This is a genomic window from Senegalia massiliensis (genome assembly GCF_009911265.1).
Classification (GTDB): domain Bacteria; phylum Bacillota; class Clostridia; order Tissierellales; family SIT17; genus Anaeromonas; species Anaeromonas massiliensis_A.
Window position 1 is genome coordinate 57,672 of sequence record NZ_QXXA01000014.1, and the last position, 46,735, is coordinate 104,406.

41 protein-coding genes and 1 tRNA gene (1 of these 42 running past the window's edge) are annotated in these 46,735 nt (G+C 29.1%); 9 read left to right on the plus strand and 33 right to left on the minus strand.

Annotation, left to right across the window (positions count from 1 at the left end; translation table 11 throughout):
- On the minus strand, window positions 1-528 hold the 5' portion of the coding sequence (locus D3Z33_RS12850) for an AraC family transcriptional regulator (protein WP_160198177.1). 360 nt of this gene lie to the left of the window's left edge; 528 of the gene's 888 nt are visible here — the first part of the coding sequence; it begins with the start codon at window positions 526-528; its stop codon lies beyond the left edge, outside the window.
- 363 nt (window positions 529-891) lie between these two features.
- On the opposite strand from D3Z33_RS12850, the gene D3Z33_RS12855 reads away from it, so the two are divergent.
- Both D3Z33_RS12855 and D3Z33_RS12860 read left to right on the plus strand, forming a co-directional pair.
- Entirely contained in the window at window positions 892-1,551 is a 660-nt protein-coding gene (locus tag D3Z33_RS12855) for a TetR/AcrR family transcriptional regulator (protein ID WP_160198178.1), read from the plus strand.
- Window positions 1,535-1,807, plus strand: a complete 273-nt coding sequence (locus tag D3Z33_RS12860; protein ID WP_160198179.1) for a hypothetical protein — start codon at window positions 1,535-1,537, stop codon at window positions 1,805-1,807. Before D3Z33_RS12855 ends, D3Z33_RS12860 begins: the two co-directional genes overlap by 17 nt.
- A gap of 469 nt (window positions 1,808-2,276) precedes the next feature.
- On the opposite strand, the gene D3Z33_RS16980 is transcribed toward D3Z33_RS12860, so the two are convergent.
- Window positions 2,277-2,504: a DUF2798 domain-containing protein gene (locus D3Z33_RS16980; RefSeq protein ID WP_160198180.1), complete on the minus strand. Its 228-nt coding sequence runs from the start codon at window positions 2,502-2,504 to the stop codon at window positions 2,277-2,279.
- Entirely contained in the window at window positions 2,491-2,952 is a 462-nt protein-coding gene (locus D3Z33_RS12870; protein ID WP_160198181.1) for a MarR family winged helix-turn-helix transcriptional regulator, read from the minus strand. Before D3Z33_RS12870 ends, D3Z33_RS16980 begins: the two co-directional genes overlap by 14 nt.
- 68 nt (window positions 2,953-3,020) lie before the next feature.
- On the opposite strand from D3Z33_RS12870, the gene D3Z33_RS12875 reads away from it, so the two are divergent.
- Together D3Z33_RS12875 and D3Z33_RS12880 are read left to right on the plus strand one after the other, a co-directional pair.
- Window positions 3,021-3,620, plus strand: coding sequence for a PadR family transcriptional regulator (locus D3Z33_RS12875; protein ID WP_160198182.1), 600 nt, complete (start codon window positions 3,021-3,023; stop codon window positions 3,618-3,620).
- Window positions 3,610-4,863, plus strand: coding sequence for an acyl-CoA thioester hydrolase/BAAT C-terminal domain-containing protein (locus tag D3Z33_RS12880; protein WP_160198183.1), 1,254 nt, complete (start codon window positions 3,610-3,612; stop codon window positions 4,861-4,863). Before D3Z33_RS12875 ends, D3Z33_RS12880 begins: the two co-directional genes overlap by 11 nt.
- Before the next feature lie 382 nt (window positions 4,864-5,245).
- Here the strand turns inward: D3Z33_RS12880 and D3Z33_RS12885 are convergent, their stop codons facing one another.
- The 7 genes from D3Z33_RS12885 to D3Z33_RS12910 all read right to left on the minus strand — a co-directional run bounded on the left by D3Z33_RS12885 (window position 5,246) and on the right by D3Z33_RS12910 (window position 11,410).
- Entirely contained in the window at window positions 5,246-6,745 is a 1,500-nt protein-coding gene (locus D3Z33_RS12885; protein WP_160198184.1) for a GGDEF domain-containing protein, read from the minus strand.
- Window positions 6,746-6,952: 207 nt separating this feature from the next.
- Window positions 6,953-7,318, minus strand: coding sequence for a hypothetical protein (locus D3Z33_RS12890; protein WP_160198185.1), 366 nt, complete (start codon window positions 7,316-7,318; stop codon window positions 6,953-6,955).
- A gap of 327 nt (window positions 7,319-7,645) precedes the next feature.
- Window positions 7,646-8,095 carry a peptide deformylase gene (gene def, locus D3Z33_RS12895; RefSeq protein ID WP_160198186.1) on the minus strand — a complete coding sequence of 150 codons (450 nt, stop codon included), beginning with the start codon at window positions 8,093-8,095 and terminating at the stop codon, window positions 7,646-7,648.
- A gap of 401 nt (window positions 8,096-8,496) precedes the next feature.
- Complete coding sequence (locus tag D3Z33_RS12900; RefSeq protein ID WP_201750532.1) at window positions 8,497-8,781, minus strand: tyrosine-type recombinase/integrase; 285 nt, start codon at window positions 8,779-8,781, stop codon at window positions 8,497-8,499.
- Window positions 8,747-8,869, minus strand: coding sequence for a hypothetical protein (locus tag D3Z33_RS16985; RefSeq protein ID WP_279279088.1), 123 nt, complete (start codon window positions 8,867-8,869; stop codon window positions 8,747-8,749). The genes D3Z33_RS12900 and D3Z33_RS16985 overlap by 35 nt, the downstream gene beginning before the upstream one ends.
- Before the next feature lie 654 nt (window positions 8,870-9,523).
- The gene (rlmD, locus tag D3Z33_RS12905) at window positions 9,524-10,882 is read right to left on the minus strand and encodes a 23S rRNA (uracil(1939)-C(5))-methyltransferase RlmD (protein ID WP_160198187.1); all 1,359 of its coding nucleotides are present in this window, start codon (window positions 10,880-10,882) and stop codon (window positions 9,524-9,526) included.
- Between the two features lie 108 nt (window positions 10,883-10,990).
- Window positions 10,991-11,410: an ATP-binding protein gene (locus tag D3Z33_RS12910; protein ID WP_160198188.1), complete on the minus strand. Its 420-nt coding sequence runs from the start codon at window positions 11,408-11,410 to the stop codon at window positions 10,991-10,993.
- Between the two features lie 204 nt (window positions 11,411-11,614).
- On the opposite strand from D3Z33_RS12910, the gene rd reads away from it, so the two are divergent.
- Window positions 11,615-11,776 (plus strand): rubredoxin, encoded by a 162-nt coding sequence (gene rd / locus D3Z33_RS12915; RefSeq protein ID WP_130806144.1) that lies wholly within the window; start codon window positions 11,615-11,617, stop codon window positions 11,774-11,776.
- Between the two features lie 34 nt (window positions 11,777-11,810).
- On the opposite strand, the gene yihA is transcribed toward rd, so the two are convergent.
- The 6 genes from yihA to D3Z33_RS12945 form a co-directional block, all read right to left on the minus strand.
- On the minus strand, window positions 11,811-12,398 hold the full coding sequence (yihA, locus tag D3Z33_RS12920) for a ribosome biogenesis GTP-binding protein YihA/YsxC (protein WP_160198189.1): 588 nt from the start codon (window positions 12,396-12,398) through the stop codon (window positions 11,811-11,813).
- Window positions 12,388-14,739, minus strand: a complete 2,352-nt coding sequence (gene lon / locus D3Z33_RS12925) for an endopeptidase La (protein WP_160198190.1) — start codon at window positions 14,737-14,739, stop codon at window positions 12,388-12,390. The genes yihA and lon overlap by 11 nt, the downstream gene beginning before the upstream one ends.
- A 200-nt stretch (window positions 14,740-14,939) precedes the next feature.
- Window positions 14,940-16,205 carry an ATP-dependent Clp protease ATP-binding subunit ClpX gene (gene clpX, locus D3Z33_RS12930; protein WP_160198191.1) on the minus strand — a complete coding sequence of 422 codons (1,266 nt, stop codon included), beginning with the start codon at window positions 16,203-16,205 and terminating at the stop codon, window positions 14,940-14,942.
- Window positions 16,206-16,223: 18 nt separating this feature from the next.
- Window positions 16,224-16,808 carry an ATP-dependent Clp endopeptidase proteolytic subunit ClpP gene (clpP, locus tag D3Z33_RS12935; RefSeq protein ID WP_160198192.1) on the minus strand — a complete coding sequence of 195 codons (585 nt, stop codon included), beginning with the start codon at window positions 16,806-16,808 and terminating at the stop codon, window positions 16,224-16,226.
- Between the two features lie 31 nt (window positions 16,809-16,839).
- The gene (gene tig, locus D3Z33_RS12940; RefSeq protein ID WP_160198193.1) at window positions 16,840-18,126 is read right to left on the minus strand and encodes a trigger factor; all 1,287 of its coding nucleotides are present in this window, start codon (window positions 18,124-18,126) and stop codon (window positions 16,840-16,842) included.
- A gap of 164 nt (window positions 18,127-18,290) precedes the next feature.
- A tRNA-Leu gene (locus D3Z33_RS12945) sits at window positions 18,291-18,375 on the minus strand.
- Window positions 18,376-19,058: 683 nt separating this feature from the next.
- Here D3Z33_RS12945 and D3Z33_RS12950 point away from each other — a divergent pair.
- The 3 genes from D3Z33_RS12950 to D3Z33_RS12960 all read left to right on the plus strand — a co-directional run bounded on the left by D3Z33_RS12950 (window position 19,059) and on the right by D3Z33_RS12960 (window position 21,827).
- Window positions 19,059-19,319 carry a cysteine-rich small domain-containing protein gene (locus D3Z33_RS12950; protein ID WP_160198194.1) on the plus strand — a complete coding sequence of 87 codons (261 nt, stop codon included), beginning with the start codon at window positions 19,059-19,061 and terminating at the stop codon, window positions 19,317-19,319.
- A 144-nt stretch (window positions 19,320-19,463) separates the two neighbouring features.
- The gene (gene mgtE, locus D3Z33_RS12955; RefSeq protein WP_160198195.1) at window positions 19,464-20,804 is read left to right on the plus strand and encodes a magnesium transporter; all 1,341 of its coding nucleotides are present in this window, start codon (window positions 19,464-19,466) and stop codon (window positions 20,802-20,804) included.
- Window positions 20,805-20,864: 60 nt separating this feature from the next.
- Entirely contained in the window at window positions 20,865-21,827 is a 963-nt protein-coding gene (locus tag D3Z33_RS12960) for a calcium/sodium antiporter (RefSeq protein WP_160198196.1), read from the plus strand.
- Window positions 21,828-21,881: 54 nt separating this feature from the next.
- Here the strand turns inward: D3Z33_RS12960 and D3Z33_RS12965 are convergent, their stop codons facing one another.
- The 17 genes from D3Z33_RS12965 to D3Z33_RS13040 all read right to left on the minus strand — a co-directional run bounded on the left by D3Z33_RS12965 (window position 21,882) and on the right by D3Z33_RS13040 (window position 46,246).
- Window positions 21,882-23,300 (minus strand): DUF1116 domain-containing protein, encoded by a 1,419-nt coding sequence (locus D3Z33_RS12965; RefSeq protein WP_160198197.1) that lies wholly within the window; start codon window positions 23,298-23,300, stop codon window positions 21,882-21,884.
- Between the two features lie 12 nt (window positions 23,301-23,312).
- Window positions 23,313-24,857 carry an acyl-CoA synthetase FdrA gene (gene fdrA / locus D3Z33_RS12970; protein ID WP_160198198.1) on the minus strand — a complete coding sequence of 515 codons (1,545 nt, stop codon included), beginning with the start codon at window positions 24,855-24,857 and terminating at the stop codon, window positions 23,313-23,315.
- 16 nt (window positions 24,858-24,873) lie between these two features.
- Entirely contained in the window at window positions 24,874-25,764 is an 891-nt protein-coding gene (locus D3Z33_RS12975; protein ID WP_160198199.1) for a DUF2877 domain-containing protein, read from the minus strand.
- Window positions 25,765-27,078: a uracil-xanthine permease family protein gene (locus tag D3Z33_RS12980; protein ID WP_160198200.1), complete on the minus strand. Its 1,314-nt coding sequence runs from the start codon at window positions 27,076-27,078 to the stop codon at window positions 25,765-25,767. It abuts the gene before it with no gap.
- A gap of 67 nt (window positions 27,079-27,145) precedes the next feature.
- Window positions 27,146-28,396 carry a hypothetical protein gene (locus D3Z33_RS12985; RefSeq protein ID WP_160198201.1) on the minus strand — a complete coding sequence of 417 codons (1,251 nt, stop codon included), beginning with the start codon at window positions 28,394-28,396 and terminating at the stop codon, window positions 27,146-27,148.
- Window positions 28,384-29,583, minus strand: a complete 1,200-nt coding sequence (locus D3Z33_RS12990; RefSeq protein WP_160198202.1) for an amidohydrolase family protein — start codon at window positions 29,581-29,583, stop codon at window positions 28,384-28,386. The genes D3Z33_RS12985 and D3Z33_RS12990 overlap by 13 nt, the downstream gene beginning before the upstream one ends.
- Before the next feature lie 25 nt (window positions 29,584-29,608).
- Entirely contained in the window at window positions 29,609-30,712 is a 1,104-nt protein-coding gene (locus tag D3Z33_RS12995; RefSeq protein WP_201750533.1) for a ring-opening amidohydrolase, read from the minus strand.
- 303 nt (window positions 30,713-31,015) lie between these two features.
- Window positions 31,016-32,632, minus strand: a complete 1,617-nt coding sequence (locus tag D3Z33_RS13000; RefSeq protein WP_160198203.1) for a PucR family transcriptional regulator — start codon at window positions 32,630-32,632, stop codon at window positions 31,016-31,018.
- A gap of 147 nt (window positions 32,633-32,779) precedes the next feature.
- A complete protein-coding gene (locus tag D3Z33_RS13005) occupies window positions 32,780-36,208 on the minus strand; it encodes a pyruvate carboxylase (RefSeq protein ID WP_160198204.1) in 3,429 nt (1,142 codons plus the stop codon).
- A gap of 140 nt (window positions 36,209-36,348) precedes the next feature.
- On the minus strand, window positions 36,349-37,287 hold the full coding sequence (arcC, locus tag D3Z33_RS13010; protein WP_160198205.1) for a carbamate kinase: 939 nt from the start codon (window positions 37,285-37,287) through the stop codon (window positions 36,349-36,351).
- Between the two features lie 135 nt (window positions 37,288-37,422).
- Complete coding sequence (locus tag D3Z33_RS16990; RefSeq protein ID WP_279279089.1) at window positions 37,423-37,545, minus strand: hypothetical protein; 123 nt, start codon at window positions 37,543-37,545, stop codon at window positions 37,423-37,425.
- Between the two features lie 2 nt (window positions 37,546-37,547).
- Complete coding sequence (locus D3Z33_RS13015; protein WP_160198206.1) at window positions 37,548-40,172, minus strand: calcium-translocating P-type ATPase, SERCA-type; 2,625 nt, start codon at window positions 40,170-40,172, stop codon at window positions 37,548-37,550.
- Window positions 40,173-40,366: 194 nt separating this feature from the next.
- Entirely contained in the window at window positions 40,367-41,920 is a 1,554-nt protein-coding gene (locus D3Z33_RS13020) for an acyl CoA:acetate/3-ketoacid CoA transferase (protein ID WP_160198207.1), read from the minus strand.
- Between the two features lie 35 nt (window positions 41,921-41,955).
- Window positions 41,956-43,311 carry a GntP family permease gene (locus tag D3Z33_RS13025; RefSeq protein ID WP_160198208.1) on the minus strand — a complete coding sequence of 452 codons (1,356 nt, stop codon included), beginning with the start codon at window positions 43,309-43,311 and terminating at the stop codon, window positions 41,956-41,958.
- A 323-nt stretch (window positions 43,312-43,634) separates the two neighbouring features.
- Window positions 43,635-45,347: a sigma 54-interacting transcriptional regulator gene (locus D3Z33_RS13030; RefSeq protein WP_279279090.1), complete on the minus strand. Its 1,713-nt coding sequence runs from the start codon at window positions 45,345-45,347 to the stop codon at window positions 43,635-43,637.
- A 106-nt stretch (window positions 45,348-45,453) separates the two neighbouring features.
- Window positions 45,454-45,870, minus strand: a complete 417-nt coding sequence (locus tag D3Z33_RS13035) for a MaoC family dehydratase (RefSeq protein WP_160198209.1) — start codon at window positions 45,868-45,870, stop codon at window positions 45,454-45,456.
- Between the two features lie 211 nt (window positions 45,871-46,081).
- Window positions 46,082-46,246, minus strand: a complete 165-nt coding sequence (locus D3Z33_RS13040; protein WP_160198210.1) for a hypothetical protein — start codon at window positions 46,244-46,246, stop codon at window positions 46,082-46,084.
- Window positions 46,247-46,408: 162 nt separating this feature from the next.
- Between D3Z33_RS13040 and D3Z33_RS13045 the strand changes: the two genes are divergently transcribed.
- Entirely contained in the window at window positions 46,409-46,612 is a 204-nt protein-coding gene (locus D3Z33_RS13045) for an aspartyl-phosphate phosphatase Spo0E family protein (RefSeq protein ID WP_347561273.1), read from the plus strand.
- Window positions 46,613-46,735: the final 123 nt, after the last annotated feature.

A 46,735-nucleotide genomic window follows, 5' to 3' on the forward strand; every position in this document is an offset into this window, starting at 1 on the left:
AGCAGGATTTAAAATTTTATACATTTTACTTTCTAAATTTTCACCATTATAATTGCTCCAAAAGGATGCAATATCCTTTGTATATGTTCCCCCAGTAATATTGGTTTTAATTCCATAGCCAGCTACCTTAAAGGCAGCTTTCTTTACAATAACAGGATACATAATATAACCTCCAATTTCAAATGTTGTTTTTGCATCATCATATCCAGCCATTCGCGCTATATATTGTGTTGGACTATAACCAAAAGATTTACGAAATGCCTTGGTAAACCCACTATGTGTTTCAAATCCATATTCTAAAGAAATATCAATAATTTTTCTACCTTTGAATAATTCTATAGCTGCTAAAGACAACCTTCGTTCTCGAATATATTCCATAACAGACATGCCTTTACATAGGCTAAAAACTCTACAAAAATGATAAACTGAGTACCCTAATTGATTAGCAACATCTTTAATAGTAATATTTTCTTTGATATGCTCCTCAATAAATTTAATACACTTCTCAATATCTCTCCTATAATTCAATTTCCACCTCCACCTGACCTTTCTCCGTACTCTAACTTTATTATAACAACAACATTAAAATAAAACTGTTCCTGTTTTGCTAAATATTGATATATGATTCTTTTTTATATTAAAGTCTTTGTATTATTCTCATATCTTTCAGATTTGTTTTGAAATAAAAAATTAACAAGTTCTCTAAATTCCGAAAATAGTTTAACTCTTAGTGCTATAATTATTTAATTTTAAAAAAATCAGATTTTAATCCTTTATGTATAAATTCTAAAGTAACTTATGATTATATTATAATAAAATATACCTTGACATGTAAATTATATAATGATATTATTTAATTATAGACCGACGGTCGGTATGAAGGAGGGTATAATGATAAACAACAATTCATCTAATCAAACATATGAAGATATTCTATCTACTGCATATAGCTTTTTTATTAAAAAGGGATATGAAAAAACAAGTATACAAGAAATTATTAATGAGTTAGGAATTTCTAAAGGAGCTATCTATCATTATTTCAAGTCAAAAGAAGAAATATTACAGTCAGTATTACTTTCTGAAAGAGAAAAAGCCAATACTTATTTGGATAAATTAATTCTGGAAGTAGATGGCTATAATGCACAAGAAAAGATTAAACATATATTAAACAGATTAACAAGTGATGAAAAAATAAATACAACAAATAGATTTTTACTTAATCAAACAAACAATAGTAAGGCTATTATGCAAAATATTATTCAAACAGTTAATATAGATTCAATTAAATTTTATGAACTGATTCAAGATGGAATTAAAGATGGTTCATTAAATACAAGATTTCCAAAAGAATGCTCAGAATTACTACTTTTACTGTGTAATATATGGCTAAATCCTATTTTATTTAATAGAACATACGAAGAGACCATAAATAGGTTTATATTTATTCAATTTACTATGAAACAATTAGGTGTAGATGTTATAGACAATAAATTATTAGATAAAGTTAAAAATAATCTTAAAGGAGTTGGAATAAATGAAAACACTAAATAGCAAGGCTTTAGAAAATAGAAAAAAGGCAATGGAATCATCAAAAAAAATTGTTAAAGATTATAAAATATTTACAGCACCTTTAGATGTAAGAAAAAAACGTGCCATGCTAGGTACTACTTGTGGAACTTTAGGAGTTTTAGCAGCTGGAGCATTTTATGTAGTTAAGTCATACAACATAGCAACAGGATTAATGATTGGAGGAGTAGCAACACTAGGTGTTAACTTAGCAACATCAAAATTATTAAACAAAAAATAAACTTAGTACCAAATTAGTTAAATGATATAAACAAAAACTAAAATAATACGTGTAAGTCGGTCATATGAATTAGTTCAAAATTAAGTGGCCGATTTTTACACGCATATCTATTCCATTTATAATAGTTATTACAATGATTACCCTTAAGGGATGTCTTTAATTAATTGCGGTATGATAATTGTAATCTCTATTAATTCTCTCTACTATATACTGATAAAATCGCTAAACTTGGATCTATGTCAATAAAATAGACACAAAAAATCAAACTTTTATGTAGATTTTTAATCCTTTGCTCATATTGTTAAGGGCTTAAATATCAAATAATACTGTGAAATCTCTTTCTATTGTACCAAAATTTAATGTACTTAAATATGTCTAGACTTGCAGAATCATAATCATATCAAGACTGAATACTTTTATAAGATTTCATATCTGTAGAAGCATACCTTTCTACGCTCCACCTTATCTACTATTCCTCCACTACCTTATTTACTATCTTCTCTGCCAATGGAATAAATATATTCGCCAATGGTATAGAAATTGCCGTACCCAACAATGAAGATTTTAAAAATGCCATCATGAATCCTGCTCTAAATCCATAATTTATTAATACCATAAAAAAGGCAATAGGTACAGATATAAATACAGCAGCAAGACATGAAAATACAACTCCCCTATACTTCTTATTTATTTTCACAAATATCATCTCCTTTTTGATTTCTATCTAGTGATTTTATTGACATATTCTTTAATATATTGGATAACACCTCTAATTCATCATCATTTACATTTGGTGAAATCAATTCATCCCAAGATTTTAATGCGTTATATATTCTGTGTTTCACCTTTAAAGCTTTTTCTGTGACTTGAATTCTATAGGACCTTTTGTCCCTTTGATTTTTTATTCTTTTTATATACCCTTTATCCTCAAGACTCCTTATACTCCTTGTTATCGCTGCCTTATTAATATAATATATTTCAGCTAAATCCTCTTGAGTCAATTCTTTATTTTCATAAAGTTTTATCAAATATATATATTCACCTGATGTTATATCTAAGTCCTTCAACTCATTATTTATAAATTTCTGAAACTGTCTATACAATATAGATATCCATCTGCCAAAGTCTTCGTATACGTTTTTCATATTTTATCACCATATTTATTTTATAAAAATATAGTTGATAAGTCAACTATATTAGAGGAGGAAATATATTGATAAAATTAATGCTATTAGGTTTATTACAACAAAGAGATTTGACAGGTTATGAAATAATACAGTATTTAAAGTTGAGTCATGCAGAGAGTTGGGCAGGTATTAAAATAGGCTCAATATATTATGCACTTAATAAAATGGAAGAAAGTGAACTGATAAAAGTTCAATGTATTGAGAATATAGGAAATCGTTCACGAACTTTTTATTCGATTACTGAAAAAGGAGAAGATTTTTTCGAAACCGAACTAGAAGATATCCTCAGTAAAGTTGACCTTAATTTTCCTAATTCTTTATATACTGCTGTAACTTTTTTAGGAAAACTACCCTATGAGAAAGCAATAAACGCTATTAATATTCACATTAAAAATCTGGAAAAAGAGTTGCTAAATTGGAAAGCTGCTGAGAAATCAAAAGAAAAAGTACAATCAAAACCATTGCCTAGTTATATGAAAGCTCTGCTAAAAAATGGTTGTACCCATATTGAGGTAAACATAGAATTTTTAAAAGAGATAAAGGAGCTGCTGCATAAAGAATCATTTGAGGTTCACTTACCTCCATTAAATAAAATAGGAAAAGGAGAAAAAGATTATGAATCCTAAAATAATTTTACCATCAACTAATCAACTAATCGACGAAAGTCTAAAGCTTCAAATTACAGGATTAAAACCAAACCAAAAGGTGAAAATACAAGCAGAAATGCAAGACGATGTAAAAAGAACATGGTGTTCCTTTGGAATTTTCACAGCTGATTACCAAGGAACTATTGATTTAAATACAACAGCACCTAAAAAAGGCTCATACAGTGGTTGTGACCCTAATGGTTTGCTATGGTCTATGCAAATAAAGGAAAGTAATACTCCTTTTCCACCTATATTTTTAAAAATGACTACTCAACCTAATAAGGTAAGTTTTTATTTGTTAATAAAAGATAAAATAAAAGATACAAGAGAAGTACATATTAACTTTACTAATTCTGATACTGAACAAATTGTTGTTCAAAATTTAATAGTAGGAAAACTTTTTAAGCCTAAAGGAAAGGATAATCTACCAGCTGTAATTATAGTTGGGGGATCTACAGGAGGACTCTTTTGGACAGAACAAATAGCAGCTTTACTTAGTAATAAAGGATATGCAGCTCTTGCTTTAAATTACTTTGATGTTCAAAATGATAATTTACCAAATGAACTCATTGAAATTAAAATAGAATACTTCAAAAGAGCTCTTGATTGGCTTAAAAGCAAACCCGAAATTGACGACAGCAATATAAGTATAATGGGAATTTCTAAAGGTGGTGAGTTATCATTATTATTTGGTTCATTTTTTTCTAAGCATTTAACTTCTATTATTACTTACGTACCTTCTTCCCATGTATTTGAAGGAATTTCCATGGTAGAACATAAGACAAAATCATCATGGACTTATAAAACCACCCCTATTAACTTTATACAATACCCATCAAATACAAAATTCTCAAAAAATATGACTCCCACTGATATACGAAAAATTCATGATAATGCATTAAATTCAGCTACTTCTAAACAATTAGAGAGTGCTCGTATTCCAATTGAAAATATATCATGTCCTATTCTTATGATTTCTGGTGAAAAAGATAATACTTGGCCATCCTCAAAAATGTGTAGAGATATGATGCAAACTTTAGAAGAACATAATAATCCTTATCAATCAAAACACTTAAATTTTAGTAATATGGGACATACTTTCTTTCTCCCTAATATCCCTCCTATGATTGATCATCCATCAGTAATGGCAAAAAACGCTGCAAATGCTAACAGAAAAGCTTGGGAGGCAACACTCAATTTTTTGGTTAAACATTCTAATTAAACTATGGGAAATCTCAACATAATTACTACACGTAAAAATAATGCACCTAAATTTCGGTGCATTTGTTTTTATTATCTGAGATATTTTAAAAAACAGTTAACACAAAATCATAAATCTAATCAATGAATACAAACTTCCAACTCGCCAATTTGCACTTTATTTCTAAACTCATCACCATTTGTAATGGAATAAAAATAACCTATAGCCTTATATATAGCTATTCCATAGATTCTACTCTTTATATTCCTACAACAAACTCCACATGTGTTTAGGTAGTTAAATAATACTAAAACTCAGATTATATTATTATTATTTGCAACTTCTTTTGCAAATTCAATAAGTCAATGATTAGATTGTTATTATCTTTCCTGTGATTTTTTATCTACAAATTTTTCATCAGTAAATCTACTCTTTCAACTCTATTTCGTCCATCTTTTTTTGCTTGATACAATGCTTGATCAGCTGCATTTATAATGTTTTCAGGATACATACTTTCATCAGGAACAACTGATGCTACTCCCAAACTAATAGTAATAATTGTGGCTAAGCCTTCATTTTTCATACCTAGATTTTCAGTTTTAGCTCTTATATCTTCAGCTACTACCATAGCACCATCTTCTGTAGTATTGGATAATAAAACTACAAATTCTTCACCACCGAAACGAGCTACAATATCCCCAGATCTTTTTAATGTATTCTTTATTACATCAGCTACATTTCTTAAGCATCGATCTCCAGCTAAGTGTCCATAACTATCGTTATACATTTTAAAGTTATCAATATCTACCATAATTAAAGATAAAGGAAGATTTTCTCTTATACTACTCTCCCATACCTTTTGTAAAAAACTATCAAAATATCTCCTATTAGAAATATTAGTAAGTGGATCTATCATTGAAATTCTTTCCAAATCTTCATTCGTTTTTTTAAGCTTTTCATTTGCATTATTAAGTTCTTGAGTTCTTTCCATAACATCTAACTCAAGTTTTTTATTTAGTGCTCGAAACCTTCTAACCCCATATAAAGATATCAGGGAAATTAAAAATAGGATTATAATAATTGCATATAGAAAAGTTCTCTGTATGCTCTCTTCAGTAAAATAAACAACTTTTTTCCCTTGCCAATCACTGAGTATATCTGCCATTGTCCCGTCATCATTTAACTCTTCTAACCCAACATTAATTAAATTTAACAGTTCTTCATTTCCCTTTTTTATTGCTATCCGTGAATATTGTGTTTCTATAGGCTTCTCTAAAACCTCTATCCCTTCCACTTTGCTCTGAGCTAATTCATATTTACCTATCCACCTATCAGCAACAATGGCATCTAGTTCACCAGACTTAATCATTTGAAAGCCAGTGTTCCAGTCTGATATTGTCACTATATTTATTCCATCATATTCTGTTAGTAGGTAATATGGATATCCTCCAGATTCTACACCTACATTTTTATCTTTTAAATCAATAGCTGTATAAATATCTGTGTTTCCGTATTCTTTAAATATAGAAAAATCCATTCTTAATAATTCATTTGAAAAGTCATAGAGTTTTTCTCTCTCTGAACTAGGATTAATTTGTAGCAATGCATCTGCTTCTCCTAATAACACCTTATTCTGGGCTTCTTGCCATTCAGTAGCTTTAATTTCAATTTTATATCCAATTTTTTTACCGAGCTCTTTTGCTATGTCAACTACTATTCCTTTTGCTGTTCCATTTTCTTCAAAAATAATGGGAGCTATATTATTATTACCCATGAAAACCAGTGTCTTTTTATTATTATTATAATCTGAATACAAATATGTAATTTGTTGATATAGTAGAAATACTACTATTAATATCATGGCAAATAATACTATATTTTTATTAAGTTTATTTTTCCCCATGATATATCACATCCTGATATTTGTTTTTTACAGCAGAGTTTATTTACAGCTCATCATTAGTAATATCAATAACGTTATTAATAATATTATATATGTATATATTTTTTCAGTCAATTTATACAAGTAAAGTAATTGCTCTAGACACTATAATAAAAAGATCTAATAAAATTAGCTCATAGGCTGTACCTATAAGCTAATTTGCAAAATTTAACAGAGCATTTGCAATCCTTCTGCCAACAAAGTAGTTAATTGCTCCGGTTTTTTCAAATATTTTTCTGCACAAGACATTTCTCCAGCTACTTTTGTCATTAGAATATAGGTCTTCTTTTTGTCTCTTTCAAATCCCAAAATCTTAGGAACTGGCAGCTTTCCCTGTAACCATTCCATGACATGATATTCATTCTCTGATTCATCACTTAACGTTTGTATTTTAAGAACTTTATCATTAAACAGAATCTTACATTCCCACATCATCAATAGAATACTCTTCTTCATCAATAAAGGTTTTAGTTTTTTTAGGTCATCTAATTTATTAATAGTTATATCTGTATAAATATCACTTTTTATAATCATAATTAACTCCTATATTTATAGAGATAATTATATATTATTTTTACAAATACTACATTCTTAAATGATCACTTTCTTACATTCTTATTCTATCATTTATAATGTACTACCTATTTCATTAAACCACCTTACTTATTTATCGATTGCGTATAACGTTCTTGCTATGTTGTGACGTTCCACATGTTTTTCGTGGAATGTCTGAAAATAACATGTTATCTGTAGTAGAACCCTAAGAATTACTCAAGAAAACTAAGCCTTTAAAGTAATTGACATTGTTCTTACACAATATAAGGATTATACGTATTAACTGCAATTTATTTAATGTTATTCTTATATAAATTCTGTTACTTTATCTATAAACAGTATCCCATCTAAATGATCAATTTCATGGCATAAACATTTTGCCAAATCTCCTTCTCCAGTTATGATAATTTCTTTTCCTTTTTCATTTAATGCTTTTACTTTAACCTTTTTAGGTCTTATTAATTTTCCCCATTTACCTGGAATACTTAAGCACCCTTCTACAACCTTTTGCATTCCTTCAGTCTCAACTATTTCTGGATTTATCAGATATATTATATCCTCACCCATATCTATTACAACAGCTCTTTTTAAAACCCCCAACTGTGGCGCTGCAAGCGCCGCACCATTTTCTGTATTATTCAATGTATCTACCATATCTTTAAGTAAAGTTAAAACTCTATTATCAATCTTTTCTACCTGTCTACTTTTTTTTCTTAATATATCATCGCCCAAATTTCGAATATTCCTTAATGCCATTTTTTTAACCTCCATTTGCAAATATTATATAATTCTTTTCATCATTTACCTACCTATCTTGTTATTGAAGAGTATGTTACTATTATCTAATATCTATCTTATTTATTTTATCTTTTTAGGGTCTGTTAAAGAATATTGCTGAAATTTGTGTTTATTTTAACTTGATTCATTTAAAATATAGTGAAAATTCCAAAACAATGTCATCAAATACTAGCAAATTAAACTATTTTATAAAATCAACATCTTTCTTAAGCATAGCCTTTCTTTGAAATACTTTGTTATTACAGATAACTTATTTTTTCTCGAATCTTATGTCAGGAATACCACCAATTTTAACACCTTTTCCGAATCAACGTTCAGGAATATCCTCCTATAGATTTACCTCCCACAAAATTCCCCTACTAAAATATATCATACAAAGGACTTCGTATCTTTCTTATAGTATTTTTAGATACATGCGTATATTTTTCAGTAGTCTTTGAGCTAATATGTCCTAGTAGTTCTTGTATATATCTTATATCAGTTCCTGATTCTAGTAAATGAATAGCAAAAGAATATCTTAGTGTATGAACTGATACATCTTTTTGTAAGAAAGCTATCTTTTTTCCTCCTGGAAACAACCAATCTTTAGGTTCATAAATCTGTTTATATTTATTTACTATATCTAATGCTACTTGGGATAGCAATGTATGTATATCTATCTTTTCTTCCTTCCCCTTGTACTACATGTAATACTATCCTATCTTCATAAATATCTTTAACTTTTAGTCTCACTACCTCTCCAACTCTTAACCCTGAAGAATACACTAGATTATGATTAAAAAACCTTATAACATTATTACTGTAGGATTCTATACTCTTATCAAAAATATCAATTAATTCATGGAATTTAATAGTATCTAAATTAAAAACTTCTATTATTTTATCAATACTTTCTTCTATATATGGAATAGCCCAGTATTTTTCTTATGCTTCCCATACTCTACCATTTATTGTTTTTATCTTTCGGACTTTTTCCTTGTCATAATTAAACTTAATATAAAGTTTGTCTTTATTTATTACTACAACCCATATATCTATATCCATAAGCTCTAATTCCTTTTATTGGTTATTACTATATACCATTCTATCATATTTTTCAAAATATTCATTTGTTTTTAGCGTTTTTCAAATATATTTTTCAAAAAATCCTATCAAAATCATTCCTTTAGAATCTCATGGGTGGAAATGCATTTCAAGTTATACTGCTTCCCATATTTCTTTATGTATAATTGATGGATGACTTTCTTCTATATAGTACATTAAGGCTTTTTCATTTCTAGTACACAATAGCCCCCTAAACAAAATATGTTCCCTAAGACTAACTTAAGGAACATAAAACACATCTACATATTTACTTAAAACCTTCTAAACCTTTGCTATTTCAACCTATTTCTTCTCTATCAACACAACTGTCTCAACGTGCGGAGTATGTGGAAACATATCCATACATTTTACTTTCTTTACTTCATAACGAAAGCTTTCAAATTCTTTTAAATCTTCCACTAATGATGTTGGCTTACAAGAAACATACACTATGCGTTTAGAATCAAATGCTACTATTTTTTCTATTGCAGATTTATGAACTCCTACTCTTGGTGGATCTAATATGATTAAATCTGGTTTTATATTTATATTATCTATTTCTTTTAATACATCTCCAGCTATAAATTCACAATTATCTAATCCATTCAATTTTGCATTGTCACGAGCTTTTTCTACTGCTTCTTCTACTATTTCTATTCCTATTACTTCGTTAGCTACTGGAGCCATTATTTGAGCTATTGTTCCTGTTCCACAATATAAGTCAAATACTGTTTTATCTTTTGTATCTCCTGCATATTCTCTAGCTATTTCATATAATTTTTCTGCTCCAGATGAATTTGTCTGGAAAAATGAAAAAGGAGATATATTAAATTCAAGTCCTAGTAATTTTTCAGTTATAAAATCTTCTCCATATATTGTAATAGTTTTATCACTTTGCACTACATCTCCTAAATTATCATTTAGTGTATGAAGAATACCTTTTAACTGACCTATATAATCAATATTTTTTAATCTGTCAACTAAATCATCTAACTCTAATTCTTGCTGTGTGCTTGTTACAAGATTTACTAATATTTCACCTGTAATTTCTGCTTTTCTTATTACTAGATGTCTAAGTACTCCTTCATGCTTTCTCTTATGATAAAAAGGTACTTTCTTTTCTCTAAAATATTCTAAAACTACATTAAGTATATTTGTAAAATCATCATCTACTATCTCACAATATGGAACAGACAATATTTCATAAAATTTCCCTTTTTGATGCATTCCTAATGTAAGTGGACCTTCTTTATATTCATCTCCAAATGTAAATTCCATCTTATTTCTATATCTCCATACATTTGGACTTTTTTCTATACCTTCAAATTCAAATCCTTCAATACCTGCTTTATGAAATAGATCTAATACTTGATTTTTTTTCATTTCTAATTGATCATTATATGTTAAGTTCTGATAACTACATCCTCCACAATCCCAAAAGTGAATACATTGAGGCTTTATTTCTCTTTCACTTCTTTCTATTACTTCAATTAGATTTGCATCTATTTTATTTTTTCTATTTTTCTTAGTTCTAACTTTTACTATTTGTCCTGATGTAGCACCTTTTACTACAACTCTTTTATCATTATATGTTCCTATGCCTTTATTAGGAAACTCAGTTTTTTCTATTTTAACTTGAAATTCTTTCTTCTTTTTTGCCATATCAATTTTCACCTCTCAACTTTCTATTATAAGTATAATATATTATTTGCTTAAAACAAAGAAAAATAAACAAAAAAATAAACTCTCTTATGAGAGTTCAAGCAAAAACTATCTTAAAATATTAGTGATTCCAAAATCACCTTGTAGATACTTTATTGCTATAACTTTATTTTCTTTTACATAAAATTCATCACTCAATCCATCTACTATCTTGAGACCTCTTCCACCAGTATTTAAACTCAAAGGATTGTATTCTTCTCTATTATATATAAATCCTTCACCTTCATCTTTTACTTCTATTTTTAAATATTTATCTGATATTTCTATTAGTAAGTCTACAAGCTTTTCTTTTTCTCTTCTATTACCATGACGTACTCCATTACAAATTAATTCATCTAATATAAGTCTTGCTTCGAATAATAATGAGTCATCTTTTATTATTGATTGTAAGTTGGATTGAATACTCATAAGATCTTCCTTTATAGCTATCAAATCGCTTTCCAAAGATCTTTCAATTGTATAACTCAATGTCATCACACCATTCTATTATGATTATTTTTCTTTCTATAATTTAATTACCCTTTTTAAATATGAATAATCTTTAATTAACTTGTTTTTTGCTTTTTATATTAGTATAATATAGTTGTGATTCAAATGTTTAAAACATTTGAATTGTGGGTAACATTTAATTAGTTACATAATATTACTATATATATGAAAGGGGTTTTGATGATGAAAAAGTATGTATGCATACCATGTGGTTGGGTTTATGATCCTGCAGAAGGAGATCCAGATGGAGGAATTGAGCCAGGTACTGCTTTCGAAGATATTCCAGAAGATTGGGTTTGTCCAGTTTGTGGCGCTACTAAAGATATGTTTGAACTAGAAGAATAAGATTTTAAAGGCTTCCTAAATTAGGAAGCCTTTTTTATGTGTTTAACACTTTTTTTATTATATTCCATACTTTATCTTTATTCAACTTCTTTGTAGCAGAAAAAGGTATTACTAAACTTCTATCCTTTATTCCTAGTTCTTTACATATAACAGATACTTGTTTTGATCTTTGATTATTTGATAATTTATCTGCTTTTGTAGCTACTATTATGCCTTTAAAACCTATTGACTTTATCCAATCATACATCATCTTATCATGCTCACCAGGACTATGTCTTATATCAAGTAATAAAATAACTTCTTTTAGAGATCTTCTTTCTGTGAGATATCTATTTATCATATCTCCCCATTTCTCTCTTTCTTTTCTTGATACTTTTGCATATCCATAGCCAGGTAAATCCACAAATCTAAAATCATCATTTATATTATAAAAGTTTAATGTTTGTGTTTTTCCAGGCTGACCACTTGTTCTTGCTAATTTTTTTCTGTTTATAAGTGCATTTATAAGAGAAGATTTCCCCACATTAGATCTACCTGCCAAAGCTATTTCAGGTGAATCTTCTGGTGGGTATTGAGATGGTTTTACTGCTGTTATTATTATTTCAGCTTTTTTAATTATCATCTTTTTTCTCCTCTACTAAAGCATGTTCTAATACCTCATCCATAGTTTTAACAAATACAAAGTCTATATTTTTCTTTACTTTGTCAGGTACTTCATCAAAATCTTTTTTGTTATCCCATGGCAATAATACTTTTTTAATACCTAATCTATTTGCAGCAAGAACCTTTTCTTTTACTCCTCCTATAGGAAGAACTCTACCTCTTAATGTTATCTCTCCTGTCATAGCCACATCACCATTTACAGGCACATTAGATAGTGCAGAAATAACTGCTGTTGCCATTGTTATACCAGCTGATGGTCCATCTTTAGGTATAGCTCCTTCTGGCACATGTATATGAATATCTCTATTACTATGGAATTTTTCATCAATCTCTAATTCCTTTGTTTTAGATCTAATATAACTTATACCAGCCATAGCAGATTCTTTCATAACATCTCCAAGTTTTCCTGTAAGCTGAAGTTTTCCCTTTCCTGGCATTGGAGTTACTTCTATTGATAATGTCTCTCCACCAACTGCTGTCCAAGCAAGTCCAGTAGCTATTCCTATTTGATCATTTCTTTTAGTTTCATTTCTTCTATATTTTGGTGTGCCTAAATATTTAGAAAGTGTTCTCTTATTTACCTTTACAGATTTTATTTTTTCTTCAACTATTCTTTTAGCAGCTTTTCTCATTACATTTGCTATATTTCTATCTAACTCTCTAACTCCTGCTTCTCTTGTATAGTCTTCTATTATAGAAGCTAAGGTATTATCTGATATTGATATATTTTTTTCTGTTAATCCATGTTCTTTTCTTTGTTTAGATACTAAATATTTCTTTGCTATTTCAATTTTCTCATCTTCAGTATATCCTGAAATTCTAATTACTTCCATTCTATCTAATAATGGTCTTGGTATTGTATTAAGTGAATTAGCCGTTGTTAAAAATAAGACTTTAGATAGATCAAATGGAACCTCTAAAAAATTATCAGTGAATGTATTATTTTGCTCAGGGTCTAATACTTCTAGTAAAGCTGATGCAGGATCTCCTCTGAAATCACTGTTTAACTTATCTATTTCATCAAATAAAAATACTGGATTTTTTGAACCAGATTTTTTTATGGAGGATATAATTCTACCAGGTATAGCACCAACATAAGTTCTTCTATGACCTCTTATTTCAGCTTCATCTCTTACTCCACCTAAACTCATTCTCACAAACTTTCTATTCATTGCTCTTGCTATAGATTTTGCTATAGAAGTTTTCCCAACTCCAGGAGGTCCTACAAGACAAAGAATCGGCCCTTTCATATTTTTAGCAAGTTTTCTTATAGCTAAATATTCAAGTATTCTTTCTTTAACATCTTTTAACCCATAATGGTCATTATCTAATATTTTTCTAGATTTTTTTATATCTAACTTATCTTTAGTTTGAATATCCCAAGGAAGTTCTATTATCCATTCTAAATAATTTCTTATAACACCTGTTTCTGCTGAAGAAGGTGATAATCTTCTTAGCCTTTCAGCTTCTTTTATTGATTTTTCTTTTACCTCTTCTGGCATATTTATATTTTCTATTTGCTCAATATAATCATCAACTTCTGCATCTAGTCCTTCTTCTTGACCAAGCTCTTTTTGAATTGCCTTAATTTGCTCTTTAAGGTAATATTCTTTCTGAACTTTATTAATTTGATCTTTTACTCTAGAGTTTATTTCTTCTTCTATTTCTAACACTTCTATTTCTTCTTCTAGCATTATATGAAGTACCTCTAGACGTTTATACGGATTAAATGCTTCTAATACTTTTTGTTTATCTTCTGGGTTTAATTGGATATAGGAAGAAATTACATCTGCAAGTCTTCCTGGTTCTGTTATCTCAGAAATTGAAACTAATATTTCAGAAGATAAATTATCTGATGCCTTAACGTATTCTTCAAAATTATCCATTACAAGTCTCATCATAGCTTTCATTTCTTTGTCTGATTGTATTTCAGATTCATATACTAACTCTTCAACTTCCACTTCAAAAAATGGATCATCTTGTAATACTTCTCTTACCTTTGCTCTATTTATACCTTCTACCAAAACTCTAATAGTATCTCCTGGAAGTTTGAGCATTTGCTTTATCTTACAAATTGTACCTACTTCGTAAAAATCGTCTTCTGTAGGCATATCAATTTTTGCTTCTTTTTGTGAAGTCAAAAATACTAATGAATCATTTACCATTGCCTCTTCCAAAGCATTTACCGACTTATCTCTTCCTACATCGAAATGTATTACCATATAAGGAAATATTGAAAGTCCTCTAAGTGGTATAAGTGGTATTGTTCTCTTGTTTGATTTTGCTTTATATTTATCCACCCTAATCTCTCCTTTAAATCTTTTTATTATAAATCATAACTGGGTAGAATTTTAATACTGATGTTAAAATTCAAGTAATACTATTATATTAATAAAAACACCTTACTGCAATAGTATATCCTAAAAATGATCTTTATTAAAGTATTACCCTAATTAATATTAAAATATCAAAAGCCGAGGGAAAACCCTCGGCTCTGTTTTTAAGAAGCATTTTCTTCTTTATCATCTTTATCTTTTTTTCTTTTTTCTGATAAGACTAATGTAGGTTCTGAATTTTTATCTATAGAATCTTTAGTTATCAGACATTTTTCTATATCATCTCTAGATGGTATATCATACATTATATCTAACATAATCTCTTCTAATATTCCTCTAAGACCTCTAGCACCTGTTTTTCTTTCAATAGCTTTTTTAGCTACAAGTTTTAATGCATCTTCTTCAAATTCTAAATCAACATTATCAATATTAAACAATTCTTTATATTGTTTCACAAGAGCATTTTTAGGTTTAGTGAGTATTTCAACTAAAGCTTCTTCATCAAGTTGACTTAATGATACTATAACAGGGAGTCTCCCTACAAACTCAGGAATTAATCCATATCTTAATAAATCTTCAGGTTGAATAAGCTTTAACATTTCTCCCACATCTTTAATTTCTTTACTTTGAATGTCAGCTCCAAAGCCCATTGCTTTTTTTCCTACTCTTTGTTGTATTACTTTATCTATACCATCAAAAGCTCCTCCTACAATAAATAATACATTAGTAGTATCTATTTGTATAAACTCTTGATGTGGATGCTTCCTTCCACCTTGTGGCGGAACACTAGCAGTTGTTCCTTCTAATATCTTAAGAAGTGCTTGTTGGACTCCCTCACCACTTACATCTCTTGTTATAGATGGATTATCAGATTTTCTTGCAATCTTATCTATTTCATCTATATATATAATACCTTTTTCAGCTTTTTCTACATCATAATCTGCTGCTTGAATAAGTTTTAGAAGAATGTTTTCTACATCTTCTCCTACATATCCAGCTTCAGTTAAGCTTGTAGCATCAGCTATGGCAAAAGGCACTTTTAATATTCTTGCTAATGTTTGAGCAAGTAATGTTTTACCAGAACCTGTAGGTCCAAGCATTAAAATATTACTTTTTTGAAGTTCTATATCATTATTATTCTTTCTATTTATCCTTTTATAATGATTATATACTGCCACAGCTAAAGATCTTTTTGCTCTATCTTGTTTTATTACATAATCATCTAATATTTCATTTATTTCTGATGGCTTTGGTAACTCATTCATGTCAAAGTCCATATTTTCATCAAATTCTTCTTCAATTATCTCTTGACATAACTCTATACACTCATCACAAATATATACATTAGGTCCTGCAATAAGTCTTCTTACTTGTTCTTGAGACTTGCCACAAAATGAGCATTTAAGTTCTTTATCTTCAAACCTTGCCATTAAGACACCTCTTTTCAATTATTTCGCGGAACTTATGACCTCATCAATCAAACCATATTCTTTCGCCTCATCAGCAGTCATGAAATTATCCCTGTCTGTGTCTTTTGATATTCTTTCTAAATCTTGACCTGTTCTGTCGGATAAAATCTTATTTAATTTATCTCTCATTTTCAAGATTCTTTCTGCATGTATCTTGATATCTGCTGCTTGGCCTTGTGTTCCACCTAATGGCTGATGAATCATAACTTCAGAATTAGGTAGTGCATATCTTTTACCTTGTGCGCCTGCTGCAAGTAAAAATGCACCCATGCTTGCACACATACCAACACACATAGTTGATACATCAGGCTTAATATATTGCATTGTATCATAAATTGCAAATCCAGATGTTATAGATCCTCCTGGACTATTAATATAAAGTTGGATATCCTTATCAGGATCTTCTGCCTCTAAAAATAACAATTGCGCTACTACTAAACTTGCTGTTACATCATTAATTTGATCACTTATAAATATTATTCTTTCTTTTAATAATCTAGAATAAATATCATAAGATCTTTCTCCTCTATTTGTTTGTTCTACAACCATTGGTACTAATGCCATAAACAAATCCCTCCCGGTACAATTATATATTTTAAACTAGTTTAGCATTATCTACTAAAAACTCAATAGTCTTAGTCTTAATTATACCCATCTTGATTGATTCTAAATCTTCATCTCTCAAGTTCTTTTTAAATTTGTCTACATCTTGTTTGTATTGTTCTGCATATTTTTCTAACTCTTTATCTACATCTTCATCAGAAGCTTCAATATTTTCTTTTTTTCCTATCGCTTCTAATACAAGATCACTTTCAACTAATTTTTCTGCATTTGGTTTTAATTGTTCTTTTAAATCTTCTATTTTAGAATTTGTAAGTTCTAAATACTTCTCTAAATCAAGTCCTTGATATCTTAATTTATAATCAAGATTTCTTATCTCTTCATCAGTTTGTGAGTCTATCATTACTTCAGGTATCTCAACTTTTGAATTTTCCATAACTTTTTCTATTACATTATTTTGTAACTCTGCGTTTTCTTTATCTTTTGCTTCTTTTTCTAGTTTAGCTTTAATATCTTCTTTTAATTCATCTAAAGTATCAAATTCACTTACATCTTTTGCAAATTCGTCATCTAATTCAGGTAATTCCTTTTCTTTGATTTCGTGAATTTTTACATCGAATGTTGCTTTTTTACCTTTTAATTCTTCTGCTTGATAGTCTTCTGGGAATTCTACATTCACTTCCACATCTTCACCTGTATTTTTACCTACTAATTGTTCTTCAAAACCTGGAATAAATTGCCCTGAACCGATTTCTAATGTTTGGTTCTCAGCTGTTCCACCTTCAAATTTTTCTCCATCTACTGATCCTGAGTAATCAATTACTACAGTATCTCCTTCTTTAACTTCTCTATCTTCTACTGCTACAAGTCTAGCATTTCTATCTTGCATAGTCTTTAATTCATTTTCCACATCTTCATCTGTTACATTATACTCATTTTTTTCAACTTCTATACCTTTGTATTCACCTAACTCAACTTCAGGCTTAACAGTCACTTCTGCTGTAAATATTACTGGCTTTCCTTTTTCAAGTTCAGAAATATCAATATCTGGTCTATCCACTGGCTCTATCTTATTTTCCTCTATAGCATCACTATATGCTTCAGGAAGTATTATGTTTATTGCATCCTCATAAAAAACACCTTCACCATATCTTGATTCGATTATTTTTCTTGGTGCCTTTCCTTTTCTAAAGCCTGCTATATTAAATTTAGATCTGTTTTGTAAATATGCCTTTTGAACAGCTTTATCAAATTCATTATACTCTACTTGAAACTTTAAAGTTACTTTGTTATTTTCTTTTTTTTCTACAGTTGCACTCATTTATTCGTTTCCTCCTTAAAATCGTAAATCTATTTAACCTTTGTCAAACTATGATAGAGTTAATTATATCATAATAGATGCGTTACAAAAAGGTTTAAATGTAACTTTATACCTACATACTAAAAAAACCCATGGATCTACCATCGGTTTCAGCATTTTGTCAATGGTGCGGGAGAAGGGACTCGAACCCCCACGTCAATGACACTAGATCCTAAGTCTAGCGCGTCTGCCAAATTCCGCCACTCCCGCATAAATATAATAAACTCTTCTTCAACAGATTTTATTATATTATTTATCTTTTAAAATGTCAATAGAATAGAAAATAAAAAAATATTCAAAAAATTTTTATTTTTATGTTTAACATTCATATTTTGAGGTATATATATAATACTATTAATAGAAGGGGATGATTCCACCAAAGTAAAAAAGTATTAGATTCATTTAATTTACAAATCTCTAAGTATTATCATCAAAGTAATTGTCTAAACGATTATAATAATTTCTTAAATGTGTAACAGCAAAGTTTAAGAAATATTATCAAATCAGTTAATATGACAAACTTAATGATAATATAAAAAATGAGAAAAGTAATATATTAAAACTTTAAGGTTATTGTATTTAAAGTAATTGTAATACTTAACCTATACAAGTTAAGTCGATAAACAAACTTTAAAATGATAAACTTTAAAGAAAATATCTATAAGTAGTAGTATTTAAATAGTAGTATTAAAGAAAACAAAAAAGTAAATAGTAGTATTATTTAAGTAGTAGTATCGGGTATTTAAAAAGAAAGGAATGATTCCCCCAAAAATTAATAGTGTTACCTCATAGAAAGGAACATCTCAAGAATTTATAAGAGATGTTCTTTTCTTTATGTTTTTAGAAATATAATATGTTATAATCAAATTAATAAAACAAATGGGGGTATCTTTATGAGCGAAAACTATAAATTTAATCAAAATGAAAAATGTGAATATTTCCCTTGCCATAAGGTAAATGATGTTAAAGAGTTCAATTGTCTTTTTTGCTATTGTCCTTTATATGCATTGAAGGATAAATGTGGTGGAAATTTTAAATATAATAATGGAATAAAAGATTGTAGTGATTGTACCATTACTCATAGTAAAAATGGATATGATCATGTAATGAGTAAAATAAGTAAAATAATAGAAATTGGAAGTAAAATAGATTAGGATAATCCTAATCTATTTTATATTTCAATGTAAAAATTTACCCGAATAGTACAATAGTAATCTATTATCAAAAATATCAATATTTCAGTACACTAAAGGGTATATATATTAGATGTTAAGAATAACGTATGATCGGAGGCAACTATGGACTATAAATCTTATCAAGAAAATTTATTAAGATATTTATTATACATACCTAAAAAAGATTTAAAAAATACCATATCTAGAATTCATCCTGAAGATGTATTAGATGCATTAAGACTTTATGAAGGTGATAAAAAGAAAATACTTTTAAAAATTCCTGAGGAAGTTATGGTTGATATAATTGATCAAGCAGAAGATGAGGAAAAATATGAGCTATTATCTTTAATGCCTGAAAAAAACCAAAAAAAAATAATTGAAGAAATGTCATCTGATGAATTAACTGACCTTCTAGGTTCAATATCAAATGAAGAAGCAAATAGAATCATATATAATATGGATATTAATGATGCAGAAGAAATACGAGAATTGCTTAGCTATGAATCTGATACTGCTGGTGGTATAATGGCTACTGAATTCATAGCTATAAGGGAAGAAATGACAGTTGCAGATACTTTAAAGTACTTACAAAAAGAAGCCCCTAATGCTGAAACTGCCTATTATTTATATGTATTAAATGATGAAGAAAAATTAAGAGGTATTGTTCCTCTAAGAGATTTAGTTATACGAAACTTTGATGTGGTTATAAAAGATATTATGAATGAAAATGTTATAAAAATACCATGGGATATGGATCAAGAGGAAGTAGGAAATATATTCGAAAAATATGGATTCTTATCCATGCCTGTAGTAGATAATTCTGAAAAAATGTTAGGAATTATAACTGCTGATGATATTTTTGAAATAATGAAAGAAGAATATACTGAAGATATGTATCTTTTAGCTGGTCTTGATGAAGATGAAAAAATTGAAAGAACTATAGGTGAATCAGTAAAAAATAGACTTCCTTGGCTTTTTGTAAATCTCTTAACTGCAATATTAGCTTCAATAACAGTATCTCTATTTGAGAGTACTATTAGTAGAGTAGTTGCTCTTGCTACATTTATGCCAATAGTAGCTGGAATGGGTGGAAATGCTGGGACTCAGACTTTAACCCTAATTGTACGTGGTATTGCAATGGGCGAACTTGAAGTAGAAAACACTAAAAAAATATTATTAAAAGAAATTAGTATTGGATTATTAAATGGATTAGCAATTGGATTTGCTATAGGAATTATAAGTTTTATCTGGGAAAAGAATATTGTATTTGGTATTGTAATAGCAACATCTATGATATTAAATATGTTAATTGCTGCTATATCAGGATTTAGTATACCTATTTTACTTAAAAAATTAAATATAGATCCTGCGCTTGCTTCATCTGTTTTTGTAACTACAATGACTGATGTCTTAGGTTTCTTTTTCTTTTTAGGACTTGCTAGTATTTTTATTGAATTCCTTTAAACACTTATGATAAAATGGTTAAGTTAGGTTAATTTATGTATATTTAAGGAGTGAATTTTTTTGGATTATGTTATATTAGTTTTAGGATTTACTGCACTTATTAAAGGAGCTGACTTTTTCGTAGATGGTGCTTCTTCCATTGCAAAAAAATTTGGTCTTCCTTCTATACTCATTGGACTTACAATAGTAGCATTTGGTACTTCTGCACCTGAAGCTGCTGTAAGTATAAAAGCAGTTACTACGAACTCTAATGGTATTGCAGTTGGAAATATAATAGGTTCAAGTATATTTAATATACTATTAGTTGTAGGAGCAGCTGCAACCATTAAACCAGTTAGGATAAAACTTAAAACAATATTTAAAGAGTTTCCTTTTTTACTATTAGCTTCAGGAATGTTATTTGTGCTAAGTTATGATAAAGTTTTACAAGGAACAAATGTAAATGAGTTGTCACGAGGAGATGGAATAGTATTACTCTCTATATTTCTAGTATTTATATATTATATAATAGAAATGGCTGTATTTTCAAAAGAAGATAGCACAGACTTAGTTGAAACAGATGGAATAGAAGAAATAGCCTTATGGAAATCTTTAATATTTACAGGCATTGGACTTTTAGGGATAATATTCGGAGGTAATTTTGTAGTTACTTCAAGTTCTTCTATTGCATTATCTCTCGGTATGAGTGAAACTCTTGTTGGACTTACTATTGTTGCAATAGGTACTTCATTACCAGAGCTTGTTACATCTATAGTTGCAGCATTTAAGGGAGAATCTGATATTGCAATAGGAAATGCAATCGGTTCAAATATGTTTAATATCGTGTTTATATTAGGAATAACATCAGTTATTAAACCATTGCCAATTGAAAATAAAGTTTTTTTCGATATATTGTATCTTATAGGCGCAACTATTCTTACATTTATATTTGCAAGTACTAGAAAGCAAACAAGTCGATATGAAGGGATATTTTTATCTCTAGCATATATTGGATATATGGTATTTATATTAATAAGAAATTAGGACAACTCATATGGTTACCATATGAGTTGTCCTAATTTTTATATGAATTCTATATTATTTGTCTTTACTAAATTCTAATATAGCCTTTTCAAAACATTCCATTGGTGGATTTACTATTCCTGCACCAATTTGTCCTACACCTGCTTCTTTATGTGCTATTCCAGTATTAATTATTGGAAGAGTTGAAGCTTCTATTACTTTTCTAATATCTATACCTATGGCTGAACCTCTAAAGTTCAATGTAGGAATAGCATAATTAGTATTTTCTGATACTGTTATTGAATACATCTCTTCACTATAATTTATAGCATCATTAACAGTACCACCAACAAATTGTACTATGGGAAGGGCCCCTGCCATTACAAATCCACCTATTCCTGATGTTTCTGTAATTGTACTATCTCCAATATCAAGTGCTGCATCATCCTCTGTATATCCTGGGAATAAAAGACCTTTAACCATATTTGCTGGTGCTGTAAACCACTTATTACGTCCAAGTCCACTTATTCTTATGCCAAATTCTACACCATTTCTTGCCATAGCTGTTACTACAGTAGAATTCTCTATTCCTTCTGCTGCATCTAATGCTACTTTACATGCTGGCATAGAAAGATTTAAGAAATAATGATTGTTGTCTTTCATAAATTGTAAAACTCTTTTTATTACATCTTTATCTATATCAGTCTCTAATAAATAAGTAGATATTTCTCTAAAGAAAAGACTCGTTGCAGCATTATTTCTATTATGACCTTCATCACCCATTTGTACTGCTTGAGATATTATAGTCTTTAAGTTTATTCCACCATCTACTAATTCCAATGCTTTTTTAAGAGTTGGAGCAAATTCTTTTTCTATCCATTTAAGCCTATCTATTACTTCATCATTAAAAGCACCATATCTTAATACTTTTCCAAGACCTTCATTTATTGTACAATATCCATAATTACCATGAGTTTTATTTTGTATTATATGAACAGGCATAGAAGGAGATATTATTCCTGCCATAGGTCCTACAGCATTATGTTCATGTGCTGGTGCAAACTTTATTTTTCCACTTGCAGCAAGTTCTCTTGCTCTTTCTTCATTTTTAGCTTTACCCTCATATATTAAAGCACCTATTACAGCTCCTTGTGCTGGACCACACATATTTTCCCACTTTATTGGAGGACCTGCATGAAGTATTGTATTATCATCCATATTTGGTATTACATCTTTAGCTGTACCTACGTCAACCAAGAAAGGATTTGCTTCTTTTATTATATTTACTGCCTTTTCATTAGCTTCATTTATTTCTTTATCTAATTTTTCAAGTTTATCTAAAGCTTCAATTAATTCCTTATTCCCGCCAGCAGGTGGTTCCCAATCTACTTGTACTACATCTCTACTTTGAAGTTCTAAATCATTTTTAAATTTAGAAGTTCCTATATTTATTATTTTTAAATCTTTTCCAAAAATATTACTTATTCCACTCATATTTATACCTCCTTAAGCTAAAATTTCTGCAACTGTATTTGCTGCCTGAACATTACTATCAGCTACTATTACTCCTGCATCTTTTAACATTTTAGTCTGTTTATCTAAATTTTGTTTATCTTTATCTGTTCCACAAATATATGCTACAAATATAACTTCTCTATTATTATCTTTTGCTATTTGTTTTGCTTCTTCTATAGCAGGTAAAGTTGCACCTACTGGATTTTCATGAGAACCATAACCTAATTCAAAATCTAATAATATAACTCCTACACTTTCATCTTTTACTTCTTTTTTAATTTTGCTTAACCTTATCGTAGGATCTATCATAGGATGAGGTCTACCTTGTGTAAATTCATCTTCACCTAAATCTAATAATACATTTCCTAGATAATCTTCTACATTCTCTAATTTTTCTTCATCACCTTTTGCTACATTGCTTTTTATCCCATCTAATTTGTCTCTTAAAATAGATAGACTCTCTGCACAAAGAGTTCCACCACCATATAATCCTCTTACATATTTTTGACCATCTTTTAATTTTTCTTTTCCATCTATAATTTGTTGTTTTAATTCATTACTATTTTCATTTGTATCTATTTTTTTATTCTTATCCGATAATTCTACTGCTTTTTTAGCTGTATCATATAAATTATATCCAAAAGTAGCCCCTACTTTTTCTACTTCTTTACTATCACCTTCAATAAATGATACTACTACAGGGGTGTCTATTTCTGATACTCTTTCTAAAATTTTCTTCTCTACAGATTTTGCTGGTGGTTTAGAAATAAGCACTATTACATCAGTAGAATTATCTTTTTCCAATGCATTTATTGATTCTAGCATCATTATTCCACCGACTTCTTCTTTTAAATCACGTCCACCAGTACCAATTGCTTGAGAAATTCCCCCACCTAATCTATCAATTTGCACCATAACCTCTTGAAGCCCTGTACCTGAAGCAGCTACAAGGCCAATATTCCCTTCATTAACCTTATTTGAAAAACATAATCCAGTATTATTTATGCTAGCTGTACCACAGTCTGGTCCCATAACTAATAAGCCTTTGTCACGAGCCTTCTTTTTAAGTCTTACTTCATCTTCTATTGATACATTATCACTAAATAACATTACATGTAGATTATTATCTAATGCCTTATCTACTTCTCTTGCTGCATATTCTCCTGGTACAGAAATTACAACCATATTTGCTTCTTCTATTCTATTTATAGCATCTGATATAGTTTTAGGATTTTTCTTTTCTCTTTCCCCATTATCAGAATTTTTATAATTTAATAACTCATCTACTTTTTTATAAGCTTTTTCATAACTTTCTTGGTTGTCTGCCTTTATTGCAATTATAAGGTCACTACCTTTTGAATTCATTGATTCTTCAGTATCTAAACCTACATTTTGTAATAACTCTTTATTCATATCTGTACCCATTGATATAACTGCATCTTCTATGCCTTCTAAATCTGTAATCTTGCTAGATAGACTCATAAGAGTTACAGAATCATAATATGAATTTTGTCTAATAACTGTATTTGATACCATTTAAAATTCCTCCATTTCATTTTTCATCAATTGTAAGTAAAAATCCTAATACTACTCCTATACTCATATCTGTTCCAGAAGAAGATCCTATAGTTAAAAGATTTTTAAAAGATTTTAAATATTTATCACTATTGTTATATAAAAATGAATATATAAAATCATTTAAATATTCCCTATATTTTTCTTGAGTTGCTGCTTTTAACATTGCTCTACTTACATCAGTTGTAGATTTTGTATCTAAAGGTATTAAATCTTTTATTTTATGAAATAAATCATCATTCTTCTTAAATATAGTTATAGCTGCCATAAATCCTGTTAAAAAATCGTCTCCTGAAGGGGTAAGTCCCATTCCAAGTCCTATTAATCCTCTAATATTTGTCTCTTGGATATTATCTTGTTTAACTTTTATATAAAAATCATCTATTTTTTTCGAAAGTTCCCTTTCTATTAAATTATCTGAATTATTTTCTATACCTAAAAAGTTTTTTAAATAATAATATTTACATCCTCCACTACTACCCATACTTTGTATCATCATATTAAAAATGCTTATATTTTTCTTTATATCTTCAATAGAAAAATTCTGTATTTTTTCTCTTTCTAAACTCCATAACTGTGTACTAGATAAATCAATTTCTATTTTTCCTATAAATAAATTATCTCTGTTTTTAATTATCTTTTGATCTTCAAATATTATATCTTTAAAACTACCATCATAATCTATTTTTAAAGTATATGGTGCATTATCTGTTTTATTATTTGAAATTGTATAAAGCGTACCATTATCAGATTGAATATTTACTACTTTGTCAAATATACTATGAATATCACCTTTAATATTTTTTTCCTTTAAAAAATATTGGAACTCTCTATCTAAATATAATCCTTTAATTTTATTAAAACTCATTTATACCTCACCTTTAATTTCATCTTTTGGTAATACAATATTTAATACTATTGCAATTATTGATGCTGGCACAACTCCCGAAGTTAAAAATAATTGAATATTTGTTGAAAATTGAGAAGTAACTTCTGGAACTAGATTAAGCCCTACACCTATACCTATAGATATAGCAATTATCAATAAATTTCTGCTAGTAAATCTAATATTCTTAAGTAAAGTAAGTCCAGAAACCATTACCATAGAAAACATTGCAATTGTTCCACCACCTAATACAGCTTCTGGCATTATTGAAATAATTGCTGCAAACTTTGGAAGTAATGCTAATATTAATAGTATAATTGCCCCTATCTTTACCACATATCTACTAAATACTCCAGTTAAATTTACTACGCCAATATTTTGAGTATAGGATGTATTTGGAAAAGCATTAAAAAATGAAGCAATTGCACTTGCTACTCCATCTGCTAATACTCCACCTTTTAGTTCTTCTGGAGTAGCATCTCTACCTTCAGATGCACTAGTAAGAGCAGATATATCTCCAATAGTTTCTATTGAAGTAGCTATATACATAAATACCATTGCTACTATAGCAGAAGGTTCAAACACCCATTTATATGCTAAAGGTCTTGGAAATGATACCCAAGATGCTTCTAAAACTGGTGAAAAATCAATTAAGTTCATGAAAATAGATAAAATATAACCTACTACAAGCCCTATTAATACAGATGAAGATTTTGTAAATTTACTACCAAACTGATTAAATATAATTATAGTAATCAATACAGTAGTGGATATGAATAAATTTTTAAAACTACCTATATCTCCACTTCCTCCTGCAGCTTGTTTTATACCTACAGGAATAAGAGTCATTCCTATACTTAAAACTACAATACCAGAAACTAATGGAGTAAAAATTTTCTTAAGTCTATCTAAATTCAAGGCTATAAAAATTTCGAATAATCCTCCAATAAGACTTGCACCAAGTACTGCTTCTATACCAAATTGTGTTCCTATTGCTAAAACTGTTGCAATAAAAGCATTACTTGTGCCCATTACAATAGGTAAACCTGAACCAATTTTACCTTTTCTACTTATCTGAATGAAAGTAGATATTCCAGCCATAAATAAGGCGCATTGTATTAAAAAAGTAGTTTCCTTTGAATTTAATCCTAATGCATTTGATAACAATAGTGGGACTGTAATATTTGATGCAAACATAGCTAATATATGTTGAAATGCCAAAGGAATACTTTTTGATAACTTAGGTTTATCATTTATACCATAAATAATATTGATTTCTGTTGTATTATTCTCCATTTAAGTTATATCTCCTCATTATTATACTTGTAAATAAAGGGATTAATTTAATCCCTTTATTTATGGTTTATACAAATATTATAGCAACTATTGTAACTAATATAAATGCAGGTATAACATATTTCACATTTTCCTTTATAACATCCATTATTTCTAAATCAAAACCATCTGCTAAAGCTGCTACATTTATTTGAACTGGACTTATTTGAGTACCAAGTCCAGTTGCTATTGCAACAAATCCCATAGCTTCTGATGGTAAGCCTAGTACTGATAATGTTGGCAATATAAGTGTTAATACTCCTGCTGTAAATGCTCCAGAAGGTATTGCTATTAAAAATGCTGCAACCATAGCCATAGGAAGGATTATAGCATCAGGTGCTTTAGATACAAGACCTGCTAATTGTTCAAAAGTTCCAAGTTCACCTATCATATTTATAAACGATAAGAATATTCCTACAGAAAATAATGTAGTAAGTATAAATTTAGAGCCATCAATTAAAGCTTCACTTGTTTTGTCAATATTAAGTGGTGTACATATTACAGTTAATATTGCTGTAAAAATTACTGCTGTTGCTGGCGTGAATAAAGTTATTCCTATAAGATTATTCAAATTACTCCCAAGTACAACTAATGTTAAAAGTGCTATAGAAGGTATTGCTCTTTTTACTAATATAGATGTTGATACATTCTCTTCTTGTTTATTATCTTTACCTTCTCTTATTAAAGACCCTCTTCTATAAACTCCATAAACTGCAAGTGCTGCTGCAAGTACAAAAAATACTATTGTATAAGGTAACATTGCGTTTGCATGAGCTACAACATTACGTCCTGCACTTTCTGCAGCGATTACTGTTTCTGTTGAAGCTGGGGAAGTAGTAAAACCAACTGCTGTTGCTATTGCCATTCCTGCTATAACTTCTGGAACTGCTCCAAGTGCTATTGCTACAAGGGGTGCTGTAACCATTGTATTTCCTGCCCCAAGTCCTGCAGTGTATGTTGCAAAAGCTTGAATTAATACCATTATTCCACCAAGTATAGCTATTTTTCCTTTTAACCCTCTTTTAGCAAGTTCAACTAAAGATTCTATACTTCCTGCCTTTGCTACCATTGATGCTGCTGCTGCATATAATATTGGTACTGTAATACCTAACATATTACCTACGCCACCAATAAACAGCCCCGTAGCTTCACCTATACCAATACCTCCTATTATCATAGCAAGTATTCCACCAACTAAGCCTGCAAAAAGCATATGCTTTCTCATAAATAATAATATTAAAATAACTACTAAAGGTATAACATTAATTAATAATTCCATTTAAATTCCTCCTTTTTAAAATGACCCCATATATTTGATCTTTCTATTATTGCTTTGTGTTTTTTATTTGTATCTATAACAATAAATCTTGCTCTTTGTTTTTCTTTAAATTCATAATTATTATTAAATAAAGAGGAAGGAATAACAGAAATCATATCAAATATATTAGATAAATCATCTATCCCACCCATATGTGACCCATGAGCAGCTATAAGAGCTTCCTCTAATAAATTCCCATTTCCAAAAGGGTTAAATGGATCTCTTATGTTATCAGAACCTATACTTACATCTATACCTTTTTCAAGTAAATCTTTTACCCTCGTTATTCCTCTTCTATAATTTTTATCATCATTTCTTCCTTGTAAATATAAATTAGTAGAGGGAAGTGTAACTATACCTATCTTTGCCTTTTTGATTAAAGATAAAATATTTTTAATATCTTTTAATTTATTTGCTGATAAACTACAACAATGTCCTGCTACTACTCTACCTTGATAATTTTCATATATAGTCTTCTCAGCTAAATATTTAACAGTAAGTTTATCTGGGTCATCAGTCTCATCAATATGCATATCAATATCTTTATTATATTTTTTAGCCAATTCAAATATCATATCAATATGTTCTTTAGGTTGCTTCTCTACGGCTGGTATACCACCTACTATATCTGCTCCAAGCTTCAAAGCATCTTCTAGATATTTGTAATTATTAATATTTTCTATAAACCCTTCTTGAGGAAATGCAACTACTTGAATATCAATTTTTTCTTTAAACTCCTCTTTAAGTTCTAAAATAGCACGAATACCTTTCAATTCTATGATTTCATCAACATCTACGTGAGTTCTTAAATATCTAGTACCATTTTTATATGAAAGTTCTAAAGTTTTTATAGCTCTATTTTTTATATCAGCTTCAGACATATTTTCTTTATAATTAGTCATTATTTCTATAGCTTCATTTAAAGTTCCTGATTGATTAGAAGCCTTCTCTCCAATTAAAGCTTTATCTAAGTGCATATGACTATCTACAAATCCATTAATAACGATTCTTTTATCTACATTTATTATCTTATCTACTGTTATGTTCTCTATATTAGAATAAATCTTTTCAATATATCCATCTTTAATATATATATCTTGAATTTCATTTTTAAAAGGCATATAACAATTTTTAAATAAAAATTTCATTTTACTCCCCTCTATTCAAGTATTTTTACTTCTCTATTATTGTAGCTATTGGTCCACCACCTGCAGGACCTTGATGCTCTGCTCCTCCAGAAACATATACCATAGGATCTCCTACTATAGAAGATATTACAGCATTTACTACAGATCTTGCTTGTCTTGTATGATTTATATCAGAATCTGTAAGCATTGTTGTTCTTCTATCTCTTACATATCCATCAGGAGATGCTTCAGCTTTTGCTAATATATTTACTATTCTACTTTTTTGTTCTTCTGTTGGAAGTTTATCTACTTCAAGACCTGCATCATTCATAGATTCTATTACTGCTTCTAAGTCTATTGAATCCTTCATAACACTATGACCTATTCTATATTTACTTACTGATTTTTTAGAATTACCTAAAAGGATTATTTCACAATTTAATAGTTCAACCCCTGCTGAAGTTGAAGCTATATTTGAATAAAGATTCCAATCATGTAATATAGAATCATTTGTAACTTTTGATTCTTCTATTTCACCTAAAGCAAGGGCAACACCTAGTGCTGATGCTCCTCTTGTATAACCCATAGACTTATAAGTATCTTCTACAGCTACATCTTTACCTCTAGAATATGCATCATTTATTCTATCTGAAGTTAATAAAGGTGTTTTAATTTGTACAAAATGAACATCTTCTTTATTTTCTATGCCTGTTTCTTTCATTAATTCTAATACAACTCTTTTTACTTCCTTTACCATTTCCATTCTTCCCATTTCTTCTGGTAAAAACTCTTTAGTAAATCCAACACTTAAAGCTAATGATTTTTCATCTTTTTCCTCTGCCTCTATTTGCTTTTTGGTAAAAATAGTTGCATGAGGTGACATAACACCTTCTGTACCACCACTCATTACAAATGCTACAGTTTCACCTATTTCATCCATTGACTTATCTAATTCTCTAGACAAATAAAGTTTGAAGCTTTGAGTAGCATAACCTCTAGTAAAATCATTTACACAACCATTACCTTCTGTTTTACCAAGAACTGCTACTATTTCCTCCGGTTTTATTTCACCACTATCTACTAATTTTTTAAGTCCAGAAACATCTTCTGGTCCTGACATTGGTACTCTGTAAATATTTACATCCATCATGTGTATTCTCCTCCTCGTATAATAATCGTTTTCCTGTTATGATAACATTGTATCAATTTATTCGTTTTTTATCATTGTAAAAAAGTCATAAACATTTAAAAAAATATTGTCAAGCTTTGATAACAATATATTTTCACATATAAAAACTAGTATATTTACGTTATAAAATCTTAATAACCTAAGTAAAACAAAAGATAGTATAACTCTAGAGTTATACTATCTTTTGTTTTATTACTATATCTAAAATTCTATTTTAATCCTGAAAAAAATATCCAAAACTTTAGAAGTTCTTTATTTGGATACTTACATTTCACCTTTTGATTTAAACCATATATATATATTATAAGCTAGTACTATTTCACCTATTTCAAACCCATCATCAATATTTATTCCTAATTCTCTTAATTTCTCCATTCTATATCTAAGTGTATTATAATGAATATACATATTTTTAGCTGTTTTTTGTAAGTTAAAATTTGTATCAAGTACTCCTTTTAAAGTATTCATCAAACTTAAATCATGGGTATTATCATGTTCAATTAATTTCCCTAATTTTTCATTTACATACTTTTTTAATAGTTTTATATCTTTTATTTCTTTAATTAAATTTATTACTCTGAAATCTTCATAATGAATTAAAAATGAATCTTTATTTAATGTTTTTCCTATTTCTATACCATTTTTAGCTTCTTTATATGCAAGTGGTAATTCATTTATTTTTTCTATTCTTTTGGATATTCCTATTCCAACTTTGCCCATATATTTTAATTCATTTAATATTATTTTAGCAATATTCATTAATATCTCCTTGTTATATTCAAAGCTACCTACATTTACAAATATAACTAATGAATCATCAATATGTGCTAATTTAATTTTTCTTAACTCGATATTTATTTCTTTACTTATAATATTTTCTATGGTTTTTTCTTCTATTAATTTTTCATAATTTTCTCTTTTAATTTTTTCATCTTGAACAAGTAATTTTAAATCAATTATTACCTGTGGAAATTCCAATTCCCATCCAAATGACTTTGCTTTATTTACAGCTTCTGTTTTAGAGCTTATATTGTTTTCAAGCATCTCTCTTATAAAAGAATTCAAATAATTTTTTTCTTTTTCTAATATTGCTCTATTTTTATGAAACTCAGAGGCCAACAACAATGAAGCTTGATTTAATGCAACTAATATACTCTCATCTTCCCTATTACATTTTACTACCATTAAATACCCAAAAGAATTATTACCAGCTTTAATTCTATTTATTATATAATTATCTTGTTCTATTTTTGTTCCATCAATAACCAATTGTAAATTCTCAGCATTAACAAGTTGTTTGTTTTCCAAATAAACTAATTTTTCCTTAATATTTTCTGATGTTTGTTTTATGTTAAAGTCATTATCAAACAAAATTACAGGTGAATCTATAATTCTAGAAAATTCTTCAATAAGTGTATTTAACCCTTCTCCTTTTAAAAAAAGTTCCATCATTTTATTATTTACAAAGTTTCTAAACTTAAGTATTCCTATATGCTTATTTAATGATAATTCTAATATTTCATTAACTAAATTAGATAAATTTGAACCCTGTGGAAGTTTTATCAATGGGAACCCTAATTTATTAGCTTGTTCAACCATTACTTCTGGAATCCTTGGTACATATCTTTGAGGCTTTATACAAATTCCTGATAAATTCTTAGATGCTAGTTTAGGAATTAATTCATCTTTTGCTTTTTCATCTTTGTATATTGGATATAGAGTTGTAACAAGTAATGACTTTTCTTCAATATATGAAAAAACATCAGGAACTTCCATTAGAAAACCATTTTTTACTTCATTATTAATTCCATTTGCTCCACCTATTAATTTTGCTCCATTAAATCCTTTTAATTTTAATATATTAGCTACTGTACTTTCCAAAATAAAACCTCCAAAAGTTACTTTTTATAGCTACACTATTATATCAAATAACAGTTTCTTTTAATAGACATAGAAAAAAATAAAGATCCTTGGCAAGCTCAGGATAACAAATGTATATCATTTTGAGCTTGCAAAAAGATCTTTTTATTATTTAAGTTTTATTAAGAGTTCTCCATTTTTAACTTGCTCTTGTTCTTTAACTAAAATTGAACCTACTATTCCTTTCGATGGAGAATTTATGATTGTTTCCATTTTCATAGCTTCAATGATAATTAGAGGTTCGTTTATTTTAACTTCCTGTCCTTCCTCTACAAGTACCTTATAAATAGTCCCTGGAATACTAGCACCAACTTCTAGTGGATTATCAGCATCTGCCATTTGAGTAAATATTTCATTTGCAATTATATTACTTGCCTTATCTTTAATTTTTATTTCTCTTACATTTCCATTGACTTCAAATGATAAAATTCTATAACCTTCATTATCTAACTTGCCAATTTGAATAAGTTTAACTACTAGTATTTTACCTTCTTCTATTTCTATTTCTGAAGTCTCTCCTACAGTTAGACCATGGAAATATATATCACTTCCCATTCTGCTAAAGTCACCTTCATCTTTTATATATTTTAAATACTCGCTAAAAACTTTTGGATATAATGCATAGCTTAAAAGTTGTCTTTTAGTAGGTTCTATTCTGAAATTTTCTTTTAAATGTTTCTCTATCTCTTCAAAATCTACTGGTGGTAATAATTCTCCTGGTCTACAGTCAATAGATTCTTTATCTTTTAAAACAAGTTTTTTAAGCTTTTCAGGAAATCCACCTTTTGGTTGACCCATCATACCTTTAAAGTAGCTATCTACAGAATCAGGGAAACTCATTCCTTTTGCTTTATCATAGATATTTTCAGGCGTTAAATCATTTCTTACCATAAATATAGCTAAATCTCCTATCATTTTAGAAGAAGGAGTTACTTTTACAATATCACCCATCATTTCATTTGCCTTTTTAAACATTTCTTTAACTTCTGTAAATCTATGACCAAGCCCAAAACTTTCAACTTGTGGTTTTAAATTTGAGTATTGTCCACCTGGTATTTCATATTTATATATTTCAGCTGTACCTGATTTCAATTCAGATTCAAAATTCCCATATACAGGTCTTACTGCACTCCAGTAGTCATCAAGTTTTTGAATATCATCTAGACAGATACCAGTATCTCTATTAGTATTTTCGAGAGCTGCTACTACAGAGTTTAAAGCTGGTTGACTAGTAAGGCCTGACATACTATTAAATGCTGTATCTACAATATCTACCCCTGCTTCTGCAGCCATTATAAGGGTAGCTACTCCATTTCCACTAGTATCATGAGTGTGTAAATGAATAGGCATAGATACTTCTTTTTTAAGCTCTGTAATTAATTCAAAAGCAGCATAAGGTTTTAATAAGGATGACATATCTTTGATAGCTAAAATATGAGCGCCTGTTTTTTCAATTTCTTTAGCTAATTTTATATAATAATCCAAATCATATTTAGTTCTCTTTTTATCTAATATATCTCCAGTATAACAAATAGAAGCTTCTGCTATTTTACCAGTTTTTAAAACTTCATCTATAGCAACTTTCATTCCATCTAGCCAGTTTAATGAGTCAAATATTCTAAATAAATCAATTCCTGCATTTGCTGATTCTTTTATAAATTCTCTAATTACATTATCAGGATAGTTTGCATAGCCTACTCCATTTGCTCCTCTAAGTAACATTTGGAATAAAATATTTGGAACTTTTTTTCTAAGTTCTATTAGTCTTTTCCAAGGACTTTCCTTTAAAAATCTATAAGATACATCAAATGTAGCTCCTCCCCACATTTCTAAAGAAAATAAATCTTTTCCAAGTATTGATGTATCATTTGCAATCTTTGTCATGTCAACTGTTCTAAGGCGAGTAGCCATAAGAGATTGTTGAGCATCTCTCATAGTAGTTTCAGTTACTAGTAATTTATTTTGATCTTTAATCCAATTTACAAGTCCTTCTGATCCATTATTATCTAATATCTGTTTAGTTCCTTTTAAATTATCTATTCTTTCTAACTTAGGAACCATAGGAACATCAAAATCCTTTTTATCTCCTTTAACTTCATTAACTATTTTTTCCCCTAAAAACTTCAATAATTTTAATTCTTTATCTCTTGTAGGTTTAATATCAAAGATTTCAGGATGACTATCTAGAAAATTCGTATCACATTCTCCATTTAAAAAAGTTTCATGCATTAGTATATTAATTAAAAAAGCTGAATTGGTCTTTATACCTTTAATAGCAAATTCTCTAATTGATCTTACAGCTTTTCTTGCAGCATCTTCAAATGTTCTAGAATAAGATATAGTTTTAACTAAAAGGCTGTCATAATAAGGGCTAATTACTGATCCAGTATACCCATTTCCTCCATCTAATCTAATACCAAACCCATTTGCTGAACGATAAACATCAATTTTACCTGTATCTGGCGCAAAATTATTTTTAGGATCTTCTGTTGTTATACGGCACTGAATAGAATATCCACGTACATCAACACTCTCTTGATTTGGTAAATTAATCCTAGATGAATCTAGACTATATCCTTCTGCAATCAATATTTGAGATTGAACAATATCTATACCTGTTACCATTTCTGTAATTGTATGTTCTACTTGAATTCTTGGATTCATCTCTATAAAGTAATGATTGCCTTTGTTATCAACTAAAAATTCAACTGTTCCTGCATTTCTATAATTTACAGATTTTCCTATCTTTATTGCATCCTCGCATATAGCTTTTCTTTTTTCATCTGAAAGTGAAAAAGCTGGAGTAAACTCTATGATTTTTTGATGTCGTCTTTGTATAGAACAATCTCTCTCAAAAAGATGAACTATATTGCCAGATTTATCTCCTAATATTTGAACTTCTATATGTTTTGGATTTTCAAGATATTTTTCAATAAAAATACTATCTATACCAAATGCTTTTTTAGCTTCATTTTTTGCACTTTGGAATGAAGAAATTAATTCATCTTCATCTCTAACAATACGCATTCCGCGTCCTCCACCACCAGCAGCTGCTTTTAGCATAACAGGATATCCACAGTGGTCTGCAAATTTTAATAATTCTTTTTCTGAATTAATAGGTTTTTCTATCCCTGGTATTGTAGGAACTCCAACTTCTTTAGCTACAATTTTTGAAGATATTTTATCTCCTACTTGTTTCATCATATCCTCAGTTGGTCCAATAAATTCTATATTAGCCTCATTACACTTTCTTACAAACTCAGGGTTTTCTGATAAAAACCCATAACCAGGGTGTATTGCATCTACCCCTTTATTTTTTGCAAGATTTATAATCTCATCAATATCTAAATATGCTTCAATAGGGCCTTTATTTTTCCCAATCAAGTAGGATTCATCAGCTTTTGTACGGAATAAGCTCTTTCTGTCTTCATGAGAATATATTGCTACTGTCCTAATACCTAATTCATGACATGCTCGAAATATACGAATAGCAATTTCTCCTCTATTGGCAACTAAAACTCTTTTAAATTTTTTCATGTCATTTCCTCCTTCATTGGAATTCTAATTCTATTATTATTATGTTTTAATATTATATAATATTAAAACATTGTATAACAAAATCGTAACATTTGCAATATAAAAAAACACTAGGAAAAATCCTAGTGTTTTATATATTATTATTCTGATTTATATACTTTAGTACCACTTTCACCTTTTAAAGCTTCTTTAGCTCTTTCAAGTGAAGCTATTATAGTAGTTCTACCCATTTTTGATTCTGCAAATTTCATAGCAGCTTCAACTTTTGGTAACATACTTCCTGGTGCAAAATGCTTTTCTTCTATATATTTTTTAGCTTCTTTTATGCTCATTGATTCTAAGTCTAATTGATCTGGTTTACCAAAGTTAATTGAAACTCTATCTACTGCTGTAAGGATAAATAGATAATCAGCATCTACTATTTCAGCTAATTTTTCACTGGCAAAGTCTTTATCAATTACTGCTGGTACACCTTTTAAAGAATTTCCTTCTTCAACTACTGGTATTCCACCACCACCAACAGTGATTACTACTTGACCGCTATCTATTAAAGCTTTTACAGTTTCTTTTTCTACTACATCTACAGGTTTTGGAGAAGCAACTACTCTTCTATATCCTCTTCCTGAATCCTCTACCATATCATAACCTTTTTCTTTTCTAAGAATTTCACACTCTTCTTCAGTGTAGAAACTTCCTATTGGCTTAGAAGGATGTTTAAAAGCTTCATCATCTTTATCTACTACAACTTGAGTTACTATTGTAGCTACAGGTTTTTTAGTATTTCTCTTTTTTAATTCTTCACCTATTGCATTTTGAAGGTGATATCCTATATATCCTTGACTCATAGCTCCACATTCTGGGAACGGCATTGAAGGAACAGCATCATCTTCACTTGAAGCAACTTCCATTGCTAAGTTAATCATACCAACTTGTGGACCATTACCATGTGCTATTATTACTTCATTTCCATCTTCTATAAGATCAACTATTGGCTTTGCTGTATCTTTTACCAATTCTAACTGTTCTTCTGGTGTTTTTCCTAAGGCATTACCGCCTAATGCAATTACTATTCTACTCATAAGTACCTCCTAAAAATTTTATAGTATAGTTAGTTTCATAGTTTTTAAACCTATTTAAGTATATTTTATCATGAATTGCATAAAAATCCATAGTAAATTTAAATTTTTTTATAATTTAGCAAATTCCTATAATTTTCACTTGAAATTTTGTCTACTATTATCATTTCTTAATCCATCTAATGTCTCTTCAGGATATAATTTACTAGTAGTATCTTTATTAGTATAAGACAATACTAGTACTCCATAAATATCAATCACCCCTAATTTCTTATTTTTTTAAGTACCTCAGATATAGTCATAGGTAAAAGTGATAATAATCCTACATAAATCCAGTGAACTCCATCTAAGCTTGATAGCTCAAATATATTCCTTAAAGGTGGAATAAATACTACACTCAATAAAAGTGTTGCTGATAATGCTATTGCACCTATAAGGTATTTGTTTGAAAATACTCCAACCTTAAACATACTTTTATCCATAGATCTTATTGTTAAACTATTTGCAAATTGTGAAACTGCAAGTGTTACAAGAGCCATCGTTCTACCTGTTTCAATATTTACTTCTTTACCTAAATAGAATGCAATTATAGTTACTGCACCTATTACAAAACCCTTTACAAATATACTAATACCAAGTCCTCCTGCAAATATACTTTCATCTGAAGCTCTTGGTTTTCTATCCATTATACCAGGTTCTGGTGGATCTACTCCAAGTGCAAGTGCTGGGAAACTATCTGTTATAAGATTAACCCATAATATATGAATTGGTAAAAGTGGAGTTGGCATCCCTATAACTAATGCTACAAAAAGAGCAATAATTTCTCCAACATTACAAGATAAAAGATAATGTATAGATTTTTTAATATTATCAAATATACTTCTTCCTTCTTCTACTGCTGAAACTATTGTAGAGAAATTATCATCAGTAAGTACCATATCTGCTGCTTCTTTTGATACATCTGTGCCAGTTATCCCCATAGCACAACCAATATTAGCTCTTTTAAGTGCCGGTGCATCATTTACTCCATCACCTGTCATTGCAACTACTTTTTCATGACTTTGCCACGCTTTTACTATTTTCACTTTATGCTCAGGAGAAACCCTAGCATACACAGAGTATTTTTCAACATTTGCTGCTAATTCACTATCAGATAGTTTTTCAATTTCTTTTCCTTCTATAGCTTCTTCATCACTTTCTAATATTCCAAGTTCCCTTGCTATTGCTATAGCAGTTATTTTATAATCTCCTGTAATCATAACTGGCTTAATTCCAGCACGCCTACATTCCTCTACAGAAACTTTAACTTCTTCTCTAGGTGGATCTATCATACCACTCATACCAACAAAGACTAAATCACTTTCTACTGATTCACTATTTATTCTGTCAGGAATTTTTTCAATATCTTTGTAAGCTAAGCCTAGAACTCTCAGAGCATTTGAAGCCATATTTTCATTTTCTTCTATTATTTTTTGCTTATGTTCTTCAGTTATATCTTTTACTTCTCCATCTATTAATATACCTTTACATCTATCTAATATTACATCTATTGCGCCTTTAGTAAATACTCTATAGTTATTTTCTTTTTTATGAATTGTGCTCATCATTTTCCTATCAGAATCAAATGGCACTTCTTCTACCCTTGGCATTTCTTCTTCTAATTTTTTTCTATATAATCCTTTATCTCTTCCCAATACAATCAGAGCTATCTCAGTAGGATCTCCTATAGCTTTTTTTTCTCCCTTATTTTCTTCAATAGACGAGTCATTGCACATAAGTCCTGTCATTACAGCTAACTCTTCATCTGTATTTTCTATATTAACATCTTCTGAATCAATTAATTTATTATAAGTATAAACTTTAGTTACAGTCATTTTATTTTGTGTAAGTGTACCAGTTTTATCAGAACAAATTACTGAAGCAGTTCCAAGTGTTTCTACTGCTGGTAATTTTCTTATTATTGCATTTTTCTTTATCATACGCTGAACACCTAAAGAAAGTACAATAGTAACTATAGCTGGAAGTCCTTCTGGTATAGCTGCTACAGCTAGAGATACAGCTAACATAAACATTTCAAATACTCCACGCCCTTGGAAATATCCTACTAAGAATATTACTCCACATACTGCAAGAGCTATTATTCCTAAATACTTACCTAATTGATCTAACTTTTTCTGAAGCGGCGTTTCTAAATCTTCCTGACTTTCTATCATTTTAGCTATTTTGCCTATTTCTGTATTCATACCAGTATCAGTTACTATAACTTTTCCTCTTCCATTAGTTACCAAAGAAGTAGAATACACCATATTTTTTCTGTCACCTATAGGAATATCTTTTCCTTCTGGAATTTCTAAATCCTTATCTACTGGAACAGATTCACCAGTTAAAGCTGATTCTTCTACTTTTAAACTTGCGCTTTCAATAAGTATACCATCTGCTGCTATGTAATCTCCAGCTTCTAATATTAATATGTCACCTGGTACTATTTCTCCAGAGTTTATTTCTAATATATTGCCATTTCTTAAAACTTTTGCAGTAGGTTTTGACATATCTTTTAGAGCTTTCAATGATTCTTCAGCTTTATTTTCTTGAACTAAACCAAGTATTGCATTTAATAATACTATTGCTGCTATTATTATAGTGTCCTTATATTCTCCTAATGCTCCAGATACTATCGCTGCTACTAAAAGTATTATTACCATGAAATTTTTAAATTGATTTATAAATCTTTGAAACAAAGTTATACTTTTTTTACCTTCTAATTCATTTGAACCATATTCATCTCTCCGTTTTGTTACTTCTCCATCTGCTAATCCATTTTTAGGATCAACTTTTAATATATCCATCACTTCTTCAGGTTTCTTTTTATACCATAATTCCGAACTCAATATATCACTCTCCTATAGTAACTCTCTATAATATCTTTAATTATTACTATTATTTACCCTTTTATGTATCTTATATTCATTAACTATTTTTATTATGCATTTATTTTTCTGCAAAATAAATTATATTTCCCTGGCAATATTCGACTTTTAAAAACAAAAAAATCTATGGAATTTATCCATAGATTTTTTATAAACTAGTCACATTTTAATTCAAGGCCCATTTTTTCTTCTTTAAATAATCTTATATCCATTATTTTTAAATCATCTGAAATAATTGGTTTAAAGCCCATTTGACCAATTACGTCTTTTTCTAAATCAACTCCAGGTGCTATTTCTGTAAGAGTAAAGCCTTCTTTAGTAAGTTCAAATACTGCTCTTTCTGTAATATATATAACAGGTTGATTTATTTCTCTAGCATATTCACCTGAGAATGTAATCTGTTCTACTTCTTCTAAGAATTTCTTAGCTTTACCTTCTTTTATTATATTTATTTTTTCATCTTTTATTTCAACTTCTAATCCTCCAGCTGTAAATGTTCCACAATAAACAACCTTTTTAGCATTTTGAGATATGTTAACGAATCCTCCACAACCTGGTATTTTAGGACCAAATTTAGATACATTTACATTTCCCTCTTTATCGCATTGTGCAAGACCTAAAAATGTAATATCAAGTCCTCCACCATCATAAAAATCAAATTGATAAGGTTGATCTATTATTGCATCTGGATTAGTAGCTGCTCCAAAACTATTTCCACCTGCTGGTACACCACCAATAGTTCCAGCTTCTGTCGTAAGCTTAAGTCCCTTTATTCCTTCTTCATTAGCTACAATGGATACACCTTCAGGCATACCTATTCCTAAGTTTGTAATAGCATTAGGTACAAGCTCCATTGCTGATCTTCTAGCTATTACCTTTCTTATTTCTAGATCCATAGGTTTTATACTCCCAAGGGTTACTCTAATTTCTTGAGAATACGCTGGATTATATTGCTCAGCAAAAGTTTGCATATGATTTTCTTGTTTCGCCTCAACTATTGCATCTACATATATTCCTGGGATTTTAACCTGACTATAATCTAATGATCCATTTTCAACTATTTTTTCTACTTGTAGAATCACTTTACCACCAGAATTTTTTGCAGCTTGTGCCATAGATAACATTTCAAGATTTAAGCATTCACGTTCAAAAGAACAATTTCCATCTTCATCAGCATAAGTTCCTCTTATTATAGCTACATCTATAGGCATTGCATGGTAAAACATCCATTCTTCATCTCTTAAATTAACTACTTCAACTATATCTTCTTTTGTTATACTATTTAATTTCCCACCTTCTACTCTAGGATCTGCAAAAGTTTTAAGTCCAACCTTTGTAAGAGTCCCAGGTTTTCCCGCTGCTATTTCTCTAAACAAATGTGAAATCACACCTTGTGGTAAATTATATGCTTCAATTTTTTCATCTAAAGCTAATTTACCAACTTTAGGAGCTAATCCCCAATGACCACCTATAACTTTTTTTAGTAATCCTTCATGTCCAAAATGATTAAGTCCTTTATTTTTTCCATCCCCTTGACCTGCTGCATATACAAGGGTTAAATCTTTTGGCATAGACTTATCTAAAAAATACTCTTCAATTGTTTTAGTGATTTCTTCTGGATGCATATTACCTACAAAACCACCTGTAGCTATTGTATCTCCATCTTTTATTAATTGTACAGCCTCTTCAGCTGTCATTATTTTACTCATTTTTATTCCTCCTGAATATTATAGGTTCATATATTTTAAACTATTCCAGTTACTAAATAGAAAAGTGATATTACTACAACTGAAATTAATGGTATTCCCATTGTTACCATTGCAATATGTTTGTAACTTCTCTTATGATCCATATGTGTTACTGCAAGTAAAGTTATAACTGCTCCACAGTGTGGGAATGTATCAAGTCCACCAGCAGCTACAAGCATAATTCTATGAATAGCTTGTGGATTTATATTCATAGCTAAAAATTCTTCTGATAATACTTCAAGAGCTATAGCAGTACCACCTGAAGATGAACCTACTATACCTGCAAGTAATGTAGTTGATATTGCAACTTTAAATACTGATGGTATTGCAAGTGCAACAATTGCTAATTTAACTGTATTAAACGCAGCTAGTGATTTAATAACTCCACCATATCCAACTTCTGATGCTGTATTAAATATTGGAAGTAATCCTCCTACTGCTCCATCAAATACAATTTTATTTGTATCAGTAAGATATTTTCTCATAGCTATTATTATAAATACTACTGCTACTGCAAGACCTATAACAACTGGCCATGTACCATTTACATTTATACCTAAATCTTTATATTTATTAATTACTGAAGCTCTAGTAAAATAAAACTTTGTAAGTCCAAAGTTTAGAGCAAATACTATTAAAATTGGAGTAAATGCTAACAAAAATCCTGGAACATTGTCTCCCATATCTTTAAAGTTTTCATCTGGATGTTCCCCATATCCTTCTCCTTGAGCCATATATTTATTTGCTCTATTATTAAGATAATATACTCCCCCAAAGAACATTATAGCTGAAGACATAATGCCAAGAATTGGTGCTGCAAATGTAGTCGTTCCAAAATAAACTGTAGGCATAGTATTTAAATACTGTGGAGAACCTGGAAGTGCTGTCATTGTAAATGTAAAAGCACCAAGGGCTATTGCTGCTGGTAATAACTTTTTAGGTATACCTGCTCTTCTAAGTAATGTAGCTCCTATTGGATACATTGCAAATACAACTACAAATAGTGATACTCCACCATAAGTAAGTAATGCTGTAGCTAAAACTATAGCTGCTATTGCTCTCTTTGGTCCAAATACATCAGATATCTTTTCAGCAATAGCTATTGCTGCTCCTGATACCCCCATTAATTTACCAAATATTGCTCCTGCTAAAAATACTGGAAAATAATCTTTAATATACCCTGCTGCTGCTGGCATGAATATTTCAGACAATGCATATAGTGCAGGAATTTCTCCTGATACTAGTGCTGCTGACATAGCTAATAGTGGTGCTAGTACAAGTACCGTGACACCCCTATAAGCAAAATACATAAGTGCGATTAACGTTAAAATAATTGATATAACTCCTAACATTGAAAAACCTCCTTGTTTTTATTGTTTAAATATTATAATTGCTATTTACCATTATATTTCCTTATAAACTTGAAAACCTTTTCTATGGTAATATAATAATATTTCATTTCACCTATTTATTAAGCAAAATATATGCCAACAATGAATATGTATTCTAATTTCCTCATCACTTGGCTTGTTTAGAGTATTTACTAGTAATTTTTTTAATGTTGAAGAAAGACCGATTATGTAAATTATAATTTACACAATCAGTCTTTTGAATTTTATATACTAAGTTATAGTGATATTTAAAAGTTGTTAACTTATATTTACATGTTAATATTTTATACGTCATCTATTCCATGCTTATCTATTTTTTTGTATAAACTAACCCTGCTTATTCCTAAAGCTTTAGATGTCTGGTTTTTATTTCCTTTATTTCTTTTTAAATACTCAATAATCATATCTTTTTCCACATCATCTAATACTGTTTTTAATTTTTTATCTCCAGAATATATAGTTCTATTTTTTTCACTAGTTATTCTTTGTGGTAAATGATGTGGTTCAATAGTAAGCTCTACATCTAATAAATTTATAGCCCTCTCTATAACATTTTCTAACTCTCTTATATTACCTGGCCAATTATAATTTTCCAAATATTTTATTGATTTTTTAGATATATCTTCTACATATATACCTAATTTTCTTGTTAATTTATTTTTTAAAGATATTGCTAATTCTCTTATATCTTCTTTTCTCTCCCTTAGTGGAGGAAGGTCAAATCTTACTACATTTAATCTATAATAAAAATCTTCTCTAAATTTTTTTTCTTCTACAAGCTTTCTTAAATCTTTATTTGTAGACGCTATTATCCTAACATCTAAACCTTTTACTGTATTTCCCCCAACACTTTCAAACTCTTTTTCTTGAAGAACACGTAAAAGTTTAGCTTGCATATTTAAAGGCATGTCCCCAATTTCATCTAAAAGTATTGTTCCACCATTAGCTATTTCAAATTTACCTTTCTTTCCACCTTTTTTTGCACCAGTGAATGCTCCTTCTTCATATCCAAATAGTTCTGATTCTAAAAGTTCAGAAGGAATAGCCGCACAATTTAGTCTTACAAAAGGACCTAATTTTCTGTTACTTGCATTATGAATAGAATGTGCAAATAATTCCTTACCTGTTCCACTTTCTCCAGTAATTATAACATTTGATTTTGATTTTGCTACTCTAGATCCAATCTTCTTTAGTTGTTTCATTTTTTCAGTATTACCTATTATACTATTAAATGTATACTTAGCAGATCTGTCTTCTATTACTTCATTCTTATAATATTCAAGTTCTTTTTCAAGCTCTAATACTTTTTGCTTTACAGTATGAAAGTCGCCTATATCTTTGAACATTACCTTACCAACAGCACCTATTATTTTATCATCCCTTTTTATAGGAACTCTCATAGCAATCATTCTATTACCTTGAATTTCTTGTATATCTCCAACTTCTCTTACACCAGTCTGTGCAACAATATGCATTCTTGTATTTTGTATTACTTCAGTTACATGTTTTCCTACAGCATTAGGCTCATTTGTAAACTCTTTATATGCTTCACTCATCATTGTAATTATACCATTCTTATCAACTACTACAGCCCATTCATTCACTGTATTTAAAAGTGTATCTAATATCTCTATATATCCTTGATCTTGCATTATCTTTTCATTCATTTTATTTACTTCTGTTCGATCTTTAAATATTGCAATAGCAGCAATTGATTTACCATTTTCTATTATGGGTATTCTCTTAACTAAAAAGTCCTTATTATTAAATCTAAAAATCTCATTTAATTGCTTTTCACCTTTATCTAAAACATCTAATAATTTAGTGTTTGCTATTATATTTACAATGTTTTTGCCTATACTATCTTCATAAGTTAAATCTAAATATAGCTCTGCTTTTTTGTTCATGGAAATTATATTACCTTTATTATCAATAGCAATAACAGCCTCATCCATAATTTCAAATACTGTGCGTAATACTATATCTTTTAATTTCAACTTTTATATCACCTCTATAAGTTCTATTTACTTCATTATTATTATATCATTTATTATTATAATTAAAAGCTCTTAGTTTATTTAAACTAAGAGCTTTTTAATAAGATTATTTTGGAGGCATTACAGTAGCAGTTCCTTTTAAGACTACATCTCCATTCTGATTTGTACAAGTAGTTTTAAGTTTGATTATATTTTTACCTTCTAGTTTTTCTGATACTTCAACTTCTGCTTTAATAGTGTCACCAAACTTTACAGGAGCAGTAAATTTAAGATCTTGACCTAAATATATAGTTCCTGGTCCTGGCAAGTGTACACCTAATACTGCAGATACTAATCCCGCAGTAAGCATTCCATGAGCTATTCTCCCTTTAAACATAGTATCCTTTGATACTTCTTCATTAATATGTGCAGGATTTATATCACCTGTAATACCTGCATATAAATATACATCTGTTTCTGTAATCGTTTTCTGAAATGATGCCTTTTGACCCATTTCTAATTCATTAAATGTTTTACCCTTCATTTAGCACACTCCTCATAATATATTAAGCAATATGCTAATTACTAAAGCAAAATTCGTGCCAATATAAACATTTAATATATTATTGGGTTATTTTAGTAATATGCAGCATCAATATGATGTTTATATAGTTTAATATTGTTATACAAAGTTTAAAAACTCATAAATTTATGTAAACATAATTTTACATGTAAATTTTTATTAATAGTAAAATTTAATTAAATCTCTTATTACTTTCAATATATTTTAAAAAGTTCTTTTTCCTCTTTGTAATTTCTCTATAAGTATCCTTATTAATTTTTTTATCTTCAAATAGTTTATCGGCTAATTTAATAAATATTCTTGTTATTTCTTCAAGGTCATTTTGATTATACTTCATATTAAATTCCACCTCCAAAATATATATTCAACATAAATTAAAAAAATCCTTTATTAATTTAAAAATAAATAGAATTCCAGGCTAGTTTTAAAGAATTTTCTTAATATTTAATCTTGTTTTTTTATATTGTTAGTTTAAACTTTTTGTAATATAATAGAAAAAGTGAGAGAAAAATATTTTGATGGAAGTATGGTGAATATGGAAAATTTAGTAAATGTAGAAAACAAAATAACATCACTTAGAAATCAAATGCATAAATTAATACACAAAAATAGTTTTATTACTACATCTGAAGTAGTAAACGTAAGTCAAAAACTAGATGAAGCTTTAAATCAATATTACAAAATAACACATAAAATTAATTGACATAATACATATAAAAAAACACTTATTATAATAAGTGTTTTTTTATATGGTGCGCCCTGCAGGATTCGAACCCGCGACAAACTGATTCGAAGTCAGAATGAGTGTGTTTTGAGCGATTTAGTT

Excerpts from the sequence above, each read along its gene's own strand:
- D3Z33_RS12855 (WP_160198178.1), top strand. The coding sequence starts at position 892 with ATGATAAACAACAATTCATCTAATCAAACATATGAAGATATTCTATCT.
- D3Z33_RS12860 (WP_160198179.1), top strand. The coding sequence starts at position 1,535 with ATGAAAACACTAAATAGCAAGGCTTTAGAAAATAGAAAAAAGGCAATG.
- D3Z33_RS12870 (WP_160198181.1), bottom strand. The coding sequence starts at position 2,952 with ATGAAAAACGTATACGAAGACTTTGGCAGATGGATATCTATATTGTAT.
- D3Z33_RS12880 (WP_160198183.1), top strand. The coding sequence starts at position 3,610 with ATGAATCCTAAAATAATTTTACCATCAACTAATCAACTAATCGACGAA.
- D3Z33_RS12885 (WP_160198184.1), bottom strand. The coding sequence starts at position 6,745 with ATGGGGAAAAATAAACTTAATAAAAATATAGTATTATTTGCCATGATA.
- D3Z33_RS12890 (WP_160198185.1), bottom strand. The coding sequence starts at position 7,318 with ATGATTATAAAAAGTGATATTTATACAGATATAACTATTAATAAATTA.
- def (WP_160198186.1), bottom strand. The coding sequence starts at position 8,095 with ATGGCATTAAGGAATATTCGAAATTTGGGCGATGATATATTAAGAAAA.
- rlmD (WP_160198187.1), bottom strand. The coding sequence starts at position 10,882 with ATGGCAAAAAAGAAGAAAGAATTTCAAGTTAAAATAGAAAAAACTGAG.
- rd (WP_130806144.1), top strand. The coding sequence starts at position 11,615 with ATGAAAAAGTATGTATGCATACCATGTGGTTGGGTTTATGATCCTGCA.
- yihA (WP_160198189.1), bottom strand. The coding sequence starts at position 12,398 with ATGATAATTAAAAAAGCTGAAATAATAATAACAGCAGTAAAACCATCT.
- clpX (WP_160198191.1), bottom strand. The coding sequence starts at position 16,205 with ATGGCAAGGTTTGAAGATAAAGAACTTAAATGCTCATTTTGTGGCAAG.
- clpP (WP_160198192.1), bottom strand. The coding sequence starts at position 16,808 with ATGGCATTAGTACCAATGGTTGTAGAACAAACAAATAGAGGAGAAAGA.
- tig (WP_160198193.1), bottom strand. The coding sequence starts at position 18,126 with ATGAGTGCAACTGTAGAAAAAAAAGAAAATAACAAAGTAACTTTAAAG.
- D3Z33_RS12950 (WP_160198194.1), top strand. The coding sequence starts at position 19,059 with ATGAGCGAAAACTATAAATTTAATCAAAATGAAAAATGTGAATATTTC.
- mgtE (WP_160198195.1), top strand. The coding sequence starts at position 19,464 with ATGGACTATAAATCTTATCAAGAAAATTTATTAAGATATTTATTATAC.
- D3Z33_RS12965 (WP_160198197.1), bottom strand. The coding sequence starts at position 23,300 with ATGAGTGGAATAAGTAATATTTTTGGAAAAGATTTAAAAATAATAAAT.
- fdrA (WP_160198198.1), bottom strand. The coding sequence starts at position 24,857 with ATGGTATCAAATACAGTTATTAGACAAAATTCATATTATGATTCTGTA.
- D3Z33_RS12975 (WP_160198199.1), bottom strand. The coding sequence starts at position 25,764 with ATGAGTTTTAATAAAATTAAAGGATTATATTTAGATAGAGAGTTCCAA.
- D3Z33_RS12980 (WP_160198200.1), bottom strand. The coding sequence starts at position 27,078 with ATGGAGAATAATACAACAGAAATCAATATTATTTATGGTATAAATGAT.
- D3Z33_RS12985 (WP_160198201.1), bottom strand. The coding sequence starts at position 28,396 with ATGGAATTATTAATTAATGTTATACCTTTAGTAGTTATTTTAATATTA.
- D3Z33_RS12990 (WP_160198202.1), bottom strand. The coding sequence starts at position 29,583 with ATGAAATTTTTATTTAAAAATTGTTATATGCCTTTTAAAAATGAAATT.
- D3Z33_RS12995 (WP_201750533.1), bottom strand. The coding sequence starts at position 30,712 with ATGATGGATGTAAATATTTACAGAGTACCAATGTCAGGACCAGAAGAT.
- D3Z33_RS13005 (WP_160198204.1), bottom strand. The coding sequence starts at position 36,208 with ATGAAAAAATTTAAAAGAGTTTTAGTTGCCAATAGAGGAGAAATTGCT.
- arcC (WP_160198205.1), bottom strand. The coding sequence starts at position 37,287 with ATGAGTAGAATAGTAATTGCATTAGGCGGTAATGCCTTAGGAAAAACA.
- D3Z33_RS13020 (WP_160198207.1), bottom strand. The coding sequence starts at position 41,920 with ATGAGTAAAATAATGACAGCTGAAGAGGCTGTACAATTAATAAAAGAT.
- D3Z33_RS13025 (WP_160198208.1), bottom strand. The coding sequence starts at position 43,311 with ATGTTAGGAGTTATATCAATTATTTTAACGTTAATCGCACTTATGTAT.
- D3Z33_RS13035 (WP_160198209.1), bottom strand. The coding sequence starts at position 45,870 with ATGAAGGGTAAAACATTTAATGAATTAGAAATGGGTCAAAAGGCATCA.
- D3Z33_RS13040 (WP_160198210.1), bottom strand. The coding sequence starts at position 46,246 with ATGAAGTATAATCAAAATGACCTTGAAGAAATAACAAGAATATTTATT.